Raw genomic sequence first — 57,671 nt, 5'->3', positions numbered from 1 at the left:
ATCCGTGCTGGAGGATCCCAAGGTGCGTGAAGGCGTCACCATGCCGGCAAGCTGGCTTGATGCCGTGGTCGGCTCGGGCAATATCAGTCGGCTGGCACTGCCGGTCATCATCCCCGTCACGGAATTCCGCGACATTTATGGCGTGGCGTTGACCAACATGATTGCCGGCGCCGATCCAGCCGCGGAGCTGAAGAAGGCCACCGAACAGTTCCAGCCGGTTCTCGACAGGAGCGAGCAGGGCTGATGTCGGCCACCACCCCAGAACAGACCGGGGTGACGATGCCGGTTATCGACGGGAGCCAGACGATCCGGCTGGCTCCCAACTACTGGCCTTTCGTTGTCCCCGCACTCGTCGTCGTCGGCGCCGTCATCGTTTTCCCCTGGGCTTTCACCCTGTGGATGAGCGTCAATCGCTGGACGCTCGGCCAGTCGCGGAGCTTTGCCGGGATGGAAAACTATCTCCGCCTGGCCAGCGACCCACGTTTCTGGGAATCCCTTGTTCATACGTTGACCTACACTTTCCTCTCGGTTGCAGCGCCGATGCTGCTGGGCACTCTGGCCGCCCTGATCTTCGATGCCAGGTTTCCGCTGCGCGGCTTGCTACGCGGCGTCTTCGTCATGCCGATGATGGCGACACCCGTTGCCGTCGCACTGGTTTGGACAATGATGTTCCATCCTCAGCTTGGCGTGCTCAACTACCTGCTGTCGCTGGTCGGCATCCCGGCTCAGGAATGGATATTCAACGCCAACACGGTCATCCCGTCGCTGGTTGGGGTCGAGACCTGGCAGTGGACGCCGCTGGTCATGCTGATCGTGCTTGGCGGGCTGGCCTCGGTGCCGCGCGAGCCCTTCGAAAGCGCCGAGATCGACGGCGCCAATGCCTGGCAGCAATTCCGCTATCTCACTCTGCCGATGATCGCGCCGTTCCTGATGATCGCGGTCATCATCCGCACCATCGATGCGCTGAAGAGCTTCGACATCATCTACGCGATGACCCAGGGCGGGCCGGGAACGGCGTCGGAGACCATCAACATCTATCTCTACAACACCGCCTTCTCCTACTACGATATCGGCTACGGCTCGGCCATGGCCGTGGTGTTCTTCATTGTCATCGTGGCCCTGTCGTTTGTCCTGCTGATGCTGCGCCAACGCTCGCAGTGGATCGATACGGAGGGCAAATAGATGAGTTCACGGCTGCTCAACCAGATCGGTCTGTTTTTCGCTGCCCTGGTTTTCGTTTCGCCGGCGATCCTGTTCTTCCTCTGGATGATCTCGCTGTCGCTGAAATTCGAGATCGACAACGGTGCCTATCCGCCGATCCTGATCCCCGAACGCTTCGCCTGGTCGAACTATGTAAAGGTGTTCGAGGAGAACAATTTCCTGCTCTATCTCTGGAATTCGGTTCTGGTGACCGGCACGGCGACCTTGCTGGCGCTGCTGATCGGCGTACCGGCCGGCTATGGCATCGCACGGCTCAAGGCTGAACGATCGGCGGTCGTCATCATGATCGCCCGCATGACGCCTGGGCTATCCTATCTCATCCCGCTGTTTCTGCTGTTCCAATGGATCGGGATACTCGGCACGCTGTGGCCGCAGATCATCATCCATCTGGTGGTGACGGTGCCGATCGTGGTGTGGGTGATGATCGGCTATTTCGAGACCACGCCGATGGAACTGGAAGAGGCGGCCAACATCGACGGCGCCAGCTCCTGGCAGGTTTTCCGGCTGGTTGCCCTGCCCATCGCCAAGCCGGGCATCGTCGTCGCCTTCATCCTGTCCGTGATCTTCTCGTGGAACAATTTCGTCTTCGGCGTGGTGCTCGCCAGCCGTGAGACGCGCACACTCCCGGTCGCCGTCTACAACATGCTGTCCTACGAGCAGGTCAGCTGGGGGCCGCTCGCCGCGGCGGCGCTGGTGGTGACGTTGCCGGTGCTGATCCTGACCATGTTCGCGCAAAGGCAGATCGTCGCGGGGCTGACCGCCGGCGCCGTCAAGGGCGGCTGAGGGCGCGTCCTGACATCACTCTTTTTCCAGGAAAGATCCAATGGCATCGGTAACAATCAACAACGTGCAGAAGGCCTTCGGGGCCACCAAGATCATTCACGACGTCAGCGTCGACATCGCCGACGGCGAATTCGTCATCCTGGTCGGCCCGTCGGGATGCGGAAAATCGACGCTGCTGCGCATGATCGCAGGCCTTGAGACGATCTCCGGCGGGAAGATCGCCATCGGCGAGCGTATGGTCAACAATCTGCGGGCACGGGACAGGAACATCGCCATGGTGTTCCAGAATTATGCGCTCTATCCGCATATGACTGTGGCCGACAATATGGGCTTTGCCCTCAAGATCAAGAGAGCCGATCCGGCCGACACCGTTGGCCGGGTCCGGAAGGCAGCCGGCATCCTCGGCCTGGAAAAGCTGCTTGACCGCTATCCGCGCCAGCTTTCGGGCGGCCAGCGCCAGCGCGTCGCCATGGGCCGCGCGATCGTACGCGACCCACAGGTCTTCCTGTTCGACGAGCCGCTCTCCAACCTCGATGCCAAATTGCGCGTCCAGATGCGCGGCGAGATCAAGGCCCTGCACCAGCGGCTGGGTACCACGACGATCTATGTCACGCACGACCAGATCGAGGCCATGACGATGGCCGACAAGATCGTCGTGCTGCATGACGGCCTGGTCGAGCAGATCGGCGCGCCGCTGGACCTCTACGACCATCCGGCCAACCTCTTCGTTGCCGGTTTCATCGGCTCGCCCGCCATGAACTTCATCGCCGGCCGCATCGAGGAGGGCGTGTTCCGCAGCGCCGGCGGGTTGGTCCTGCCGTTGCCGGAAGGCGCCCAGCCGGCGGATACCGCAGGACGCGAACTCGTCTACGGCATTCGCCCGGAACATATCCGGGCAACCGGGCAGGGCGTGCCGGGCACGATCACGCTTCTCGAGGCGACAGGCTCGGAAATCTTCGCCAGCGTCGACTGCTCCGGTGAAGAAATCTCCTGCCTCTTCCGAGAAAGGCTTGCGCTCAAGCAAGGCGAAGGGGTGCGGATCGAGATCGACCGCGCATGTGCGCATCTGTTCGACGCAGCAACCGGTCGGCGCATCTGACTCGGTGGTCCGGTAATGCGTCGTCGGCCTAGGTCGGCAACGCGAATTCACCGGCGAGTTCGATGGCGCGGCCTTCGCGGGCCGATCTCTGGGCGGCAACACCCATGACGACGGCCCACCAGCCGTCTTGCAAGGTCACTTCCACCTTGCCTTGTCCGCGCACCGCAGCGGTGAAGCGGGCGTGCTCGAAATAGGTCGAACCGTTATGGTCGCCTGCCTCGAGCAGCCGGGGGTCGACGGGAATCTCCAGCAGTCGTGGTCCAGGCGGATTGCGCGGACTAACGATCAACTGGGGCACTGGCGCAGGGCCAAGGTGGGTCGGCCAGAAACGGCCTGGTCCGGGCACCAGACATTCGATCTTTCCGTCGCCGCCGACAGCGCAGAGTTCCTCCTGGTAGCGGCTGCCCTCGGCAAACATGCACAGTTCCAGCATGGCGCGCGCGCCGCTCGCGAAATCAACCAGCACATAGCCATGGTCAAGGATATCCGGCCTCTCACCGCCATAGCGTTCGTCGAGATGGTTTACGGCCTGTCCAGCGCTCGCCATCACGCGGACGGGGTCCGATCCGAGGATCAGCCGCATCAGGTCGAAGAAGTGGCAGCACTTCTCGACGAACGTGCCGCCGGTGTTGCGGTTGAAGCGGTTCCAGTCGCCGACCTTGGCCAGAAACGGGAAGCGGTGCTCGCGGATCGTCAGCATGCGGATGCCGCCGGTGGCGTGGCGCGCCTGCTCGACGAATAGGGCGACGGGGGGCATATAGCGATATTCCATAGCCACCCAGACGAGCGGAAGCCGAGCTTTCAACGCCGCGATCAGCCCCTCGTCGGCGCCCTCGGTGAAGAGCGGCTTTTCCACCAGTACCGGCAGTGGTCGAAGCGCGGCGATCTGCTCCATCTGACCGAGGTGCTGGTGGTTGGGGCTGGCGATCAAGACGCAGTCCACCTCATCCATGGCCAGCAGTTCGGCGATCGATGCCGCCGATCGCGCGCCCGACGCCGTCGCCAGCGACGCCGCCAACATGCCGGGGTCCGGCTCGACGATCGCGGCCACATGCGCGTCGGGCAACAGAGCGATATTGCGGATATGCTCGCGGCCCATCATGCCGCAGCCGATGATGCCGTAGCCGATCGATGATCTGGTCACGCTGCGTCTTCCTCCGGCCTATCTGAAACGCGTGACGTACCGCGCCGCGCCCGGATCGAACCAGCTGCGGGAATATTCCGCGCTGGCGCCGTCGCCAGCCCAGGCGATACGTTCTATGAACCCCACGACCGTCCCCGGCGGTGGCCTGAATTCGAGCGGGGCCCAGTCCGGCGCGGGTGCGACGGCAACATGGTCTTCGGCGCGAACGATCGAAAAGCCGAGCGCGAGCCGGTAGTGGAGATAGAGGGATTCCGACAAATCCTCGCGCTTGAGCCGCTCGGCGCGGCTGACGTCCAGCCAGATCTCCTCGACCGCGGCCGGCTCGCCGTCGAGCCGCCGCAGCCGGCGTATACGGTGGGCTTCGCCGGCGCTGCCGAATTGCGGCATGTCGGCGGGCTTGCGCAGTCGCTCGACGGACAGCACGTCGGCGCTCGGCAGGCCGCCGCCGCCGATACGCTCCAGGCGAAAGAAAGCATAGACCCCGAGCAGGTCGCCGCGCGCCCGCACATAGTTACCCGAGCCCTGGATGCGGTCGAGAAGGCCCTTTTCGGTCAAATCTGCCAGCGCCCGCCTGAGCGTGCCGACGGCAATCCCGAGGCTCGCGGCCATCTCGCGCTCGGGCGGCAGCCGCGCCCCGTCGGCCAGCCGTCCGGCCGCGATTTCGCGGATCAGCATTTCGCTGGTCTGCAAGTGCACAGGCAAGGGCCCGCGCATCTGGCTGGATCGGTGGCCGGGGTCCGCCCTTGTCAAATGCATCCGGTGTCCAATCGCATCCCGGTTTCGGGTTTGGCTCAAATTGATCCAGTATTGATCTACACCAAAACGAATGCTAAGCAAGCCCTATTCGCAGCTCCGGACCTCTTTGAAGAATGGCCCGGGCTTCTTTTTTGAAGAGTGGCAATGAGCATCGTCCCAATCACCTCGCCGGATCTCGATGCAGCCGAAGTCTCGTGGTTCGCCGCACTCTGCTCGGACGACTATCGCTATCTCGGTGTGCCGCACGGCGCGTTGCGCTCGAGCTGGGCGCATTGCTCCGAGATCGTGAAGACGTCCGAGGAACTAGGTTTCCGCAACATCTTGTGTCCGTCGTCCTATCAGGTCGGCCAAGACACGCTGAGCTTCGTAGCCGGCTGCGCGCCGATCACCTCGAAGATCAATCTGCTCGCCGCTGTGCGCTGCGGCGAGATGCAGCCGATCATGCTGGCGCGCACGATTGCGACGCTGGATCACATGCTGGAAGGCCGGCTGACGGTGAACATCATTTCGTCTGACTTTCCGGGCGAGACGGCCGACAGCGCCTACCGTTATCAGCGTTCGCGCGAGGTTGTGCAGATCCTGCGCCAGGCCTGGACCAGGGACAGCATCGATTTCGAGGGCGAGGTCTATCGCTACAAAGGACTCTCGACGGCGCCAGCGAAGCCCTATCAGCAAAATGGCGGCCCGCTGCTCTATTTCGGCGGTTATTCGCCCGACGCGCTCGAGCTTTGCGCCGAACAGTGCGATGTCTACCTGATGTGGCCGGAAACCAGGGAGGAACTTGCCGGCCGCATGAAGGCCGTCCACGAACGCGCCGAGCGCCATGGGCGGACGCTCGACTACGGCCTGCGCGTCCACATGATCGTGCGCGATACCGAGGCCGAGGCAAAGGAATATGCCCGGGAGCTGGTTTCGAAGCTGGACGACGAGCAGGGCAGGGCGATCCGCGAGCGCGCGCTCGACGCCCGATCGCTCGGCGTATCGCACCAAGCCAGGAACCGCCAGATCGCCGATGCCGAAGGCTATGTCGAGCCGCATCTGTGGACGGGCGTCGGGCGGGCGCGCTCTGGTTGCGGCGCGGCGCTCGTGGGCTCGGCCGATCAGGTTCTGTCGGAAATCGAGACGTATATGAAGATGGGGATCCGCGCCTTCATCTTTTCCGGCTACCCGCATCTCCACGAGGCGCGTCATTTCGGCACCAAGGTGCTGCCCCAGCTCAAGACATGCTCGCTCCCGCACGCCTATGGCCGTGTGCCGGAACGGACCCCGGCGACACCATTGGGAACGGGGGAGCGTCGCTGATGGAGCATGTCGTGTGCGATCCACGCCTTTTGCGCAATGCCTTCGGGCGCTTCGCCACCGGCGTCACGGTCGTCACCACCGGCACGGCCGACGGCCCGGTCGCAATCACTGCCAACAGCTTCTCATCCGTGTCGCTCGATCCGCCGCTGGTGCTCTGGTCTATCGGCCGCCACTCGCGCCGGTTCGAAGCCTTCGCCAATTCCGCGCACTACGCCATTCACGTGCTGGCGGAAGATCAAATCGATCTGTGCTGGCGTTTTTCGAAGTCGGGGACGGACTTTGCCGATCTTGACCTGTCGTGGAGCGAGCACGGCGTGCCATTGCTGCCGCGCGCACTGGCGCGGTTCGAATGCAGCGTCGCCGACCGCTTCCCGGCTGGCGACCATATGATCCTGCTTGGACGTGTCCTTGAACTGCAGACGCAAGAGGGTTTGCCGCTGCTCTTTGCTGGCGGCAAGTCGCGCGCTCAAGAGGCCAGTTGATGACCGCCGGCGCCGCTTCGGGCTGGTGCCGTCGACTGGCGCACCACGAGATTGCAGGCAAGTTCGACGCGACGCGGCGGCGACCCCGAATGGGCCATATCGTCGAGCAGCAGGCTAAGCGCCGCCGATCCGATCTCGCGCATGGGAATGTGCATCGCCGTCAGCGGCGGGTTGCAGAAGGCAGCGAGCGGCAAGTCGTCCATACCGACCACGGACACATCGCCAGGCACCGAATATCCGGCCTCCTGGACGCCGGCGATGGCACCAAACGCCAAGCTGTCGCCGGCCGTCAGCACGGCGGTGAAATCGAGGCCACGGGCCGCGATGCGCTCGGTCACGGCCCTGCTCGCAAGTTCCGGCAGCCAGTCCTGCACCTCAACCACGAAGTCGTCGAAGCCGGCAATTCCGGCTGTGATCAGCGCGTCGCGCCAACCTTCGTAGCGCCGCTCGATCGTGCGCCGGCCACGCCGCATCAGGAACAGGATGCGGCGGTGGCCGAGGCCGATCAGATGCTGCGCCGCAAGCATGGCGGCAGAGCGATTGCAGGGCGTCACGCTCGAATGGCGCATCGAGGGATCGTCGCCGTTGACGAGCACGATCGGCTTGGCGAATCCGGCTGTCAGCGTCAGCACATCGTCATCGTCCAGCGTCAGAAACAGGCAGCCGGCGACGCTGTCGTCGCGCTCGGATTCACGCAGCAGCGCGATTTCGTCCTCGGGCGCCGAAACCGGCCGGGTCACGAGTTCGACGCCCAGCAACCGGGCGCGCTCGTTGAGTCCATCAAGGACATGGTAGGTGAACTGATTGCGGGCACTGTCCACCATTGCCACGCTCCTTGCGGCCAGGATGACCTTGCGGCCGGCAACCGAGGCGGGAATGGCATAGTTCATCGACTTCGCCGTTTCGATGATCCTGGTGCGAAGCTCGTCCCTCACGCCGCCGACGCCGCTCAGCGCACGGGAGGCGGTGCTGACCGACACGCCGCAACGCGCCGCTATCTCTTCAAGTCGAATGCGGCGGCTGGGGCGGCCGCGCTTGCCCTGGATATTCATCCGCTCCGTCACCTCCGGCAAAGTCATCCGATTAATGCAAAAAATTTTCAGATTGCGCAAGAAAAATGGCTGTGAAACAGTTCCGATGAAGCGGGAGAAACGGGAGGAGTGATGCCGCTATCGGCCGAACGCCTGAATTCCGTGCTTGCCAGCCTTGTGGCCGGCATGACCGGCTTGCGTCATGACGGGCGGTTCCATGAGCCGAATCTCGACGGCACGCCGGGCGACTATGTCAGCTTCGACAGCTGGGAATGGCCGCAAGGCGTCGGGCTCTACGGGCTGATTCGGCTGTGGGCGCAGACCGGCGACGATCGGCTGCTGCAGACGATCGAGGCCTGGTACGACCGACGCATCGCTGCCGGTCTCCCTGCGATGAACGTCAACACCACCGCGCCCCTTTTGGCGCTAAGCGAATTGTGGCGGCGCCGGCGCCAGCCGCGCTTCGAGCCGGTGCTGCGCGAATGGGCCGAGCGGGTGGCCACCGCCTTGCCACGGACGCCCGAAGGCGGTTTCCAGCATGATGTTTCGGACCGGGTCAACGACGACGAATTGTGGGACGACACGCTGTTCATGGTGGCGCTGTTCCTCGCATCCTACGGCCAGGCTGCCGGCCAGCGTCGCTTCGTCGAGGAAGCAGAAAGGCAATTCCTGGTCCACGCCCGTTATCTCGCTGACCCGGCATCAGGGCTGTGGTTTCACGGCTGGACGTTCGCGGGACGGCACAATTTCGCCCGCGCGCGTTGGGCGAGAGGCAATGCCTGGATTACCGTCGGCATCCTGGAACTGGTGGAGTTCGCCGAAATTGCACCTTCGGTCCGGGCCTATCTGCTCGGCGTGCTGGACACGCAGATCAACGCCCTGCTCGAGGTGCAGGCAGGTTCGGGCGCATGGCACACTCTGCTCGACGACCCGACATCTTACGAGGAGATTTCCGCCACGGCCGGCTTCGGCTACGGGTTGATGAAGGCCGCGCGGCTCGGAATCGGCTCGACAGAGTGCCGTGCCGCCGGCCTCCGCGCCTTGGAAGCCGTGGTAGCCAACATCGATGACAAAGGTGTGGTGGCGAACGTGTCCTATGGCACACGCATGGGCGCCGACCTGCAGTTCTATCGCGATATACCCATCCATCCGACGGGCTACGGGCAGGCGCTGGCCATTCTGTGCCTGACCGAAGGGGCGCGTCATCTGCAGTCGAAGGTGGAGGCGGCATGATGCGGACGCTCTATGGCGCGTCGCCGGGCGATATTGCCGGCATGGACACGGACCGGCTGAGGGCCGAGTTCCTCGTCGACGGCTTGTTCCGGCCTGGCGCGATCGAATTCGTCTACACCCATGTCGACCGCATGATCGTCGGTGGCGCGGTGCCGCTGGCCAACCCGCTGGCATTCGGCGACGGGGCCGAAGTCGGCACCCCGCTCTTCTTTGACGCGCGCGAGATGGGCATCGCCAATCTCGGCGGCAATGGCACGGTCGCGGTGGACGGCCGGCGCTTTCACGTGGCTAACCGCGACATCGTCTATGTCGGACGCGGAGCGCGTGAGGTGACGCTGGAGAGCGACGATCCGGAGAGGCCGGCACGCTTCTACATGAACTCGGTGCCGGCTGGCGCCGATATTGCGCACCGTCTCATCGTCAGCAGCGAAGCCAGGCCGCTTGTGCTCGGCGAGGAGGCCCGTGCGAACAGGCGCACGCTGCGTATGTACATCCATCCCGAAGTGGCCCCGTCCTGCCTCTTGCTGATGGGGATCACCGACCTCGCGCCGGGCAGTGTGTGGAACACCATGCCGCCGCATCTGCATGAGCGGCGCATGGAAGCTTATTGCTATTTCGACCTCGCCGAGGCCGACCGTGTAATCCATCTGATGGGCCGGCCAGACAAGACGCGCCACCTGATGGTCGCTGACGGCGACGTCGTCCTGTCGCCTGCCTGGTCTATCCATATGGGTGCCGGCACCGGCCCTTATGCCTTCGTCTGGGGCATGACCGGCGAGAACCAGGCCTACACCGATGTCGATCCAGTTGCCGTGAAGGATTTGCGATGAGCGAGGCCGCGCAAAGCGTTCGGACGGATTTTACGCTGCGCCGGCCGCTCATGGCGGGGCAGCCAATCGTCTATTGGCGGCTCGGGTCTATCGCCGAGCAACGCTACGACGTGGCCGACCAGCCCATGCAAGGCGAGATGGATCCCTTCTTCTTCCTGACCAAGCACAAGAATTTCATTCCCCACGAATATCCGTGCCGCACGCAGTTCGCAGCGGAACGACGCGGCAAGCGACCACAGGTCAGCGCCGAATTCGGCGCCGAGCGCATCTGGCTGCCCTTCGCCTCGCCGCGCATCGACCTATCGGGCTTCTGGTTCCGGCCGACGGTGCTTGGAACCTGGGCCGAGACCACCATCGAGGCTGCCTCGACTGGCGAGGCGCTGGTGCGGCTGCGCACATGCGGCGGCGCCACACTCTTTGCCAATGGCGAGGAAGCCGGCTGGATGGCGCCCTACGGCCGCAATCTGGAAAGTGCCGAGCACTTCAAGATCGCGCTGCGGGCCGGCCGTAACGACATTCGCGTGTGGTTCGACGATCTCGCCGAGCGCGACGCCCGCTACTATTTCCAGCTCGATTATCTATCCGGTCCGGCTGCTTCGGTGGCACTGCGGATCGAAGTCGAGAGCGGCGTTGCCGATGCGATAGAAGCAGCCCTTGACGACATGCATTTCGACCGTCCCGCCTATGACGGCGGCGAGGTGGCGCTCGTCACCGGGGTGGCCCTGCCGCGCGACGCGCAAGTCGAGATCGAGATCGAAGGCGATTTCATGTCGATCGAGACGCCGGTGCGCTTCGCCTTCGATCTGCCGGCGGGCCAGACGCGGCTGCCGATCGCCGATACCGAGCAGCTGCCGGCCGACTTTCGCCATTTCAAGGTGGCGCTGACGGTCGCAGACCATGCCGTATCGCGTGTCTTCGGCGTCGAGATATGCCACACGCGCCGTCAGGGCGATGCGCCGGAAACGCTTACCGCGCGTATAGATGAAGCCCTGCGCGAGGTCGCCGGTCACGCCGAGGCCGATACGGTGCGCGCGCTGGCGCGCCTGGCGATCGGACAGCAGGGCGCCGAGACCGACGCCATGATCTCCGGCACGCTGCCGGCGATCGAGGATTGTCACGATTGCGCCGACTTCATCCTGGTGCCGCTGCTGTGGTGCCGCAAGGCCTATGGCGATCGGCTGGAAGCGAGCCTGCGCGCGCGCGTCGACAACGCCATCCTCGGCTATCGCTACTGGATGGACGAGCCCGGCAATGATGTGCAGTGGTACTTCTCCGAGAACCACGCGCTGCTCTTCCACACCGCCGCCTATATTGCCGGGGGCCTGTTGCCTGATGTGCGGTTCGTGCGGTCGGGCCGCCTTGGCCGCGAACAGTCCGCGGTTGGAGCAGCGCGTGTACGCGCCTGGCTCGACCATTTCGAGGCATGGGAGATGGCCGAGTTCAACTCGGCGCCTTATTTCCCGATCGACCTCAAGGGCCTGTGCGCGCTCTACGCGCTGGCCCCGGACAAGGACATCGCCGAACGTGCCGGCAAGGCAATCATACGCCTGCTTGAACTCGTCGCCCGCTCGGCGCATCGCGGCATCCTCACCGGGGCGCAGGGCCGCTCCTATGAGCACACGCTGCGCGCCGCGTGTTCCCTGGAATTATCCGGCATCTGCCGCATGCTTTGGGGCAAGGGCAACTACGGCATGCGCTTTCACGCGCTGCCGCAGCTGGCACTCTGCCTGCGGGATCACGATTTGAGCGTTCCGGACGGGTTGGCAGCCATTGCTTCCCTCACCGACGATACGGCGTGGGAATGGACTTTTGCGCAGGGACAAAATCGCTTCGCGCGGCTCTACCACTACAAGACGCGCGACCATGCGATGGGCAGCGCCGCTGGCTACCGCTGGAACCAATGGGGTTATCAGGAGACCGTCATTCACGCCCGGCTGGGCAAGAATCCGGATGCGCAGATCTGGATCAACCACCCCGGCGAAGTGCTGCAGTCGGGATATGGCAGACCATCATATTGGGGTGGCTCAGGCACGTTGCCCCGCCTTCACCAATACCGCGACCTCGCCGTCGTCAGCTTCTCCTGCTCGGATGAACAGCCCGACTTCACGCACGCCTGGTTTCCCGTACGTGCCTTCGATGCCGTGCAAGTGGGTGGCGATCGGGCGTTCGCGCAATCGGGCGACGCCTTCGTCATGCTGAAGACGGATGTTCCGCTCACGCAGGTAGTGGCCGGCCCGACGGCCGGCAACGAGTTGCGGGCGGCGGGACGCAGGACGACATGGATCATTCGCCTCGGTGACCGGAATGCCAATCGGCCGGCCCTCGACGCCTGGACTGCCGTTTTTGGGGACCTGTCGGTGCGGTCGGGTCCCGACGGCGAGTTGATCGTCGAGGATCCGGAATACGGCACGGTGCATTTCCTCGCCGACGCAAGGATCGTGGCTGAGGGACGTACACTCGATCCGGCCAACTGGACCGTGCGCGGTGAGGCGATGCGCATGAAGCACAGAGAGTAGGGAGGAGATCGGCTGCGACGCTCAAGAGGAGGAGGGCGTAGCAGGCTTGAACCATCGGGGCGCCGCCCCGCTAAAGGAGGAGACGAAGCATGAATAAGACCCGCACTTTGCTGGCCGCGCTATCGGTCAGCCTGCTCGCATCGACCAGCGCGTTTGCCGGCGACGTGCGCATCATGTGGTATTCGGACGGTGTCGAGGGCGATGTCATCCAGGACATTCTGAACCGCTTCATGAAGGACAATCCCGACATCCACGTCACGCTCGACAACGTCGCCTACAAGGTGATCCAGGAGCAGTTGCCCATCCAGCTCGAAGCCGGCCAGGGTCCGGACATCGCCCGCGTCACAAACATCAAGGAGCTTGCCCAGCACTGGCTCGATCTCAGGCCACTGGTGGCCGATCCGAAATATTGGGAGGACAATTTCGCTGACACGCTGGACTGGATGCGCCCCGACGGCTCCAACGCCATCCCGGGTTTCATGACCCAGCTCACGCTCACCGGCGGCTTCGCCAACAAGACGCTGTTCGAACAGGCCGGCGTGCCGCTGCCCGGTGACAAGGCGACCTGGGACGACTGGATCAACGCCGCCGCCGAGGTGGCGAAGAGCCAGCAGCTTCCGGCTGCCTTCGCCATCGACCGTTCCGGTCACCGCATTTCGGGCCCGAATGTCTCCTTCGGAGCGAACTATATCGGCCCCGATGGCATGCCGGCGAAAGTGGACGACGGCACCAAGGCTTTCGTCGGCGGGCTCGTCGACTGGACCGCCAAGGGCCTGATGCTGAAGGATACCTGGGTTTCGGCGGCAGGCTCGACCTATCGCGCGGCCGCCGACGACTTCATCAACGCCCAGATCCCGTTTTATTATTCGGGCAGCTGGCAGGTCGCCAATCTATCGACCAAGATCGGCGATAGTTTCGACTGGGTGGCGACCGGCTCGCCTTGCGGTACCGCAGGCTGTTCGGGCGTGAAGGGCGGCGCGGCGCTGGTCGCCATCAAATACACGAAGAATCCCAAGGACGTCGCCAAGGTCATGGATTATCTAGCCCGTGAAGACGTGGTAAAAGAGTTCAGCGAGCGCACACTGTTTCTGCCCGCGCACAAGGGCGTCGTAGACAAGGGCGGGCTGAAATGGGTCTCGGCCGACAAGAACGTCGGTCCGGCGCTCGACAAGTTCGTCAAGGCGGCGGGTGAAACCCTGCCGGCGGCCGATGCGCTGCCGCCGTGGAAGTGGGCCAACGCTTACTTCGCCGCGCTGGTGACGCGCGTCAGCCAGGTGATGGCCGGCGAGCTCAGCCTCGACGATGCCTGGGGCAGGATCGACCAGGATATCGCCGACAAGGTTGCCGAGGCGAAGTGACCGCCGCCGCGACACTGAAGGCATGGATTGGCGCCGCCCTCGCGGCGCCGGTCGTGTGGCTGGCGTCGATCGTCAACGTGCCGCTGAAGTTCTGGCAGCGAGCGACGGGCACCGGCGGCATGGCCGCGTTCTTCCTCGCCCCAAACATGGCGATCTTCGGCATTTTCGTCCTGGTGCCGATGATCATCAACTTTTTCTATTCGGCCACGTCGGGAACGGCCTACTTCCTGCAGGACCGAACCTATGTTGGGCTCGAGCAATATCAGCGCCTGCTCGATTGCGGCAACTACCTGGACACTGCCACTTGCCACGAGGATCTCTTCTGGAAGGCCGTGCACAATACCGGCCTGTTCGTCGTCGTGCAGGTGGCGCTGATGACGGTCGTGTCGATGGCGACAGCGTTGATCCTCAACCGCGAGATCGTCGGGCGCAGCTTCTGGCGCGCGGTGTTCTTCTTTCCGGTGCTGCTGTCGCCCGTCGTCACCGGCCTGATCTGGCGTTGGATCCTGCAGCGCCAGGGCCTGCTCAACCTGATCGTCCATGATCTGGGCGGCGAGCCGCACAATTGGCTGACAGACCGTTTCTGGGCTTTCACCGCCGCGGTCAGCGTTTCGGTTTGGGCACATATGGGCTTCTATACGCTGATCTTGCTTGCCGGATTGCAGGCGATCCCGCGCGACCTTTACGAAGCGGCCGAGATGGACGGCACGAAGCCGGCGCGGGTGTTCTGGCGCATCACGCTGCCGCTGCTGATGCCGAATCTGCTTGTCGTCATCGTACTGGCGCTGATCCGCGCTGTGCAGATCTTCGACGAAGTCTATGTGCTGACGGGTGGAGGGCCGGGAACCTCGACCCTCTATATCACGCAGTACATCTATGAGATCGGCTTCGCCTCCCTGCTGCGCAACCCGGGGCTGGCTTCGGCGGCTTCGATCCTGATGGGGTTGGTGCTGGTCGTGCTCACCTTGGTTCAGCTGCAGGTTGGACGCCGGGGTGAGCGGAAAGGAGCCCGCGAATGAGCGGCGTGATGACATTCCTGACCCGCCGGCGCGGCGGTCGCGGCTGGCACTGGACGGATATCGTGAGCTGGCTGTGGCTGCTCGGCGGCGTTGTCATCATGTTCGGCCCGGCCGTCTGGCTGGTGGGTTCGTCATTCAAGACGCCGGCACAGCTCGCCGAGTTCCCGCCGACCATAATGCCTTATGTCAGCCAACACGCGAGGGTCGAAGGCTACGACAAGCCGCTGACCCTCTACAGGGTGAAGTTGCCGGATGGTTCGACCAAGGTGCTGGCCGAGGTGCGGCGCATCGGCATCGTGGCGCAAATGGTGGATCCGCAGGCGCCGAACGATATCGTGAAGGTCAACATCGCCGACCGGCAGCCGGTGCGCGAAATCGGCTTCGCGACGGAGAATTACACCGAGCCCTTCGTCCATTTCGACTTCCTGCGCTATCTGCGCAATTCGGTTTTTGTGACGGCAATGGCAACGCTGATCACGCTGCTCACCAATTCGATGGCCGCCTTCGCCTTGTCGAAATACAAGTTCCGCGGTCGCGATCTGACGATGCTTGTGATCGTCGGTACGCTGATGGTGCCGCTGTCGGTCATCCTGGTGCCGCTCTATTCGGTTGTGGGCGCCGTCGGACTGCTCGATTCGCTGTGGGGCGTGATCTTGCCGACCGTGGCGACGCCAACCGGCGTCTTCCTGCTGCGCCAATATATGCTGACTATCCCCGACGAGCTGCTCGATGCGGCGCGCATGGACAACGCTTCCGAATGGCAGATCTACTGGCGCATCGTATTGCCGCTTGCAGCACCGGCGCTCGCCGTGCTGGCGATCTTCTCGGTCGTCTGGCGCTGGAACGACTTTCTGTGGCCGCTGGTGGTGCTGTCGCGCAAGGAACTCTACACACTCCAGGTCGGCCTCAACACCTATGCCGGCCAGCTAAACGTGCAGTGGCACTACATCCTGGCGATGACCGTGGTGACGATGATCCCCGTCGTCCTCGTCTTCGTCTTCCTGCAGCGTTACATCACTTCCGGCATTGCCGGCACCGGGCTGAAGTGAGGATGTCATGGGACGGATAACGCTGACCAACATTGATCGCGCTTACGGCAAGATGAAGATCTTGCACGGTATCAACCTCGACGTCGGTGACGGCGAGATGCTGGTCCTCGTCGGCCCGTCGGGTTGCGGCAAGTCCACGCTGCTGCGGTTGATTGCCGGGCTCGATCGGCCGACCGACGGCAAGGTCGAGATCGACGGGGTCGACGTCACCAACGTTTCGGCCGCGCAACGCGGTCTGGCGATGGTGTTCCAGTCTTACGCGCTCTACCCGCACATGAGCGTGCGCCAGAACCTCGCCTTCGGGCTTGAAAACATTCGTATGCCGAAGGCCGAGATCGACGCGCGGATCACGGAAGCGACGCGCATGCTGGAAATTGCTCCCTATCTAGACCGCCGGCCCGGTCAATTGTCGGGCGGCCAGAAGCAGCGCGTGGCGATCGGCCGTGCGGTGGTGCGCAATCCGACCGCCTTTCTGCTCGATGAACCGCTGTCCAACCTCGATGCCGAACTGCGCATCACCATGCGCGCTGAACTGGCGGGCCTGCACCGGCGGCTGGCAACCACGATGGTCTACGTCACCCATGACCAGATCGAGGCGATGACGCTGGCGGACCGCATCGTGGTCATGCGCTCGGGGCGGATCGAACAGGTCGGCCGGCCGCTCGATCTCTACAACGCGCCGGCCAACCTGTTCGTCGCCGGCTTCATCGGCGCGCCGCGGATGAACCTGCTGCCGGTGAAGGTGCGTTCGGCAAGCGGCGCCGAGGTGCGTGTCGAAGGTCCAGGCGGGCTGTCGGCCTCGATCGCCGCCGACGGGGTCGCGCTGAAACCGGGAGACGACGCGACGCTTGGCATCCGGCCACACGACATCCAACTTTCGAATGGCAGCAAGGGATCGGTGGAAGCGCGGGTAACGCTGGCCGAGGCGTTGGGACCGGAAACCGTTGTCCACGCCACCATTGCCGGCGACGGCAAACTTATCGCCGTTCTCAAGCAGCAGGGCGTTGAAACGCAAGGGCCGCCGATCAACCTCGCTCTGCCGCCGGAGCGCATGCATCTCTTCGATGCCGCCGGGCTGCGTGTCGCACCGCGTTAGCCGGCGGCAAGATAGCGGGTTGCTTTTCATGAACCGTCGCAACTGCGCACAGCGAACGCGTTGCGCGCTTGTCAAAATAGGTGAACGTTAAGACAACCGAACGCTTCAAGAGGGCGCCCTCTGCGATCATTGCTGCCAGGGTCTTCGGCAATACGGAGGTTCGCGCCGGCACGTTCGCGCGCCTGAATCCGGCTGACTGATAATACGACCTGTGCTGAGGTTCAGTACGAACTACCGATCAGGTTCTGTTGTCCGGCTTCGTCATCCAAAGGACCGGGATGCGCCCGATCACGCTTGCGCCATTTGGCATTCTGCTCTTCGCAGGCGCGATGTGGCTGCTGTCCGCTTCGACGAGCGGTAGCGGATCACCGGACCTGACCCTTGCTCTGCTGCTGCGAGGATTCGGCCTCGGCCTTCTGTTCGTGGCACTGACGCTGGTTACGCTGCAGGGCCTTGCCGCCAATGCGCTGCCGTTTGGCATCGGGCTATTCAACTTCGGCAAGCAGGTGGGCGGTCTGACCGGCACAGCCCTCTTGCAAACGTATATTGATCACCAGAATGTCCACAACCGGACGATACTGGCGTCCCACCTCGTCAATGGAGATCCAGCCGTAGACCAGCGCTTGAAAGCAACTGCGAACGCTCTGGCGAACAGTGTCGACAGCACTGCGGCGACAAAGGCCGCCCTGCCGCTGCTGCAGCGCGCGCTTGAGAAGCAGGTCGCCACGATCTCGTTCGACGAAGCTTTCTCCTCGTCCTGCTGTTCGCGGTCGCTGCGCCCTGTCTCATTCTGTCTCATTGTCGCCAAACAATTGCTCGGCCGCCAAGCCGCTCCGCAGAACTAAAACCGCGTCCACGCCCTATACTTTGGAACAGATGTATTGGTCGGGAGAGCCATCCAGATTATCTCATGAGCCGTGTTAACCGGACGAGACAGGGATGACGAATGCAGAGGTTTTTCCGGCTTCACTCTGCAGCCGACGAAGAGGCAGCCGAGCGTCTTACCTGTCCGGCTCGTATTCCCAGTGGTAGGTGTTGATGCATCGATCCGCGTCGCTCCTCGCGCGAGGCCATCGTTAGGGCCCCCCGTAGCGGCGATATCTCCGCGCAATGCATGGATTTCCATGAGATGCAGCCGAGGCATGGCGGAACTAGATTTAGGCGGTGAGTTCGCCTGTCCAGATATTGAAAACAAGTGCTATATCAAGCGCTGACCGTCCCCAGGCTTTTTTGTCCGACAGGAGAAGCCAATGACAGCAGCGTCCAACTCACTTGGCGAAATCGATCCCGAAGCAACGCTTGCGCTGCAAATCATCGAGAGCATGCCCGGCCACGCGTGGGCAGCCGATGCCGCCGGAAGATTCACCTATCTCAGCCCAAACACCCTGGCGTTCCTCGGCAACACGCATGAGGGTCTCAACACTTCCGAAGACGACGATGAGTTCGGCTGGCGTCGAGCCGTCCATCCCGACGATTATGATCCTGTAGCCGCCAGATGGCGGCATTGCCTCGAAACCGGCGATCCCTATGATACCGAGCATCGCCTGCGGCGCGCCGATGGCGTCTATCGCTGGTTTCGAAGCTCAGGACGACCATTTCGCGATAGCCAGGGGCGCATCGTTCAATGGTACGGCACGACAATAGACATTGAGGACCAGAAGCGGGCCGAGTCAGCATTGCGTGACCGGGAGCGGGAACTCTCGCAGCTCGTGGACATGGTCCCGAGTCACATCTGGCGGCTCGATCCCGACGGCGAGCCGATCTTCTTCAATGGGCGCATGGTCGACTTTCTCGGCCTCGATGTAGCGGATCTGGACCGACCGGGCATGAGCCGGCTGGCGGTGATGATACAGGCCGCCGTTCATCCGGACGACGCGGCAGCATTCGGCGATGCACTCCGTGGTTGCTTCGCTACCGGTGCGAGCTTCGCGATGCGCTATCGCCTGCGCCGTGCCGATGGCGTCTATCGCTGGATGTCGAGCCGGGCGGAGCCGATGCGCGATGACGCTGGCCGCATCGTCCAGTGGTACGGCCTCTGTCACGACATAGACGATCAGATGCACACCGAAGCGGCGTTGCGGCAGAGCGAGCAGCAACTTCAGCACATGATCGACGCGGTGCCGGTCCGCATCTGGAGTGTGATGCCGACCGGCGGGCCGGTCTACTTCAACAAGCGATACCAGGACCATTTCCGCTCCGTTATCGCGAACTTTGATGTGCTCGGCGAGCCGGGCATCGAAACGTTGCTGCACGAGGTGATTCATCCCGAAGATGCGCCCGAGGTGCAGCGCACGTTGTTGAGGTGTTTCGAAACTGGCGGCGGCTCCGCGATGCGGTTTCGCTGGCGCGAAAAAGACGGCACCTATCGCTGGGCTGAGTGTAGGGTCGAGCCGCGACGCGATGACGACGGAACGGTAGTGCAGTGGTACGGGGTTTCTCTCGACATCGACGATGAGGTGCGCGCGCAGGCGGCGTTGCGCAAAAGTGAGCGGCGCCTTCAGCAGCTGATCGACACCGTGCCCGCTTTGATCTGGAGTACGACACGGGAAGGGACGCCTTCCTACGTCAACAAACGGTTCACCGATGTAACCGGGGCCACGCTCCACGACATCACCGCCCCGGACGGCTCGCCGTCGCTGAGCGTGATCCATCCAGACGATATCGACACCGCACGGCAGGCGATCCGCCATTCATTCGCAACGGGCGTGCCTTACGTTCAGAGATATCGCCAGAGGCGGGCCGACGGCGGCTATCGCTGGACCGAGACTCGCGCCGAGCCGCTGCGCGACGAAGATGGCAGCATTCTCCAATGGTACGGCGTGAGCGTCGACATCCATGACCTGGTGACCACGCAAGCCGCGTTGCACGACCGGGAACGAGAGCTCTCGCAACTCGTCAACATGGTTCCGAGCTACCTCTGGCGGCTGTCTCCCAACGGTGAGCCGACCTTCTTCAACAAGCGCCTGATAGATTTTCTCGGCCTGGACATAGCGGACGCGGAAAAGCCGGACACGAGCCGGCTGGCGGCCTTCATTGCCACCGTCGTCCATCCCGACGATGCAGCCAGCCTGAGGGAAGCACTCGACAGCTGCTTTGCCACCGGCGAGCGATTCTTCATGAAGTATCGCCTGCGCCGTGCCGATGGCGTTTATCGTTGGATGGAGGGCCGTGCGGAGCCACTGCGGGACCAGGGTGGACGCATCGTCCAATGGTACGGCCTTACGCACGACATCGACGATCAGCTGCGCGTCGAAGAGGCGCTGCGCGAGAGAGAACGGGCTCTCTGGCAGCTAGTTGAAACGCTGCCGGCAATGATCGATTGCGCCGCGCCGGATGGCGAACCGATATATCGCAGCCAGCAGCTCCGCGAATTCCTCGGATACAATCTTGAGGAATTGGACGAAGCGGGAAAGTCCCGGCTGGCTGGCACACTCGACGCCGGTGTTCATCCCGACGACCTGACAGGTGTCAAAGAGAGATATGCCGATTGTCTGTCCACAGGCGAGCCGTATGCGCGACGGCACCGTCTGCGGCGCTTCGATGGTGAATATCGCTGGGTCGAGACGCGCGCCGCGCCGATGCGCAACGCTGAAGGCGCCATCGTGCAGTGGAACGTTATCTGCCTCGACATCGAAAATGAGATGCGGACACAAGAGGAGCTTCGGCTGGCACAAGAGAGACTTGCGCGTGCGAGCCAGGCGGCGAGCCTTGCCGAACTCTCCGCATCCATCGCTCATGAGGTGAACCAGCCGCTGGCCGCCATCGTCGCCAACTCCAACGCATGCCACCGTTGGCTGTCCGCCGAGCCCCCGAACGTCGAGCGCGCGAAGATCACGGCCGAGCGTATCATCCGCGATGCCAACTCGGCGGCGGATGTCGTCAGCCGCATCCGTGCCTTGTTCAGACCTTCGCTTGAAATGAGAACCAGCACACCGATCCCCAGCGTCGTTGCCGAAGCACGTGACCTTATGGCCGAGGAAGCCATGCGGCGTCGCGTTCGGATGGACATCGACGTCGAAAGCAACCTTCCGCTGGTTGCGTTCGATCGCGTCCAGATCCAGCAGGTCCTGGTCAATCTCATTCGCAACGGCATGGAGGCGATGGACACCACGGCGGGCGACAAGGTTCTCGGAATGCGCGTGCGCCGGATAGAGGACACGATCCAGACCGAGGTCCGCGACCGAGGCCCGGGTATCGAACGTCCTAACAAGATATTCGAGCCGTTCTTTACAACGAAAGGGAACGGAATGGGCATGGGGCTCGCGATCTCCCGTTCGATCATCGAGTCTCACGGCGGACGCCTTTGGGCGGAGAATAGCGTGCCGCGTGGGGCGACATTCATCTTCACCCTCCCGGTTGAAGCGAAAGCTGCGCAATAACTGGCGGCGCTCAGTAAGCGCTTGGTTTTTTCGGCTCTCGGTGAAGGGGCGCCGCCGCCCCGTGCAATGCATGGATTTCCATGAGGTGCGGTTGGGGCGTGGCGGGATTAGGGTGGCGACGTGAGTCCGTCAGCCCAGTCCAGCTATCAAGAGCAAGTGCCACACGAAGCGCCGACAATCTCCAGAGTTTGTTTGTCCGTCAGGGGCACCCGATGACGACAGCGCCCGACTTACTTGGCGAGACCGATTCCAGCGCAACGCTCGCGTTAACGCATGACTTGGACCGATCCGGACCGGGAAGTGGCCGACCTTTCGCGACGAATGAACCGGGCCTGATTCGCGGCAACCTGATTAGCGATCTTGAAAGAGGCGGGTTGTCGCGCGTCTGGTCGCACCGTCCCCAATTCTTGCATCTGGGGCTTTTTATTACGGCCTATGTCCTGGGCTGCGGCTTCGCCCAGTCGCTCGCAATCATACCTGGAACAGGGATTTCCATTTGGCCTCCGAGCGGGCTTTTCATCGCTACGCTTGTCTTCGCCTCCAGGTATAGCTGGCCGTGGTGGGTGCTGGGGGGCTGTCTGGCAGAACTGTTCAGCAACTTCTTGTGGTTCCACACTCCGCTGCCCGCGGCCTTCCTGATCTTTGCCGGCAACGCTCTTGAAGCGGTGGCCGGCGCATGGCTTGTGAACCAGACCTGCAAGCGCCCAGTTCGGCTGGAAACGTTGCGGGACGTTCTCGCATTCGTCGCACTGGCCGCTGGAGTTGCGCCAGTTGCAAGCGCGACGGTGGGAAGTGCGGCGCTTTCGTGGTTTGGCATACAATCGCAAACCTTTGCGACGGCTTGGCCGCTGTGGTGGATCGGAGACGCGACGGGAGTCCTGATCGTAGCGCCACTGGCGCTGGTCGTGTTCCAGAACTGGCGCGGCAAGGCGCAGCTCTCGGCAGCGCGATGGATGGAAGCTTGCGTCCTGGGGCTGATCTTTCTTGGTATCGCCGCCCTTTCCTTGAGCGGCTATCTGCCCTTCGCCTACATCATCATGCCGCCTCTTCTTTGGGCCGCGGTGCGCTTTGAGTTCCGAGGCGCCGCCGTAGCATTGACCGTTCTCGCTCTGATCACGGCGGTATTCACGATATCCGGCGCCAGCCAATTTGCCGGCGATCCCGAGTCCCAGAAGCACAACCAGATCATGCTGCAGCTTTTTCTGGCCATCTCGGCATTTTCGGCGCTCGTCGTGGCCGCCATTTCCAGGCAGCATCAGGCGGCGGTGCTCACTTTGCGCCAAAGTGTGGAGACCTTGCGGGAGCGGGAGCGAGAACTCTCGTTGCTGGTCGAAATGATCCCCGCTCACATCGCCCGTATGGCGCCCAACGGCGAACCAACCTTCTTCAGCAAGCGCACGACAGACTATATCGGCCTCAACGACATCGCGGGCTGGGACAAGCCGGGCACGAGCCGCCTGGCGACCGTAGTCGCGGCAGCCGTCCATCCCGACGATGGACCCAGGATGAGAGAATGGCTCAGCCGCTCCCTCGCCACCGGCGAACCCTATCCCATAAGGTATCGCCTGCGTCGCGCTGACGGTGTCTACCGCTGGAGGGAGGGCCGCGCCGAGCCGCTGCGGAACCAGAGTGGGGCGATCGTGCAATGGTACACGGCCAGCATCGACATCGACGATGAGGTGCGCGCGCAGGAGGCATTACGCGACCGGGAGCGGGAGCTCTCGCAGCTTGTCGACATGGTTCCGAGCCACGTTTGGCGCCTGACGCCGGACGGCGAGCCGACCTTTTTCAACAAGCGAATGGTCGACTTTCTCGGCCTTGACGTAACGGATTTGGACAAACAGGGCATCGGCCGGCTGGCGGCGATGATAGCGGCCACCGTCCATCCGGACGACGCAGCAGCATTCGGCGATACGCTCAGTCACTGCCTTGCTACCGGCGAGCGCTTCTCCATGAGGTATCGCCTGCGCCGCGCCGATGGCGTCTATCACTGGATGTCGAGCCGGGCAGAGCCGATGCGCGATCACGCTGGCCTGATCGTGCAGTGGTACGGCCTCTGTCACGACATAGACGATCAGATGCAAGCCGAAGAGGCGCTGCGGCGGAGCGAATTGCAGCTTCAGCAGATGATCGACGCTGTGCCGGTCCGCATTTGGAGCGCGATGCCGACCGGCGGGCCGGTCTACTTCAACAAGCGATACCAGGACCATTTCCGCGCCGTCATCGCCAATTTCGAAACACTCGGAGAGCCGCGCATCGAGGAATTGCTGCAAGAACTGGTTCATCCCGAAGATGCTCCCGAGGTGCTGCGCACGTTGCTGAGCTGTTTCGAAACAGGCGGCGGTTCCGCGATGCGGTTTCGCTGGCGCGAAACAGATGGCTATCGCTGGGCGGAGTGCAGGGTCGAGCCGCGGCGTGATGAAGACGGCGCGGTTGTGCAATGGTACGGGGTTTCCCTCGACATCGACGAAGAGGTGCGCGCCCAGGAAGCGCTGCGACAAGCCTCCGACAAACTCGCGCAAGCCACTCAGGCTGCAAGTCTCGCCGAGCTTTCCGCTTCGATCGCGCACGAGGTGAATCAGCCGCTGGCCGCGATCGTCGCCAATTCCCATGCATGCCACCGTTGGCTGTCCGCCGCCCCTCCGAACGTCGAACGCGCGAAGATTACGGCCGAGCGCATAATCCGGGACGCCAATTCGGCGGCGGACGTCGTCGGCCGCATTCGCGCGCTGTTCAAGCAATCCACCGAGACGAGGACCAATGCGACGCTCAGCAGTGTCATCGCAGAGGCACGCGACCTCGTGACCGAGGAAGCGATGCGGCGGGGCGTTCGCATCAGCGTTGATGTCGGAAGCGACATTCCGCTAGTCGCGTTCGATCGCGTCCAAATCCAGCAGGTTCTGGTCAATCTCATCCGCAACGGCATGGAGGCGATGGACTCTGGTGCGGATGACGGAGTTATCAGCATCCGCGTGCGCCATATCGGGGATGTTGTCCGGACCGAAGTCAGAGATCGCGGCCGGGGCGTCGAGTTTCCCGACCGGATATTCGAACCGTTCTTTACCACGAAAGAGCAAGGGATGGGCATGGGACTGGCGATCTGCCGTTCGATCATCGAGTCGCACAGCGGGCGTTTATGGGTCGAGAAGAACGAACCACGTGGAGCGACGTTTATCTTCACGTTGCCGATTGAAGCGAAAGCGGCGTGATGACGACGGACGGCCAAATTGTCTTCATCGTAGATGACGATGAACGCATCCGGGAGGCGCTCAGTGAGCTGCTGGCCGCACATGGCATGCGTGCCGTAGCGTTCGGATCGGCGGGCGATTATATCCGCGCTGACAAGCCGGACGTCCCTGCCTGCCTCATCCTCGATATCGAGTTGCCGGATATTAACGGCCTCGATCTGCAGCGGCAGATTGCCGAGGGCGATCATCCGCCGATCGTTTTCCTGACGGGACATGGCGATATCCCGTCCTCGGTGCGTGCGATCAAGCACGGCGCCGTGGATTTCCTGACCAAGCCCTTCAGCGATGCAGACCTCATGGCCGCAATCCATGCGGCGATTGCCCAGGATCGGGTACAGCGATCGGAGCGCGCCGAGCTGGGTGTGTTGAAGCAACGTTATCTCGAGCTGACGCCGCGCGAACGTGAGGTGCTACCGCTGGTGGTCAGCGGCTTGCTCAACAAGCAGGCCGCCGCTGAACTGGGGATCAGCGAAGTTACGCTGGAAATTCATAGAAGGAACGTCATGCAGAAGATGGTCGCGGCGTCGCTCGCCGACCTAGTGCGCATCGCCGAGCGATTGGGAATACCGATCACGCACTCGCGCCGGGCAGGGGGTAACTGAGGGTGAGCAAGCGGAGGCCTGTCGTGGCGATTGTCGACGATGACCCAAGACTGCTCGAGTCGCTGGAGGACCTTCTGGAGTCCGCCGGGTATGTGGCCCGCAGCTTCTCGTCGGCGGGGGCGTTGCTGGTCAGCGGCCTGTCTGGATTGGACATGCTTATCACCGACATCGGGATGCCCGGCATGGACGGCTTTGAACTTCGTGACTTGGTCAAGAAGGCGCGTCCGGACCTGCCTGTGTTCCTGATCACGGGCCGCCACGAGATAGTGGATCAGCACCGCGCCAAGGGCATTGGCGGGCTTTTCCGCAAGCCGTTCGATGGCCAGGCACTGCTTGCGGCGATCGGCGACGCTTTACGCAACCCAGAAACGGAGGCTAAACATGAGAGTTGACCAATTGCCCTTACCGAGATCGACGCCATCATCACAGCAGCGAAGGGCTGAAGCCGAGCAGCCGCTGGTCATTATTGTCGATGATGATGCCTCTGTTCGGGAGGCGCTGTCTGAATTGATCCTGTCGGCGGGTTTCCTGCCGGTGTGCTTTACCTCAACCCGTGAATTGCTTGACGCCGACGTGTTGGAGAGCCCCGGCTGCTTGATCCTCGACGTGCGCATGCCGGGCACGAGCGGTCTCGATCTGCAGCACCATCTTGCGAAAAACGGCAACCCCAAACCCATCATCTTCCTGACCGGGCATGGCGACATCCCGATGACTGTCCAGGCGATGAAGGCCGGCGCCGTGGACTTTCTCACCAAACCGGTGCGGGATCAGACGCTGCTTGACGCTGTGATCGCCGGCATTGCGGTGGATGCCAAACGGCGGGCGGATGCCGTGATCGTCAAGCGCAATATCGAGCGCGTCGAGACGCTGACGCCGCGCGAGCGCGAGGTCCTGCGTGAAGTGGCGCGCGGACGCCTCAACAAGCAGATCGCCTTCGACCTCGGCATCAGTGAAGTGACGGTCAAGCTTCACCGCGGCAATGTCATGCGCAAGATGGAAGCCGCTTCCATCGGTGAGCTGATCCGGGCGTGGGAAACGCTGCCCGCGCCGATGCGCGAGGTCTAGAATTTGGCACAAGCCGATCCATGCCCATCCAATAGGATCGCCCGGCCCGCCCGGCCATTTCAGGTGCTTTCTCAGCGCGCCCAGGCCTTCCTGCCTGTTGGTACGCTCGTGCTGCTGCGGGTGATCCTGATGTACATCGGTGGTCCTGTTGGGTGTTTCGCGGCAAGGCCCGCGCCAAACATCGGTTACCACTGAGCGGCGCTCTTTGGCAGCGCCAGTCTGACCGACAAACTCGCAACATTTCATGCAACAGCAACTGACGCCGGCCGTGCCGCGTCGGTCCCCGCGCCGCTACCCAAGCCTAAATTGACGTGTGTCTATAAGAGCTTGCCTTAGCCCGGCCCTATCTTCGGCGTGCCTGCCCTGCACTTTGGCATCGTATGACAGATGCTTCCGTAGAGTAGGTTCGCGGCCCGGATCGGTGCATCCTGTTCCTCGCAAGCCATCACGACCGTCGCGTTTCTACCGCTCCTCGCTCGCTCCTCCCCGAACGCGACCGCACAGGCCGACTCGACGGTCGTGATGGTGAGCAGGATGTTCAAAGCACATGGATGGACATGATGAACAAAGACGGACTTTTCTCCGTCGGCGGATCTCGCCGCGATGTCTTGTTGGCAGGCCTGATCTCTACGGTTGCCGCCGGACTGCCCCGCGCTGCTTCGGCAACGAGCCGAAAACAAAACCTTCCCTCTTCCCCCTCAATCAAAGGAACCAAGACGATGAGCACCATCACGACCAAGGATGGCACCGAAATCTACTACAAGGATTGGGGCAAGGGTCCTGTCGTCACGTTCTCGCACGGCTGGCCGCTGAATTCCGACGCCTGGGACGGCCAGATGCTCTTTTTTGCCCATAACGGCTTTCGCGTCGTTGCGCATGACCGGCGCGGCCATGGCCGATCGAGCCAGGCCACGTCCGGCAACGACATGAACGGCTATGCGGACGATCTTGCAGCCGTGATCGAGGCGCTGGATCTCCGGGACGCCACGCTGGTCGGCCATTCCACCGGAGGAGGCGAGGTTGCTCGCTATATCGGACGGCACGGGACGAAGCGGGTGGCCAAGGCTGTCCTTATCGCCGCTGTTCCGCCGATCATGGTGAAAACGCCGGCCAATCCGGAAGGTCTGCCAATCGAGGTATTCGACGGCATAAGGGCTGGCCTCGTCAAGGATCGTTCGCAGTACTACCGGGACCTCGCACCGTTGTTTTATGGCGCGAACAGGCCGGACGCCAAGGTTTCCCAGGGGACTCTGGATCAGTTCTGGCTCTGGAGCATGCAGGCGGGTCTCGTGAACGCGTACGAAAGCGTCAAGGCGTTCTCCGAGACCGATTTTACCGAGGACCTCAAGAAGTTCGACGTACCAACCCTCGTCCTGCATGGCGAAGACGATCAGATCGTCCCCGTCAAGGACTCGGCAGTCAAGTCGGCCCGATTGATCAAAGGCGCAAAGGATATCTATTACCCCGGCGCGCCCCACGGGATCACGGCCACACACCAGGATCAGGTCAATGCTGATCTGCTCGCCTTCATCAAAGGATAGCACGCCCTCAGTCACGACCGCATGTTGTCCGCAATTCCTTGGAGCCGCCGATGACCACCTTTGGCAATATTTCGCGCGCCCTGAACCGCATTTCGGGTGGCGCGCCAGGTCAAACCTTGTGCGCTCGCATAGCCGAGCGGTGGCCTGAATGCTGGTTCTGTCGGCTCATGTCCCGGATTGTGGAACCGAACCACTGCGCCATCGAGCTGGAGCGCTGGCAGAGGCGCGAAACATATGCTGCGCCACGGCTGCCGCTCGGGCAACTGCGCCTGTGCAGCGCGGAGGCGATCGCCGGCGTTCGACACTACGTCGCGCTGTCGGGGGTCGCCGCCGCGCGCTTGTTCTGCCTTGAAGGCCAAAGCGCTCTGCAAGACGTCAAACTGGCTAAGCGCCCGGAGTTTATCAATCGGTAGCCGTTTGCGATTGCCGCTCATTTTGGCGGTCTCAATTCGGCGTGAAATTTTCTTGGCCAGCAGTTGCGACTATCGCAGCAGCACCGGCACTATTTTTCGAAGGCAGGAACGACATGGGCGTACTCTCGGGGTGGTCACCGGCGGAAACAGCGGGATCGGACTATCGGCTGCAAAAATCTTTGCGGCCGAGGGCGCGCAAGTCGTCATTACCGGCCGCCGGCGGCAGGCGGTCGAGGAAGCGGTCGCACAGATCGGGGCAGGCGCGCTGGGCATTCAGGGAAATGTGGCCGACGTGTCGCACCATGACGAGGTAGCGCAACAGATCCGCCAGAGGTTCGGGGCGCTCGACATCTATATGGCGAACGCCGGCATAAACACCATCACGCACTCGGCCGACGTCTCCGAGGCAGAATATGATGCGCAATTTGCCGTCAATACGCGAGGCGTCTTCTTCGCGTCCAGAAGCTGATTCCGATCATGCGGAATGGCGGCGCAATCATCCTCACAGGCTCGCTGGCCAGCGAGAAGGTTCTGGACGGTCATGCTGTTTACGCGGGCTCGAAGGCGGCCATAAATGCCTTTGCGCGCGCTTGGGCGATCGAACTGAAGTCTCGCGGCATCCGGGTCAACGTGCTCAGCCCAGGTCCGGTGGATACGGCTATTCTCGATAAGCTAGGCATACCGTTTGAGCAGCGCGGGCTGTTTGAAAAGGCGATGGCGGAGGCAATACCCCTGGGCCGGATGGGGCAGCCGGAAGAGCTGGCAAAAGCCGCCCTGTTCCTTGCCTCGGACGCGAGCAGTTTCGTCACGGGCATCAATCTGCGGGTCGACGGCGGGATGGCAGTGCTCTGAGCCACGACTGCGATGTCGCGCCAATAGACTGGCGAATAACGCCGGTCCGGCTGTTTGACCCATACCAAGGCATTTGGCGATGCGGGCCGAAGGCCAGGAACTATGTCGTTGACGAGAGGAGGCTTTGCCGCCGTGTTCGATCCGGCCGGCTCACCAGCGCTCAACGGATCGACCGCGCCAGGCTCTCGCCACGGCGGCAGCGGCGTCTTGCAAACACAACTCTCTGGCCGCGCGCCCTCAGTGTCTGTTCCGGCGACCGCCGCCAATGCACACCCCGCATAGATACCTCAATCATGCTGCAGGGCACCTGATCTCCCTGGTGACCTACCCTGCACCTTGGCATTGTATGACAGACCCTTCCGCACAATAGGTTGGCGGGCCGCGTCGGCGCATTCTCCTGAGCATTGGTCACCACAGGCCACACGGGAGAAAGCAAATGCGAAACATAACTCGAGTCCTGGCCCTCACCGCAGCGCTTGCCGCGTCGGGCGGCGGGATGGCGCAGGCCGCGAATTCTCAGCCCAAGCCGACGATCGTACTGGTGCACGGCGCCTTCGCGGAATCGTCGAGCTGGGATGCAGTCATCACCAAGCTCAGCAAAGACGGTTATGTAGCGATAGCCGCAGCTAATCCGCTCCGCGGCGTTGCCAGCGATGCGAAAGCAGTCTCAGCCATCGTCCGGTCGGTTTCCGGGCCGGTCGTGCTGGTGGGGCATTCCTACGGCGGGCCTGTCATCACCGAGGCCGCCAATGGCAATCCCAATGTGAAGGCATTGGTCTACGTGGCAGGTTTCGCGCCGGATACCGGCGAATCGAGCCTTACGTTGTCCAGCATGTTTCCCGGCAGCACCTTGGGGAGCGCGCTTGCTCCAGTCGCGTTGCCGGACGGCGGACAAGACCTCTTCATCGAGCCGGCCAAGTTCCGCGCCCAGTTCGCCGCCGACGTTCCGCAAGAGCAGACTTTGCTGATGGCTGCCACTCAACGCCCTGTTGCGCAGGCGGCTCTGGCTGAAGCCTCGGGCGTCGCCTCATGGAAGACGCTGCCGTCCTACATGATCTACGGCTCGGATGACCGGAACATCCCGGCAGCCGTCATGAGCTTCATGGCCAAGCGTGCGCATGCGGTAAAGACCGTCGTCATCGAGGGTGCGTCCCATGCGCTCATGGTTTCGCATCCCGACGAGGTCACGTCACTCATCGAGGATGCTGCTGCATCGGTCAGTCAGTAGCAGGCCGGAAACGCCCAGCATCCGATCGAGCAACGAAAAATAGACACGCAACACCAGGAGACCAGACATGAAGATCGTCGTCATCGGCGGAACCGGGCTGATCGGTTCAAAGACCGTGGAGAGACTGCGAAACAAAGGACACGACGTGCTTGCGGCGTCGCCGAATTCGGGCGTCAACACCGTTACGGGAGAGGGTCTGGCGGCCGCGCTTGCCGGTGCGCAGGTCGTCGTCGACCTCGCGAACTCGCCGTCGTTCGAGGAAAAGGCTGCCCTGGAGTTCTTCGAGGCATCCGGGCGTAATCTTTTTGCCGCCGAAACGGCCGCCGGCGTCCGTCATCACGTGGCGCTGTCGGTCGTCGGTACCGACCGGCTGCAGGGCATGGGCTATTTCCGCGGCAAGTTGCTTCAGGAAAAGCTGATCAGGGAGTCCGGAATTCCCTACACCATCGTTCACGCCACTCAATTCTTCGAATTCACCGCCGCCATCGCAAACACGGGCGCCGTCGGGGATACCATTCATATGTCGCCGGCCTACTTCCAACCCATGGCGGCTGATAATGTTGCCGATGCGATGGCGGACGTCGCGCTTGCCGCGCCGTTGAACGGCATGATCGAAATTGCCGGCCCGGAGCGTGTCCGCATGAGCGAACTTGTCGAGCGCTTCCTGAAGGCCACCAACGACCCGCGCAAAGTCGTCCCGGATCCCGGCGCGCTCTACTACGGCCAAGTGGCAATCGACGATCGAACGCTGGTGCCCGGCGAGAACGCGCGCATCGGCGCCGTGCGTTTCGATGATTGGCTCAGCCGATACACACCACCGAAGTAAGTAATCATCGGATAGGCCCGCCATTCGCACAACAAGGAGACCAGACATGATCAAAACACTTCTCTGCGCCGCGCTCACCTCCGCTTCCGTCACCGCAGCAATGGCCAATGACGCCGCCAACGTAAAGCTTGTCTACGACCAGGCTCTTCCAAACGTGCCCGGCAAGAGCATGAAAGCCGTGCTCGTCGAGTACGCGCCTGGGGGTACGTCGCCGGCTCATACCCATCCCAAATCCGCGTTCATCTATGCCACGGTCCTGGAGGGGGCGATCCGAAGCCAGGTCAACGACGGGCCGGTGAAGACTTATCGCGCCGGCGAGAGTTTCTCGGAATTCCCTGGCGACCGTCATGCCGTCAGCGAAAACGCCAGCAAGACGGAAGGCGCTCGTCTGCTTGCTATTTTCGTCGTCGACACCAGCGAGACGGAACTTACGACGAACGCGAAATGAAATCGTAGCCCCCGGGACCATCGGGGCGTACGCGAAGGGACGGTCAGTGACATGAATTCGATCGCCATCCGCACACTTGCGGGGATTTTGGTCCCCGATACTCCGCTTGTTGGCCGAGCGATCGAACATGCCCGCCAGCGATGTGAACCCTACCTGTTCAACCACGTGGTCCGATCCTGGCTTTTCGCGGCCCGGATCGGACAGATTCAGAATATCCAGCACGACGCGGAGGTTGTTGCCGTTGCAACCCTGTTGCATGACGTCACGCTCAATGAGGACTTCGCCGGGCCGCGCCGTTTCGAAGTGGAAGGCGCCGATCTTGCCCGCACCTTCGTTCGGGAGGGCGGCTTCGACGAGCGGCGCGCCCAATTGATCTGGGACAGCGTCGCCCTCAACTCGACGCCGTCAATCGGCCTCTACAAGGAGGCTGAGGTGGCGCTTTGCACAGCCGGCATCTGTCTCGATGTCGTCGGCTTGCAATACAGCCTCATTTCGTCAGCCGAGATTGCAAAGATCATCGGTGAGTTTCCACGCCTCCAAATGAAGCGACGGATGACGCGATGCTTTTGCCATATCGCAGAGGTCAGGCCGGAAACCACCTACGACAACTTTGCCCGGGACTTCGGCGAGCGCTTTGTTTCAGGCTACAAGGCGACTTCGGCAGTTGATCTTGTGATGAACGCTCCCTTCGAAGAGTGAACGCAGTTTCGATCCAGGTTCTATCGACACCGGTCGGTTCAGCCTCGCCCTTCAAGTGACCCAAACGCTGTGCGCCCGTCGCATGCCTGCGCCAAAGCGAATTGCCGAGGGCAGCGGTCAGGTGCCAATTTCCACCTCCTATACTTCGGTTTAGGCGCCCCAACCCAATCGAGTGGCAATACATATCATCGGCACGATAGCAACAGTTCGTCTCACCGGTCATCCTTACGCTGCAATGGATTGCAAACACCTCAAGGAGATAAGTAATGAATATTGCAGCGTCACCGGTCGCTCCGAAAGGAAAAGCCGTCGCCCAACGCGCGAGTTATGCCGAGCAGTCGCCGGAACTTCTGAAGAAATTTATTGAATTTCTTGGTGCGACGCGAGAGGGGTCGATCGAAGAACCGATCCGCGACCTTGTTGCAGTCCGAGCCGCGCAGGTGAACGGGTGCACCTTCTGCCTTGATATGCACGTCAAACAGGCGAAGATTCATGGCGAGCGCGAACTGCGCCTTTACCACCTGGCAGCCTGGCGGGATTCGACCTTGTTCGTTCCTCGCGAGCGTGCAGCCCTGGCATGGACGGAAGTCTTGACCAAGCTGCCCGAGCAGGGTGTCCCCGACGAGATCTACGATCGGGTCAGGTCACAGCTTTCCGAGAAGGAAATTTCCGATCTGACCTTCGTTGTCATGGCGGTCAATTCTTGGAACCGTCTGAACATCGGCTTCAAACCCGTCCCGGGCTCGGGGGATGCGAAGTTTGGCCTGAGCAAAGCAGCACTGAGCTAATCTTTGGAACGGGTCAGAATGGCGCTTGTTTGCGCGCCATTCTGACCGGCCAGGCGAAGGCGCCGAGCTCGGCGACCAACACTGGAACCGATCTCAGCCTCCCGGCCGCGGCCGCGAGGCGCTCTCAGGAGGGCGTCATGCGCATTGACAGTCTGCATCCAGTAATATCGGCCCGTCTCATGGTGATTGATGTCGACGCTCCACTCCGCAGTGCAGCACTCTCACTTTCCGGGCCCGCAATAGGCCTGGTCGTGGTGTGCCACGGCAGTGGGGAGGCGGCAGGCGTGCTGAGCAAGTCCGACCTTGTCCGCCATCTGGCGAATTCAGGGCCAACAGAAGCGCCGATTGCGGCATTGATGAGCACGTCCATCGTGTCCTGTGGTCCCGATGACGACCTTCATTCAGTCTGGCAGACCATGGCCGCGCAAGGCCTTCAGAATGTGCCGGTGCTAGGGGCTGACTCGAAACCGCTAGGCGTCCTCGATATCCGTGATGCGATGAAGGCGCTTTTCAAACAAGAGGAACTGCAGGAACGGCTGCTTGCCAACTACATCAGCGGGATCGGCTATCAATAGAGCTTGGTCTATCGTTTGGATATACAGAAGTATGTATCGGAGGCGTCTTAGATATAATTGACAATAAATGCCGTAAATTATAGCGTATTGAAGCAAATGGGTGTCGACTGAGCCAACGGGGTTATGAAATGTTTCGTCCGGACATAAAAGAAGATGTCTTCGACGGCCCGCCCGATGGTCTTGGAAGTGGTATGTCCGTGCAAATGTCGACGGCCGGCATCGTCCATGACCTCGGCAATCTCATTCAGGTCGCCTCGTCGGCGTTGAACCACCTGGCCCGCGATCCGAGCATCCAAGCGACTCCGGCGCTTGGGCCTGTAATTGCCGGCGCCAAAACGGCTTTGGAACGGGCTGGGGACCTTGTCCGGCAAACCATCAGCCTGGCTCGAGAGAGCCACGCGGAAATCGAATACACAAACGTAGATGCTTGCCTGGCTGAGATCGAAACCCTCGTGCGGAGCGCCTTGGATGCCAATTTCGGTCTTGAGCTTCGGGTTGGGTCCGACCTGCCTTTGGTGAGATGCGATCGCTTTGGGTTGCAAAATGCGGTTCTGAACCTTCTGTTCAACGCGCGCGATGCAATGCCTGACGGCGGTTTCATCTCGATCGATGCCGGCTTGGCCTCTGAAAGCTCTACCGCCGGTCAGGTAGATATCCGTGTCGCGGATAACGGTATCGGGATGACCAGCGAGACAATGGTCTGCGCCTTCGATCCGTTCTTCACCACCAAAAGCGAAGGCCTCGGCGGCGTCGGTTTGCCGATGGTGAAGCGCTTTGTCGAGCAGTCAGGCGGAAGCATCGACCTTCAGAGCACGCTCGGGGCAGGCACGACCGTCACTCTGCGGTTGCCTGCGGTGCGATAGCGGCCGGCCAATCTCCCCCCGGTGACAGACGTGACATACAATCGAGAGATAGAGATGGATGCACAAGTCGTTGAAAACGTCCAACAGCACCGTTTCGAGTTGCCGATCGCCGGCGATATGTTTGCGGCGGCCTACTATCGGCTCGAGGGCGGGCAGGTCGCGCTGATACACACCGAAGTCCCGTCGGAATTTTCCGGACAAGGGATCGCGTCGCGATTGGCCCAAGGGACCTTCGAACTGCTCCGCAAAACCGGCCGTAAAGCGATCTTGAAATGTCCCTTCATGAGCCGCTTTTTCGCCAAGCACCCGGACTATGCAGATGTCGTCGACGGCTAGTCAGGGCACCAATGTTGAGGGTTTCCCAAGGATCTATCCAAATGCCTGACGAGTATGATTTGCAGAGGTTCGTCAGCGCACAGGATCCGGTCTACGACGACGCGCTGGCCATTCTACGTCGAGGGATGATGTGCACTCCCTATATGGAGTTCATCTTCCCAAGGTTGGCCACCAGGCGAAGCGGTACTGCGCCTGAGCCATATGCAATCACATCGCTCGACGAAGCCAGCGCCTATCTGTCATTTCCGATCCTTGGAGGCCGTTATCGGGAATGCGTTGGCACCCTGCAGCGGCTCTCCGGCCTAAGCGCTCGCGCTGTCTTCGGTGACGTTGATGCGAAGAAGTTGCACGCGTCCCTGACGCTGTTTTCCGAAGCAAGCAACGACGAGTTCCTCCTCGAGACAATCTTCGACGTCTGGTTCGACGGTTTGCTCGATGAGGAAACGATGAACGATCTCTACTTGATGTCGTAGTGGTCTGCCTGCGCCACCCGGCGTCAAGCTGTCGCGGCGCTGAGGTCACCATCCGCTGCCTTATCCCTCACATGCTGCCATCCGGCAGAGGCATGAGCTCGTGCTCTCCCGGCACGCCGGGGAAGCGGCGTTCGCGCCAATCCGCCTTTGCCTGCTCGATCCGTTCGGCTGAAGAGGAGACGAAGTTACAATAGATATGACGTGGCTCGGCCAGGGGCTCACCTCCTATCAGCATCAGTCTCGCCGCATGGAAGGCAGGCGCCTGGAGCACAATCTCAACGCCGCGCGCCAGAGCTACTAATTCGGCTCATGAAACGTACCGAGCTGGCCGACAATTCCAACCTCACCGGCGACGATGTAGATCGCACGCTCACGGTGTTCGGGTTTCACCTGGTAGCGCGCACCGCTCGTGAGCACAATTTCGGCATAGACCATGTCGGAGAACGTCCGGTGGCGTGCGCTCGGAATGAACGATGCCCGACCCGGCCGTCATCCAGTTGGCCTCGCCAGGACGGATGGTCTGCACTTTACCCAAATTGTCGCGATGGACGATCTCGCCATCGATCAGGTAGGTCACGGCCGCAACGCCGATCTGCGGATGCGGTCCCATATCGAAACCGTGACCTGCGTCGAACATAGCGGGGCCGAAATGGTCGAACAGGATGAAGGGCCCGATCATCAGGCGATTCGAGGACGGCAATACGCGCCTTATCTTCAGTCCGTCCGCAAAATCACGGATAGCCGGCTGGATGAGTGTATCGATGCCTGTGATATCGCTTTGGCGGATGGTCATGGATCTCTGTCCTTCTGCATGCCTTATCAGCCAGGTGCTCGAACGCGCTTGAACGGAGCGGCGCGAAAGACTGTCTGAATGGCTTTGAGGAGCGCGAATTTGGAGCCCGCGTGGTGCTGTCCGGCGATGCCGCTTTCATTAAGAGCCGACACCCTCATCGACAGGATCGCGGCAAGATCTTCGGCCATTTCGGGCCTGTCGTGCAGCAGCGGCGCAAAGTTTTCCTGGTCTATCTCGTAAACCGTGATGGGGGTCATTGCCCGCAAACTTGACATCTCGCCAATGCCGGCGAGCAAGCCGGTCTCGCCGAAGAAATCGCCAGGTGCAAGCCGGCCGATCTCCTGCAGTTGATCATCGCCCTCGCCAATTTGCCGGACGATGACTCCCGTCCGTACGATCATAAGCGACGGCAGCATCTCTCCCTGTCGTGCGATGATTTCGCCCTTATGGTAGGTGCGAACCGAGGCCGCTTTGGCGAGCGACTCCTGCTCGGTATCCGTTAGCGCCGAGAATACCGGTATGGAATTGATGAGTTCGATCGGGGTGAAGCCATGGGAGGCCGCCATCTCGTGGCCCGGCCGGTTGGTCATGGCAATCGAGCCCGAAAATGGCTCCGCCAGCAGCATGCCGGTCGACTTTGAATGGCGATAAATGAGATCGAAGATTTCGTTCCGAGCGGCACTTCGCTGGTCGATACTTGCGACGCGAAAAAACAACTCGATCTCGATAGCTGCGGCATCCAGGCTTCTGATGGTGACCGAAGGCGAAGGCTCCTGGAGGATTGAATTGCAGCTCAGCAAGACAGTGCGCATGAGCTCTACGATGATCGCCGGCGTCTTCGTTGGCGCCACCTTGACGGTTACGGCAAGTCCATGGCTCTCGTCCGGACCGCTTAGATTTGTTACCCCGATCTTGGCGAGAAGGCTGTTTGGCAGCGCCACGACATTGTGGGTCGGGGTCAGAAGTTGGGTCGACCGCCAGTTGGTCTCGACAACGCGGCCTTCGGTTCCGTCGCCTAGAATGATCCAGTTTCCAAGCACGTAAGGGCGGCCGAGGTTAAGCGCGATCGCCGAAAATACGTCACCAAGCGTATTCTGGAGCGCCAGTCCCAGGATGACGGCAAACACGCCCGACGTGGCAATGAGCGTTCCGACCGGCACTGCAAAGACAAACGCCAGGATCGACAGGAACATTCCAGCGTAGACGACACCGACCACGACGTCCTGCAGGAGACGTGCCTCGCGCGGCTTTCGCTCGAAGACGAGATAGATACGGACAAATCCGATTAGCGCCCAGGCAAGGTGAACCCACCAGAGCAGCTTGACCGAGCCGATGAGGATCGCTCCTCCGGTTGTCTCGTTGTCCCCTGCGGTCTCGTATGGCACGACGCGCAGGTCGAGAACCATGGCCGACATGGCGAGGAAAAAGCCGAGTTGGACGACCAGCTTCGCATTGGCGAAGCGTCTGGGGATGAGGGACCAAACGACGATCCCGGCGAGGCCGAGCAACACGATGTAGACCAGAGGAGAGTTCCACCAGCTCATGAACGATCCCCGCGATGCCAAGTTCAATGTTTGGTCTCCGGCCCGGCGATCGGGCCTCTGCCGCTGGCCTTGTCTTTTTCAAGAACTGCTTCGGTGATCGAATTCGGCAGCCGTCGCGGCTTTTCGATCAGCCCGAGCACCGGCATGGCGATAATGAAGAACGCAAAATAGTAAAGCGTCGCCAGTTGGGACATGACGACGTATGCGCCTTCCGCCGGCCGGGAGCCGAGCCAGCCGAGAAAGAGGGCATTGGCAACGAACAGCCAGAAGAGCACCCTGTACCAGGGCCGATAGTCCGCCGAGCGCACCTTCGAGGTGTCGAGCCACGGCACCAGGAACAGCACCGCGATCGAGCCGAACATCGCGAGCACGCCGCCGAGCTTGGAATCGATGGGCCCGATATTGAAGGTGATGGCCCGCAGGATCGCGTAAAACGGCAGGAAGTACCATTCCGGGACGATGTGGGCCGGCGTCTTCAGCGGATTGGCGATGCTGCTATTGTCGGGATGGCCGAGGTAGTTCGGCAGGTAGAAAACGAAATAGGCGAAGAAGAACAGGAACACGAGGATGCCGAAGGCATCTTTGACGGTGGCATAGGGCGTGAAGTCCACGACATCAGTTTTCGATTTGACCTCGATGCCGGTCGGATTGTTCTGGCCGACGACGTGAAGCGCCCAGATATGCAAGGTCACCACGCCCGCAAGCACAAATGGCAGCAGGTAATGCAGCGCAAAGAAGCGGTTCAGCGTCGGATTGTCGACCGCGAACCCGCCGAGCAAAAGCTGCTGGAGCCAGTCGCCGATCAGTGGGACGGCGGTGAAGAAGTTGGTGATGACAGTAGCGCCCCAGAACGACATCTGTCCCCAAGGCAGCACGTAGCCCATGAAGGCCGTCGCCATCATCAGCAGGAGGTTGGTGCAACCGAGCACCCACAGCAGCTCACGCGGCGCCTTGTACGAACCATAGTAGAGCCCGCGGCAGATGTGGAGGTAGACGGCAATGAAGAAGAACGACGCGCCGTTGGAATGGAGGTAGCGCAGCAGCCAGCCCGAATTCACGTCGCGCATGATCTGCTCGACCGAGTTGAAGGCCAGCCCCGTATCAGGGGCGTAATGCATCGCCAGCACGATGCCGGTCAGGATCTGTGAAACCAGCATGATCGTGAGAATACCGCCGAACGTATAGGCGTAGTTCAGGTTGCGCGGCACCGGATAGACGATGAAGCTGTCATAGACCAGCCGCGGCAGCGGCAGGCGGGCATCGAACCAACGTTCGATTCTGGTTTTGGGCGTATAGGTCGAGTGTTTGTCGCCGCTCATCGAAATGCCCCCTGCCTCAGCCGATACGGATCTTGGTGTCGGAAATGAACTGGAACACCGGCACCGCCATGTTCTCCGGCGCCGGCCCCTTCCGGACGCGGCCGGCGGTGTCGTATTGCGAACCATGGCAGGGGCAGAACCAGCCGTCGAAATCGCCTTCCTGACCATGCGGGATGCAGCCGAGATGGGTGCAGACCTGGATCATCACCACCCAGGCTTCCTTGCCCGGCATAGTTCGATTGGCGTCGGTTGCCGGCGCATCGGCCGGCAGGTTGGCGTTGCGGGCAATTGGATCCTTGAGCTCGGCGAGACTGACTGCCTGGCCGTCCTTCCTCTCTTTTTGGGTGCGGTTGCGCACGACCACCGGCTTGCCGTGCCAGTCGACGATCAGCGACGTTCCCGGCGTCAGCGAGGAGACGTCGACCTCGATCGCGGCGGGCGCTTCGACGCGCAATGTGTGCTCGGCTGTGGGGGTTTCGGAAAGGTCGGCCATGATGGCGACTCCTATTGTTGGAAGCTGCGTCATCGCGTTGGTGGCAATCGAGCAAAAGCAGGCCACGGCTTTCGCCTTTCCAGTCTGCTCACGTCGCGTGAAATATGCCGGCCGTGGCCGGGTGTGAGCCATCGTGCCAACGGCACGTGCGTCCAATACTTTCGTTTAGGATTTCCTGAGCGAAGGACTGGCAGGGCTGGCGATGATGCCATCATGGAAGGTTCTGGATTCCTCCAGATAAACGTTGGCCACTGAGCTGGCATACGCCCCGGCATTGCGCACGGCGATCCCGAACTTCAGCCCGACCATACCTCGGCATAGGCACGCCTGGCTGTCGGTGTCGTAGTCGTCGTCTCCGCCAAGTGCGAGTTTCTGGAGCGGTTGTCTCGCGTGGCGCGGGGCAGGTTTTCCGCCGGGCGACGACCAATTGCGGGATTCAATCGGGTTTAGAAAAGGGAAAAGCGGTGAAACTCTACTACAGCCCTCTCGCCTGCAGCCTGGCGGACCACATCGCTCTGGAAGAGGCCGGTGTTCCCTTCGAGCGCGAAAGTGTGAACCTCAAGACCAAACGGACAGGCTCCGGGGATGATTTCACTACCGTCACGCGCAAGGGCTACGTTCCAGCCCTCGTGCTGGATAGCGGCGAAACGCTGACGGAAAATATCGCCGTCCTCGACTGGATTGCGTCGCAATACCCGCCACTGGGAGTGGCGGGGCCGTTGGGCCGTACCCGCCTTCTCGAAGCGCTGACCTACGTCTCAACTGAAATACACCGAAGCTTCAAGCCGATGTGGCACCAAAGCAGCGATGCCGAAAAGGCCAAGGCGAGCGCGACGATTACGAGCCAACTCGAGTTCTTCGCTGACGGGCTCGAGACCGACTATCTGTTCGGCGACAAACCCAGCGTCGCGGATTTTTATCTTTTCGTGATGCTGCTTTGGGCGGCCCGCTTCCACGTCCCTGTTCCCGCGCCTTTGCAAGCCCTTCGCGTCCGAATGGCTGCCCGACCGGCCGTGCGCATCGCAATGGATCGTGAGGGCCTCGTCTGAAGCCGAGGGCGACTTCGAGCATAAGATCAGATGCAACATATCCTCTCGCCCAAACAGAAGATCAGGAGTCATTCTCATGCTGCCGTTCCTGCGGATGCTACATCCAGCCGCTTCCAAGCGCGGGGATGGCCTACGTCTCGAATTTCTCCGGAGGGAAATCGAGGAAACGCTGGACCTTACCGACGTTCAGTCAGAGCTCGCCGCACTGCCCCCTGGCCGAGTGGTTGCAATACTGGATTCGCCGCAGTCACCGTCGAAATAAGCGCAATATTTCCTGTCGGCCGATGCAGCGGCCGGTCTAGTTGTTCCCGCTTGTTGGTCATCATAGAGGCTTCATCATGAATGCGAGTAAGGCTCCCGACACGGTCGATCATCGCCGCCGGCGCATTGTCGGTGCGACAGCAATGACGTTCGCCGCCACCGAACTCGGCTTGAGCGCGCCGGCAGCCACTTGGATGGTCGAGGCGAGGGCGTCCGCGACGCAAGCCAGGCCGGAATCATTCGGCTCGCTCAGACAGGTCAATGCCGAAAAACTGAGCGTCGGATATGCGGAGCTGGGGCCTGCCGAAGGTGCTCCAGTGATCCTGCTTCATGGCTGGCCCTATGACATTCACACCTACACCGACGTCGCTCCTCTGCTTGCCGCAAAGGGGTACCGCGTGATTGTGCCCTACCTGCGCGGCTACGGCACTACGCGATTCCTGTCGGACGAGACGATGCGCAATGGCCAGCAGTCGGCGCTCGCCGCGGATACGATCGCCCTGATGGATGCGCTGGGGATCGAAAAGGCCACGATCGCCGGCTGCGACTGGGGCGCCCGAACGGCCAATGTCGTTGCCGCGCTCTGGCCTGAGCGTTGCAAGGCGATCGTCTCGGTGAGCGGCTATCTCATCGGAAATCAGCAGGTCGGCATGGTGCCGCTGGCACCGGAGGCGGAGCTTCAATGGTGGTATCAGTATTACTTCGCCACGGATCGCGGCCGCGCCGGCTACGAGAAATACACGCGCGATTTCGCCAAACTCATCTGGCAACTCGCTTCGCCGCAGTGGAATTTCGACGATGAAATCTTCCAGCGCAGCGCCGCAGCCTTGGACAACCCGGATCACGTCAGCATCGTCATTCACAATTACCGCTGGAGGCTCGGCCTGGCACAGGGCGAGCCGGAATATGACGGTCTGGAAAACCGGCTGGCCGAAGCTCCCGTGATCACAGTGCCGACCATTACCCTTGAGGGTGATGCCAATGGCGCACCCCGTCCCGACAGCAGTTCCTACGCCAAGAAATTCTCGGGCAGATACACGCACCGGATCATCACCGGCGGTATCGGCCACAACTTGCCTCAAGAAAGCCCGCAAGCCTTTGCCCAGGCTGTCATCGACGTTGACGAATACTGATCAGGCAAGCTGAGTGAGCTGCTGATGCCTGCGCTGGATGGGCGGCGAGGACATGATGGTTGCGAGCTGAACATCGAGGCGCGGCCTTGCTCCACATCGACGTTGCGCTTGACTCGTCCATATTATCCATAATAAATCATACATATCGCCTTCAAAAAAAGGCGGCAGGTCTGGGAGGACCAATGAAAATTACGGCCATCAAGGCGCGCGTCTGCAATGCGGAAATGCGCAACTGGGTTTTCGTCCGGGTCGAAACCGACGAGCCCGGGCTGTTTGGCTGGGGTGAGGCAACGCTGGAATGGAAGACCCGAGCCGTCGTTGGGGCGCTTCAGGACCTTGAGGCCCTGCTCATCGGGCAGGATCCGCGCAACGTGGAGCAGTGCTACCAGATACTTACGCGCCACGGATTTTGGCGTCTTGGCGTCGAGGGAATGTCTGCCGTCAGCGGCATTGAGATCGCGCTCTGGGACATCCTGGGCAAATCATTGGGAGTCCCCGTCTGGCGCCTTCTGGGCGGACAGGTTCGCGACTATCTGCGCACCTACACGCATCTCGGCCTCGGAGACATGAAGGCGGTCTATGAGACCGGATCCGCGGACGCGATCGTGGAACGCGGACGCATCGTGACGCAGGCAGGCTACGACGCTGTCAAGGTCGTCTGCATTCCCTACACCCACTACGTATCGCCTGCGAAAGCCGTTGATTCTGTCGCCAACATGGTTGGCTCACTTCGCGAGGCCATAGGTCCGGACATCGGCATCATGGTCGATTTCCATGGACGCCCTGCATCCGTTAACGCTGCGATGGATTACCTCAAGGCAATCGAGCCGGCCCGCATCATGTTCGCGGAAGAACCCGTGCCGCCCGAAGATGTTGCCGGACTGGCGCATATCACGGCGCGATCGGCCGTGCCGATCGCTTCCGGCGAGCGGCTGATCGGACGTCGCGAATTCACGCACTCGATCGCAGCCCGTGCCTTCAACATTGCCCAGCCTGATATCTGCCACACTGGCGGTCTGCTGGAGACAAAGAAGATCGCGGCCATGGCGGAAACGGCAGGCATCGGCCTTGCGCCGCACAACCCGCTCGGTCCGATCGCTGGCGTCGCTGCTCTTCACTTCGGCATATCGACGCCAAACGTCGTCATTCAGGAGGAGATGTCCGGTGCCGTCGCCTGGTACGACGAGGTCGTTACCTGGCCAATTCGGCGTAAACCAGGCCGCTGGGACTTGCCCGAACTGCCGGGCCTTGGCGTCACCGTCAATGAGGACGTGATCGCGCGTCACCCCTTTGAGCAGGAAGTGCTGCATGCCCGCAATGCCGTCATGCCGGACGGCACCGTGGTTGACTGGTGAATGCAATGGCAGGCCGGCTGCAAGGAAAGGTCGCAATCGTCACGGGCGCCGGCCAAGGCATAGGTGCCGCCACCGCCCGGGCTTTTGCGATGCATGGGGCAAAGACCGTCATTGCTGAACTGAATGCGGCAAGCGGGAAAGCGGTCGCCGACAAATTGCGGGCCCAGGGCGCGGACGCCCTGTTCATCGAGACGGACGTCACCGACGCATCCGCAGTCGCGGACATGATCGCGCGGACGATCACGGCCTATGGCGGCGTCGACGTTCTCGTCAACAATGCCGGCGCCAACGTCTTCTACGAACCATTGATGATGCCGGATGAGGAATGGGAGCGCTGCCTCAAGCTCGACCTCCAGGCCGCGTGGTTCTGCGCCAAGGCGGTTTTGCCGACGATGCTGGCGAAGGGCTCGGGGTCCATCGTCAACATAGCGAGCTGTCACGCCTTCCAGATCATTCCCCATACGTTCCCGTATCCGGTCGCCAAGCATGCACTTTTGGGCCTGACCCGTTCGCTGGCCATCGAATATGCCGCACGCGGTATCCGGGTGAACGCGATCGCCCCCGGCTATATCGAGACGCCAATCGCGGAAGCCTACTGGAACACATTCCCGAACCCCGCCGAGGAGAAGCGGCGAGCCTACGACCTCCATCCGCCCAAGCGAATTGGCCGGCCGGACGAGGTTGCAATGACGGCGGTTTTCCTCGCTTCGGACGAAGCGCCGTTCATAAATGCCGAGACGATCACCATCGATGGTGGGCGCTCGGTTCTCTACCACGACTAGCAACCACCATTGAGCTCAGGGAGGATCTTCATGAAAACCACAACAAAGGCTTTGGCGACATTTGCGGTACTGGCTGCCGGACTGATGAGTGGCGCAGCAAGCGCAGACGACATCAAGATCGGCTACATCAACAAGATGGGAGACCATCCATGGTTTGTCGCCGAAGTCGGCGGCGCCAAGAAAGCGGCTGAGGCGGCAGGGGCCGCGTTCGTGTCGCAGGACGTTCAGTTCGACGCCAATTTGACGATCACGACCTTCGATACGATGGTCGGCGATGGCGTGAAAGGCATCGCCATCGTCGTCCCCGACAAGGCGCTGGGACCGGTCATCGCTGAGAAAGCAAAGGCCGCAAAAATTCCCTTGGTGGCGGTGGACGACGATATCTACTACCAGGATGGCACCCAGGTCCCCTATGTCGGCATGAATGCTTACAATATCGGTGCGCGGGTGGGCGAAGAGCTTGCCAAGCTCTACAAGGCTGAAGGCTGGGCGGGCAAAGAGGTGCGCATCGCCTCGATCGAGGACCGCAAGGCCGATACCTGCATGCAGCGCAACAAGGGCGCGGAAGAAGCGTTCCTGAAGGCGGTGCCCGATTTCAAGCCGGGCAGCATCGTTCGCGTCCCCTACGACAATACGATGGTCAACGCCATCGATGTGATGACCACCGCATTGACGGCCAATCCCAGCGTCACGAACTGGATATTCTATTCATGCAACGATGACGGCGTGCTGGGTGGTGCGCGAGCACTGGAGAATGCCGGCTATTCCGCAGACCAGGGCATGGGGATCGGCATCGACGGCAGCCGCGCCTGCGATGCCTTCGGATCCGGAAAGCCCTCGGCGTTCCGTGGTACGATGTGGCTCAATTCGGAAAATCATGGCGCGCTGGCGGTGAAGATTCTCTTGGCCTCCATCAAGGACGGAACCAAGCTTCCCGTTCAATCCTTCACTGACCCGGAATACATCACCGCCGACAATTTTGCGTCGGACTACAAAGCGAAGCTCTGCCACTGAACCAGATATGCGTCATGCGCCGCAGTGCGCATGACGCTCTTTGGGCCGGCAGTTCGTCGGCGGGCACACGGGATCGATCCTCGGGAGTGAGCTTTTGATGCAATCGGATTTCTTCTCGCTCGACAGGATATCGAAGCGCTTCGGCGTCGTGCAGGCGCTCGACAATGTCTCGATTGCCTTTCGGCCAGGAGAGGTGCTTGCCCTGGTTGGCGAGAATGGCGCCGGCAAGTCGACAATGATGCGAATTCTCGAGGGCGTGTTCGCACCGGACACCGGCACCGTGCTGCATGGCTCCACGCCGATCGTTTTCAGCGAACCGCGCGACAGCCACAGAGCCGGAATACGGGTCATCCATCAGGAGCCGGAGATCGTTCCGAACCTGACCGTGGCCGAGAACATTTTCGTCGGCGAACTGCCGCGGCTGGCAGGCGTCCTGCTCGACTGGCACAAGCTCGAGGACCAGACCGATAAGGTGCTTGCGACCTTCGGCATGCAGCAGGATATGCGGCCGCGGCAACTTTGCAGCACGCTCGGTCCGGCACAGCGTCAGATGATCGAAATCATGCGCGCCATACGTGCCGGCGGCCGGCTGATCGCATTTGATGAGCCGACCTCGTCACTGACCGACGACGAAGCGCGCCGTCTGTTTTCAGTAATTCGCCGGCTGCGCGGCGAGGGCACTTCGATCGTCTACATCTCTCACAGGCTGAACGAGGTCATCGACCTTGCGGATCGCATTGTCGTCTTGCGGGACGGCCGGCTGGTCGATGATTCCCCCGCTGCCGGTGCCAGCGAGCAGACCATAGCCAAGCTCATGGTGGGCCGCGACATCGCCGATCTGTTTACGCGCGAGATGTGGCAATCGGGGCAACCGTTGCTGGAGGTGACAGGCCTGACCACCGACCACGTCACCGATGTGAGCCTCAAGGTCCGCCGCGGCGAGGTGCTCGGCATTGCCGGCCTTATGGGTGCGGGTCGATCCGAACTGGCAAAGGCGATTGTCGGCTATGATAGGCGCGTCGACGGAACCATAACGATGAATGGTGCGCCCGTTGGCCCTAACAGCCCGCATGCAGCGATCGTGGCCGGTATCGGCTTTGCCCCGGAAGACCGCAAGCACGAGGCGCTGCTGTTGTTCCGAAGCATTCTTGATAACGCCTCGCTTTGCGTGCCCGACAGAACGTCGACCTTCGGCTTCTTCAACCGGCGCAAGGCACTGGAGATCGTCTCACCGCTTGCAGCAAAGATGTCGATCAAGGCGCCCAACCTCGACGAACAGGTTTCGAAATTATCGGGTGGCAACCAACAGAAGGTCGTTCTCGCGCGTTGGCTTGCGCGGCAGCCGATGCTTCTCATCCTCGACGAGCCGACCCGCGGCATCGACATCGGCGCCAAGGCGGAAATCTATCGCCTGATCGACGAACTCGCCGCCAGCGGCATCGGCATAATCCTGATTTCCTCGGAAATGCCGGAACTGATCGGGCTGGCTGACAGGGTGCTTGTTATGGCTGGAGGCCGGATCACGGCCGAACTTTCCCGCCCTGACATCGACGAGGCCACGATCCTGAGACATGCCATGCCTCAATCTGCAGCATCGCTTGGAGGACAAATTCAGTGAACAGCCTTGAGCTCAGGACAGCAACAACGCAAACCGGCAAAAGGCGCGCTTCCTTGCGCATCGCAGAGCGCATCGGCATTCACAACATAAGCCTTCTTGTTGCTCTCGCCATTCTCGTGCTCATTTTCGGCACCCTGAGAGGCGACGTGTTCTTCTCCAGCCGAAACCTGCTGAACATCGGTCTAGGCATTACCATCCTGGGCGTTCTGGCGATGAGCCAGACCGTGGTTATTGTCGCCGGAGGGCTCGATATTGCCGTCGGCGCAATTGTCGGTCTGACCACAGTATCGACGGCAATGGCCATCCAGGCCACCGGATCACCCGCCGCGGGCATTCTTGCCGGCCTGGTCCTGGGCGGTCTTGCCGGCCTCGTGAACGGCATCATCATCACCTATGGGCGGGTCAACGCTGTCATCGCGACTCTCGGTACGATGGCGATCTTCCGCGGCATCGCGTTCATCATGTCCGATGGGCAATCGATCGCGATTTTCAGCGACACTTTCCGCTTCATCGGGATCGGACGAATCCTCGGCCTGCCTCTGCTGATCTGGATTCTCTTGCTGACCGCGATCGTGTTCCATCTCTTCCTTGCCCGCTCGATCGTTGGCCGCAACATCTATGCCCTGGGCGGCAATCCCGTTGTCGCACGCTTCTCCGGCATCAACATCAACCGCTACCGCGTCGGCATCTATATCATGAGTGGAGTGGCGGCCGGATTGGCCGGGATTCTGTTGGCTGCCCGTACCGGCTCCGGGCAGCCAGTATCCGGATCCCAAGGCCTGGAACTCGAGGCCATCACAGCGGCCGTTCTGGGTGGCTGCGCCTTGCAGGGCGGCAAGGGCACGATCGTCGGCGCACTGCTGGGCGTCGCGATCATTGGCGTCCTCAACAACGGAATGATACTGACGTCCGTGCCAACCTTCTATCAGTTGCTTGCCAAGGGCTCGCTGCTGATACTTGCTGTGGTAATTGCCGAGTACCACTTGAACAGGACATGACGATGGACGCGGCGATCGCTTCGACTGGCCAAGGCAAGCAGGACATTCCTGCCGCAGATGGCACCACGTCATCGCTCAAGGATCGCATCGCACGCGATCTCGGACAGCGCATCCTCGCCGGCTCCTACGCCCAGCACTCCGTCCTGCCGACGGAAGCCGAACTTTGCGTTATCTACGGGGCGAGCCGCACCGCGCTTCGCGATGCTCTTCTGACGCTTTCGGCGAAAGGATTGATCGAGGCACGCAAGCGGGCCGGGACGCGTGTGCGCGTGTCGAGTGAATGGAACAGGCTGGATGCTCAGGTTCTGGAATGGATGCGCGATATCGAGCCCGATCTCGATTTCGTCCGCGGATTGATCGAGGCGCGGCTGGTCATTGAACCCGCTGCCGCCCAACTTGCGGCCAAGATGGCGACGTCAGGCGATCTCGCAGTCATCGAAGCGGCCTATGAAGCCATGCGCATTGCTCCGCAGGACGATCTCGCTGCGTGTCTCGATGCCGACGTCAGGTTTCATACCGCCATCCTTCGTGCCAGCCGCAACCCGGTGTTCGCCAATCTCGGCAATATGCTTGCGGCCGCCCTCAGCTTCTCCTTCCGCTTGACCACATCGGCCACCGCTAATTACCAGCAGACGCTGAGCGCGCATGGCGACGTGCTGGAGGCAATCCGGATGCGCAGGGCCGACGATGCACACGATCAGATGAAGGCGCTCATCGGGATCGCGTCGAACGACCTTCTTGCAGTGGCTCGCAAAGGCCGCCATCAACAGCCGATCGCCGCTGCCAAGGCCGATACCGTCTGAAGCGGATGGTCGGGACGATCAAGATCAGAAGCGGAGACCTGTCTGCTGAAATCGTCCCATCGCTTGGGGCAGGTCTTGCGAGGTTCGACTATGGGCGCGTGCCGCTCTTCAGGCCTTGGCCAAACGGCGGGAGCAGCAAACCGTTCGACCTTGCCTGCAACCTGCTTTTGCCATGGTCAAATCGCATCTCGGGCGGCGGCTTCATATTCGAGTCCAAATTCCACGAACTGCCTGCCAACGTCGCAGGCGAACCATTTCCAGTTCACGGCAATGGATTTTCGAGCGCGTGGAACGTCGACAGTCTGACGCAGGACAAAGCGAAGCTATCGCTCATCAGCAACGGACCCGGCCCATATCGATATCGCGCCGAGGTGAGCTACGCGCTGGCCGGGCAGGGGCTCGAGCTGAAGCTTCGCATCGTCAATCAGGCGCCGGTCAGGCTCCCGTTCGGGCTTGGCATCCATCCATGGTTCCCAAGAACGGCACGGACCACGCTTCATGCGCCGGCCTCGCAGGTTTGTCTCGAACTGCCCAGCCATCTCCCTGAACGGTTTGTCGATATCAAAACTCGTCCCGACTGGGATTTCGGCGCCCCGGCCGTATTGCCGAACGGATGGATAAACGATCTGTTTGCCGGTTGGAACGGCGTCGCTACCATATCGTGGCCGGAGCACAGTTGCAGCCTGCGGATTGAAGCTTCATCGCCCTTGAATTTCTACCTGGTCTATTCGCCATCGGACGAGAGCGACTTCTTCTGTTTTGAACCGGTCAGTCATACTGTCGATGCTCACAATCGTGGTTCGATCGACAAATGGAATGGACTGTCGGTGCTTGGGCCTGGCGAGAGCCTGGCAGCCCGTTGCAGCTTTGCCGTCAGTTAGGCGGACCTCTGCGGCGCCCTCGAATTGGCGGATGTCGGCCAGCATGTCCGGTGAGAACGAAGCCGGCTTTTCGTCCAAGCGGAGCTTGGGAAGAGGGAACTCCGGCGACAGGGAACCCGTGAGCCAGGTCGACGTTTGCCGGATGTCGCTGCGCAGCTCGTCTGCTTGAGGGCCCACCAAATGTGCCTGGCAGGATTGGATCAATGACGGATGTTGAACCAAAAGAATTCGTGCTCGCAGGCATCGTCATGAAGCGACTGGTCTCCGGCGAACAGACGGGAGGCTTGTTGAGTCTCTTCGAAAACAGAAGCGACGGGCACACGAAAACGCCAATCCATGTTCATGCGAATGACGACGAGACGGTCTACGTCATCGAAGGGCACTTGACCGCAATTGTGGACGGCGAGGTCCGAACGCTCTCGCCCGGCGAGAGCATGTTTTTGAAGCGCGGCATCCCGCACCAGCTCATGAATCCCGGCAATCAGCCCGTTCGCTATATCCTGATAGACACGCCAAGTGTGTTCGAGCAGTTTCTCGCCGAAGGTGGCCATGAACGCAGCAAGGGAGAGGTGGTCGGGCCGCCGACGCCTGCCGATATCGAGCGGCTCAAAGTAGCCGCGCCGAAGTTTGGGATTACGCTTCTGCAGGACTGGCCGGCAAGAGAGTAGATGGCTTCGTGATGGCGGCTTGGATCGCCGCTAAAGCCGGCCCTTGCCCGAGGAACCGGTATTGGCTAGCCGCCGGCAAGCCAATCCGAGAGGCTGCGGGCAAAACTTCGCGGCACGATGAGTTCGCACGCGGTCTCGCCGGTGCGCAGGAAGAGCACGGGCACGTGATGGAAGGATGTTTGCACGGCGCGGCCCGGAGCGGCGGCCGGCGCGTGCCAGTTGACGGCAATGCATCCGGACAGAAGCCTTGCGATACCAGGGCCGGCCATTTTCAAACGAACACGACCTTCGCCGAGGGGAACCGAACAGCCGAGGTCGGGGTCGACGGCAAGCGCGGGCGCTTGCGCGCTCTCATCGAGAACCAGCCAGAGGCGGCGAGGTGCAACGCGGACGACGAGTAGACCTTTGTGGCGAACCGTCTCTCCAACCGAGGTGGGAAGTTTCGTGTTGAGCGACGCCGAGACGCTCTTTTCGAATTGTCTCAGTGTCGCGTCCCAGCCCTCGATCTGGATAAGCGGACAATCCGCCACGGACAGGCTGAAATCCCGAGAAGAGGTCAAGCTAGCCATGCAGCCGTTCTCCCTGCGGATCGATGAATACCGGCGAGACAACGCGGGCGCGAACCGTTTCGGCCTTCATCGGATAGACCGCCACGACCTCGCTTCCTTCTGCCGCGACATCACCGGCAAGCAGAGCCAACCCGACATAATGGCCGCGTTCGGAGCTGAAAGTGACGGAGGTGACACGACCGCGCCCATGGCCATGGGGTTTCTCATCCGGCAGGAACAGGATGGCGCCGCCGCGCAGGCGTTTTCCGTCCTCGATGCATTCCAGTCCGACCAGACGCTGCCGGTTGGGCGCCCGGAGGGCAGGGCGCCGTCGCAGGACGTCGCCGACGAAGCCGCTGCGCTTGCCGGCCATGCGGCCGAGGCCGAGATCGTCGAGCGTCGTGCGCCCATCGATCTCCGGTCCGGCGACATGGCCCTTTTCGACCCGCAGCGCGCCAAGCGCCTCGACACCGTAAGGCTTCAGGTCGAAGGGTCTGCCGGCTTCGAGCATGCGGCTCCAGAGCTGTTCACCGGCAGTGGCGCCGACATAGATTTCGTAAGCGCGCTCGCCGGAATAACTGAGACGCAGGATGCGGAGCGCACGGCCCTCCCATTCGCTTTCGAGTAGCCCCATATGCGAAAGCGCCTCCTCGGAAACGTCGAGAGCGGGAAACGCTGCATTCAGGATCGCGCGGCTGTTAGGCCCGGCAACCGACATCGCCGCCCAGTCGTCGCTGACCGAAGTGACGGTCACGCGCAAATCCGGCCAGGCCGTGTCGAGCAGGAATTCGAGACGCGACAGCACATCGGCGGCCTTGGCGGTCGAAGTGGTCATGAAGAATCGGTTTTCCGCTAGCCGCGTCGTGGTGCCGTCGTCGAAGACAATGCCGTCGTCGCGCAGCATGACGCCGTAGCGGGCGCGGCCTACCGCCAGCTTGGCAAAGCCGTTGGCGTAGACGCGATCGAGGAAGATTGCCGCATCCGAGCCCTGGACATCGATCTTGCCGAGCGTGGAGATGTCCATCAGCCCCGCGGCCTGGCGCACATTCCGCATTTCGGCGACATAGGCGTCGTTCACGTGGCGCCCCGACTGCCGGTAGAAATAGGGCCGCATCCAGAGCCCGACCTCGAGCATCTCGGCGCCGTTCGCCATGTGCCAATCGTGCATCGGCGTGCGGCGGATCGGCTTGAAATGATGGCCGATGGCGCGCCCGGCAAGCGCCCCGATGGCAACCGGCGTATAGGGCGGGCGGAAGGTCGTGGTGCCGGTCTCAGGAATCGTTGCGTTGCGCAGCGCTGCCATCGCGGCAAGTGCGGGAAAATTGCTGGTCTTGCCCTGGTCGGTGCCCATGCCGAGCGTGGTGTAGCGCTTCAGGTGCTCGACCGATTCATAGCCCTCGCGATGGGCGAGCCCGATATCCCCAGTTGTCACATCCATCTGGAAATCGACGAAGGCTTTTTCACGTCCGACCGAAGGGGCTTCGCGAAGTAGCGTCGTAGCGGTCTCGCCGAGATCGAGTTTGGACGGAGCGGGCACCGGCGCCGACTTGCCGCAGTAGGCTGCCGCTTCGATGCCGGCGCGATGGCCGTCCTCGACGGCAGCGGCGGTCGCATAGGCTCCTATCATTGCGCCGGCGCCGAACTGGCTGGCTGAAAAGACGCCCGGCACGAAGCCGTCAATGTCGTCGCGATAGACAGGTTTGACACCGAGGTGTGAGGTGAGATGCACGGTTGGCGACCAGCCGCCGGAGATGCAGACCAGGTCACAGGCGGCCGAGGATTGTCCCTCCGGTCCATTGAGCGTTACGCGCCTGACGGCATGGCCGCCGTGCAGGTCGACGATGCGCGTTGCGGCCCGCACCACCACGCCGAGCCGTGCGGCTTCCGCGGCAAGTGCTGCGGGCGGGACGGCGCGCAGATCGGCAACCGTCACCTCCGCGCCGGCTGCGGCATAGTCGAAGGCGGTGCGCCAGGCACCGTCATTGGTGGTGGCGACAATGATTTTCTTGCCCGGCAGGACGGCGAAACGATTGAGATAGGTCCGGGCGGCCGAGGCAAGCATGACGCCGGGCCGGTCATTGTTCGAGAACACCATCGGCCGCTCGATGGCGCCGGTGGCGAAAACAATCGAGCGGGCGCGCAGCATAGTGACCGTTTGGCGGGCCTCGCCATTCGGCTTCTGATCGGTTGGATCGCGCTGTTTGACCAGTCCAAGGACATTGCCGTCATAGCTGCCGAAAGCGGTCGTCCGCTTCATCAGCGCGACGGTTTCGAAGTCCTCCAACTCGGCCTCGGCCTGCCTCAGCCATGCGGCCGCTGCGCTGTCGGACGGTTCCGCCAAAAGCTGGCCGCCAAGCAGAAAATCTTGCTCGATCAGCGCGACCCGCGCGCCGGCTGCGGCGGCTGTCCGCGCCGCCGACAGTCCCGCCGGGCCGCCGCCGACGATGGCGACATCGGCAAAGGCATGACGAACCTCATAGCGGTCGGGATCGGGGTCGGTGCCGGCCCTGCCCAGGCCGGCCGCCTTGCGGATGAAATGTTCGTAGAACATCCAGGCGCGGCGCGTCGGGCCCATGAAGGTCTTGTAGTAGAAGCCGGCGGACAGAAACGGTGCCAACAGTCCGTTGACGCTTTGCACGTCGAAGGCAAGCGACGGCCAGCGGTTCTGACTCTCCACGACCATGCCGTCGGCGAGTTCCAGCGTCGTCGCCGGCAGGTTCGGCTCGCGCCTGCCGGCGCTCCCGAGCGTAACCAGCGCATTCGGCTCTTCGGGCCCGGCGGAAAAAATGCCACGCGGGCGATGATATTTGAAGCTGCGACCAACCAGCGCGACGCCGTTGGCGAGCAGCGCCGAGGCAAGTGTGTCGCCGCGATACCCAGCCAGCTTGCGGCCGTCGAAGGTGAAATTGACCGGCACCTCGCGACTGATACGGCCACCCACTGGCAGGCGTTTGCGGTTCGAACTCATGCCGGTTGTTTCCTGACGGTCGATTTCCTGGCGAAGTCGACGGATGCGATCGCGTGGTTGCGGGTGTCGCGTTCGACCACCAGCCATTGCCGGCAACCGGTCACGTGCTGCCAGAATTCGCGATGCTGGCCGGCCGGGTTTTTCCTGACGTAGACATAACGGTACCAGGCCTCAGGATCGGGATCGTCATGGGCCGGACGCGTGACCGAGGCATCGCCGCCATAGCGGAATTCGTCATGGTCGCGCGGGCCGCAGCAGGGGCATTCGATGCGCAGCATTTTGTCCCGCCTCTTATTGCAGCCAGGCGGAAGGGCCGACTCCGGCCTCATCGAGCGTGTGGCCGGCGCGGAAACGATCGAGCCCGTAGGCCGCGATCAAGGGATGCGGCTTGCCGGTGGCGATCGTGTGGGCGAAGCACCAGCCGGAAGCCGGCGTCGCCTTGAAGCCGCCATAGCACCAGCCGCCATTGAGATAGAGGCCGTCGATCGGCGTCGGGCAGATGATCGGGCTGGCATCGGGGGTCATGTCCATGACGCCGCCCCAGTGGCGCAGCAGGCGGACGCGCGAAATGCACGGCATCAATGCAATCGCCGCCTCCGCCACCTCGCGAACGACGCCGAGATTGCCGCGCTGGGCGTATGAATTGTAGCCGTCGAGATTGCCGCCGAAGACCAACCCGCCCTTGTCGGACTGGCTGACGTAGAAATGGTCGGCGCCGTAAGCGACGACGTGATCTACCAGCGGCTTCAGCGGTTCGGTGACAAAGGCTTGCAGGACGTGGCTTTCGATCGGCAGTTCAAGGCCGGCCTTGGCACCGAGCACGGATGTATGACCGGCAACAGCGAGGCCGACCTTGCCGGCGCCGATCCGGCCTTTCGTCGTTTCGACGCCGACGATACTGTCGCGGTCGCGGAGGAAGCCGGTCACTTCGCAGTTCTGGATGATGTCGACGCCATGGCCGTCGGCGGCGCGCGCATAGCCCCAGGCGACGGCGTCGTGGCGCGCCGTGCCCGCCCGGCCCTGGAAGATAGCGCCATGGATCGGGAAGCGGGCGGTGTCGGAAAAGTCGAGATAAGGCACCAGCCGGCGCACGTCTTCCCGGTCGAGGATATCGGCATCGATGCCGTTCAGCCGCATGACATTGGCGCGGTGGCTGAAGCCGTCGAGCTGATCGGCCGAATGCGCTGTGACGAGCTGGCCGCGCTGCGAGAACATGACGTTGAAGTTCAGCGCCCGCGACATGCCCTCCCAAAGCTTCATCGAGAATTCGTAGAACTGGGTATTGCCGTCGAGCAGGTAGTTGGAGCGGATGACGGTGGTGTTGCGGCCGACATTGCCGCCGCCGACATAACCCTTTTCGAGCACGGCGACGTTACGGATGCCGTGGTTCTCGGCGAGGTAGAAGGCGGTGGCGAGGCCGTGTCCGCCGCCGCCAATAACGATCACGTCATAGGACGATTTTGGCTCCGCTGCCCGCCAGGCGCGCTGCCAATTCTTCTGGCCGGACAGCGCGTTGCGTAAGATCCAAAATGCCGAGTAGCGCGCCATGTGTGCAGGCCTATCGAACGATCGGGCCGGCCGGCGTGCGGGTAAGCACTTCGGCGCCCGCATCGGTCAACAGCACCGTGTTGGAAACGAAGTCATCGCCGCGACCGGTGCCCATCAGCCATGACAGGATGTGGAAGCTCATCCCGGTCTCGATCTCGAGGTCGGAATCGTGCCTCAAGCCCGTCACCGAATTGCCGCCGGTCCATGATGGCGGCTGGCCGGCGCCGACCAGGTAACCGCAGTGATGGCGGCGATAGTGGGAAAGACCGGACTCGTCGACGACAGCCTGCCAGGCGGCGTAGACATCGCGCGCCTTGGCGCCCGGCCGCAACGCCTCGACGACCGCGTTGAACGCCTTGGCGGTCACTTCCGCCATTGCGGCGTCTTCGTCGCTGATGTGGCCGATGCGAACGAGCCGGCCGAGCGGGGCGTGGTAGCGCGAGATGCACCCGGACAATTCGACAAAGACCGGCTCGCCCTTGCGGTAGATCCCGTCGCCCCAGGTCGTGTGCTCTTCACCCAGGCGCGCGGCTGGGCGGATGAACGGTCCGAAGCCCGGCGCATGACCGCCTGCGCGGATCATTGCCGCAACACATTGGGCGGCGACCTCCTGTTCGGAAGCGCCATCGGAGATCGCGGCGATCGCGGCACCGGCGGCGGCGTCCGTCACCTTGGCGGCTCGACGCATCAGCGCCTGTTCCTCGGCGCTCTTCACCCACCGCATCTTGTCGATCAGACCGGAGACATCGCTCCATTTGGCGTCCGCCTGCGTCTGGAACGCAACGGCAAGCCCATGGCTGAGGCCAGCCGTCCAGTATTCGAGGCCGATCCGCTTGCCGGACAGGCCGAGCTCCACAAGTACCCGCGCGGCAAGCTCGGCCGCCGTTTCGCTGTCGGAATGGCCACGGAATTCCGCTGCCTTCACCTGCTTCTCGATCGTCACCTTCTCCATCGAGCGGGTGACCAGAACAGGTTTTCCCCGGAGCGGGACGATCAGCAGGTGAGGGGCAAAATACCCCCAGTGATCGAGCCCGGTGAGATAGAAGACGTTCTCCGGCGAGGCGAAGACCGCCGCATCGAGCTCGCGCTCAACCAGTGCAGTACGGACCTTTGCCAGGCGGCCGGCGATTTCGGCTTCGGAAAACGGATTGCGGTCCATCGGGCGTCCTCGTGCTTGTTGCCGGGTTGGTGGCGGGCATGGTTCTTTTCGGCAGCCGGTTTCCCGGCCACCATGTCAGTCGATGACGATGAGTTCGCGCGCCACATCGCAGAGGCGTTCGCCGCCGCGTTCCGTGACGACGAACGATTCCGAGATGGCGATGCCGAAATCGTCGAGCCAGACGCCGGCCATGAAATGGAAGCACATCCCAGGCTGCATCTCGGTGGTGTCGCCGGGACGAAGGCTTGCGGTGCGTTCACCCCAATCGGGCGGGTATGCGAGCCCGACCGGATAGCCGACGCGGCTTTCCTTCTTCAGCCCGTTCTTCCTCAACACTGCCTGCCAGGCGGCTTCCACCTCCTCGGCGGTGTAGCCGGGGCGCGCCTTCTCGAGGCCAGCGTCGACGCCCTCGACGATCGCCTTGGCCATGTCGAGGATGGCTTGCGGCGGCTTTCCGAAATGTACCGTCCGGGTCAGCGCCGCATGATAGCGGCGGCGCACGCCGGCGATCTCCAGAATGGCGAGGCCGCTGTCCGGCAGCGGCGCGTCGGACCACGTCAGATGCGGCGTGCTGGTGCCCTCGCCAACGGGCATCAGCGGACAGATCGCGGCATAGTCGCCGCCCGCTCCGGGCACCCCCATGATCTGCGCGTGATAGATTTCGGCAATGACATGGTTCTGAGGCACACCGGGCCGCATTTTCTCGATGGCGCGGTTCATGGCATGCGTGCAGATCGCACCCGCCTCGCGGATCAGCACCAGCTCGGCCTCGGATTTGACCAGCCGCGCCCAGTTGACGAGATCGTGGTTGTTGGCGAAGTGCGCGTCGGGCAGCCCTTGGACCAGATGGGCGTGGCAGCGCGCCGTATAATAATGCGCGTCCATCTCGACGCCGATGCGGGCTTTTCCCCAACCACGCGACCGGATCAGTTGGGCGAGTTCGTCATAAGGGTGCTCGACGGGCTGTTGCACCAGCCGTTCCGAGAACGGCATGATGTTTTTCTCCGGCAGGCCGGTGGTTAGGCGTGCGCTCTTGGCATCCTGCGACCTACCGAACCAGATCGGCCGGTCCTCCTCCAGATGGACGAGCACGCACTGCGGAACGTAGAACGACCATCCGTCATAGCCGGTCAGCCAGCACATGTTGGCGGGATCCTGACAAACGATGAGATCGAAGCCGGCTTTTTGCATACGTGTCTTCACGCCGGCGAGGCGCTGCCCATACTCCGCTTGCGTGAATGTCCCGAAGCCGTTCGCGGTCGCCACCGAAATCCTGCCTTCCAGGTACGCCGTTTGCCTTTTGTAAATGGCAACTAGGCCAAATTGTGCACAACTCGACGTCAATTTGCTGGCTAACTGCGAATTGTCGCCGAATTTTCATGGTTTTTATATCTCTGCTTGCGAAATGTCTAGGGCAGTTGTATACGTCTGATCAAGCAGGCGTCGACCTCGAAGAAGGCCGCGCCCTGGGAACCATCCACA

52 protein-coding genes and 2 pseudogenes (1 of these 54 only partly in view) are annotated in these 57,671 nt (G+C 62.0%); 41 read left to right on the top strand and 13 right to left on the bottom strand.

The window, feature by feature from the left end:
• The 4 genes in view from NKJ32_RS17120 to NKJ32_RS17105 are tightly spaced (at most 40 nt apart) and all read left to right on the top strand, a layout consistent with a single transcriptional unit that may run on beyond the window.
• A protein-coding gene (locus NKJ32_RS17120) for an extracellular solute-binding protein (RefSeq protein WP_023674177.1) crosses the window boundary here: on the top strand, positions 1 to 244 show its final stretch. It extends 1,094 nt beyond the left edge of the window; the window shows 244 of its 1,338 coding nt (coding positions 1,095-1,338); its start codon lies off the left edge, out of view; the stop codon is at positions 242 to 244.
• A gap of 35 nt (positions 245 to 279) precedes the next feature.
• The gene (locus tag NKJ32_RS17115; protein ID WP_352592669.1) at positions 280 to 1,182 is read left to right on the top strand and encodes a carbohydrate ABC transporter permease; all 903 of its coding nucleotides are present in this window, start codon (positions 280 to 282) and stop codon (positions 1,180 to 1,182) included.
• Positions 1,183 to 2,004, top strand: a complete 822-nt coding sequence (locus NKJ32_RS17110) for a carbohydrate ABC transporter permease (protein ID WP_023674179.1) — start codon at positions 1,183 to 1,185, stop codon at positions 2,002 to 2,004.
• 40 nt (positions 2,005 to 2,044) lie between these two features.
• Positions 2,045 to 3,103: an ABC transporter ATP-binding protein gene (locus NKJ32_RS17105; RefSeq protein WP_352592463.1), complete on the top strand. Its 1,059-nt coding sequence runs from the start codon at positions 2,045 to 2,047 to the stop codon at positions 3,101 to 3,103.
• Positions 3,104 to 3,131: 28 nt separating this feature from the next.
• Here NKJ32_RS17105 and NKJ32_RS17100 read toward each other — a convergent pair whose 3' ends face one another.
• Together NKJ32_RS17100 and NKJ32_RS17095 are read right to left on the bottom strand one after the other, a co-directional pair.
• Positions 3,132 to 4,205, bottom strand: coding sequence for a Gfo/Idh/MocA family protein (locus NKJ32_RS17100; RefSeq protein ID WP_502896945.1), 1,074 nt, complete (start codon positions 4,203 to 4,205; stop codon positions 3,132 to 3,134).
• Positions 4,206 to 4,265: 60 nt separating this feature from the next.
• Positions 4,266 to 4,922, bottom strand: coding sequence for a GntR family transcriptional regulator (locus NKJ32_RS17095; protein WP_352592469.1), 657 nt, complete (start codon positions 4,920 to 4,922; stop codon positions 4,266 to 4,268).
• Positions 4,923 to 5,147: 225 nt separating this feature from the next.
• On the opposite strand from NKJ32_RS17095, the gene NKJ32_RS17090 reads away from it, so the two are divergent.
• Both NKJ32_RS17090 and NKJ32_RS17085 read left to right on the top strand, forming a co-directional pair.
• The gene (locus NKJ32_RS17090; RefSeq protein WP_352592472.1) at positions 5,148 to 6,305 is read left to right on the top strand and encodes an LLM class flavin-dependent oxidoreductase; all 1,158 of its coding nucleotides are present in this window, start codon (positions 5,148 to 5,150) and stop codon (positions 6,303 to 6,305) included.
• Entirely contained in the window at positions 6,305 to 6,787 is a 483-nt protein-coding gene (locus tag NKJ32_RS17085) for a flavin reductase family protein (protein ID WP_023674185.1), read from the top strand. Before NKJ32_RS17090 ends, NKJ32_RS17085 begins: the two co-directional genes overlap by 1 nt.
• Here the strand turns inward: NKJ32_RS17085 and NKJ32_RS17080 are convergent.
• Positions 6,772 to 7,839, bottom strand: coding sequence for a LacI family DNA-binding transcriptional regulator (locus tag NKJ32_RS17080; RefSeq protein ID WP_352828129.1), 1,068 nt, complete (start codon positions 7,837 to 7,839; stop codon positions 6,772 to 6,774). The genes NKJ32_RS17085 and NKJ32_RS17080 overlap by 16 nt on opposite strands.
• 111 nt (positions 7,840 to 7,950) lie before the next feature.
• On the opposite strand from NKJ32_RS17080, the gene bglB reads away from it, so the two are divergent.
• From bglB to NKJ32_RS16955, 25 genes and pseudogenes are all read left to right on the top strand, one after another.
• Positions 7,951 to 9,051, top strand: a complete 1,101-nt coding sequence (gene bglB / locus NKJ32_RS17075; RefSeq protein ID WP_352592475.1) for a beta-galactosidase BglB — start codon at positions 7,951 to 7,953, stop codon at positions 9,049 to 9,051.
• Positions 9,048 to 9,881, top strand: coding sequence for a 5-dehydro-4-deoxy-D-glucuronate isomerase (kduI, locus tag NKJ32_RS17070; protein ID WP_051406061.1), 834 nt, complete (start codon positions 9,048 to 9,050; stop codon positions 9,879 to 9,881). The genes bglB and kduI overlap by 4 nt, the downstream gene beginning before the upstream one ends.
• Complete coding sequence (locus NKJ32_RS17065) at positions 9,878 to 12,397, top strand: hypothetical protein (protein ID WP_502896944.1); 2,520 nt, start codon at positions 9,878 to 9,880, stop codon at positions 12,395 to 12,397. Before kduI ends, NKJ32_RS17065 begins: the two co-directional genes overlap by 4 nt.
• 89 nt (positions 12,398 to 12,486) lie before the next feature.
• Complete coding sequence (locus NKJ32_RS17060) at positions 12,487 to 13,755, top strand: ABC transporter substrate-binding protein (protein ID WP_352786834.1); 1,269 nt, start codon at positions 12,487 to 12,489, stop codon at positions 13,753 to 13,755.
• Positions 13,752 to 14,774, top strand: coding sequence for a carbohydrate ABC transporter permease (locus NKJ32_RS17055; RefSeq protein WP_502896943.1), 1,023 nt, complete (start codon positions 13,752 to 13,754; stop codon positions 14,772 to 14,774). Before NKJ32_RS17060 ends, NKJ32_RS17055 begins: the two co-directional genes overlap by 4 nt.
• On the top strand, positions 14,771 to 15,823 hold the full coding sequence (locus tag NKJ32_RS17050; RefSeq protein WP_023674192.1) for a carbohydrate ABC transporter permease: 1,053 nt from the start codon (positions 14,771 to 14,773) through the stop codon (positions 15,821 to 15,823). Before NKJ32_RS17055 ends, NKJ32_RS17050 begins: the two co-directional genes overlap by 4 nt.
• 7 nt (positions 15,824 to 15,830) lie before the next feature.
• Positions 15,831 to 16,919: an ABC transporter ATP-binding protein gene (locus NKJ32_RS17045; RefSeq protein ID WP_352592481.1), complete on the top strand. Its 1,089-nt coding sequence runs from the start codon at positions 15,831 to 15,833 to the stop codon at positions 16,917 to 16,919.
• 248 nt (positions 16,920 to 17,167) lie between these two features.
• The gene (locus NKJ32_RS17040; protein WP_352828126.1) at positions 17,168 to 17,764 is read left to right on the top strand and encodes an MFS transporter; all 597 of its coding nucleotides are present in this window, start codon (positions 17,168 to 17,170) and stop codon (positions 17,762 to 17,764) included.
• A gap of 405 nt (positions 17,765 to 18,169) precedes the next feature.
• The gene (locus NKJ32_RS17035; RefSeq protein WP_352592487.1) at positions 18,170 to 21,298 is read left to right on the top strand and encodes a PAS domain-containing protein; all 3,129 of its coding nucleotides are present in this window, start codon (positions 18,170 to 18,172) and stop codon (positions 21,296 to 21,298) included.
• A gap of 374 nt (positions 21,299 to 21,672) precedes the next feature.
• Positions 21,673 to 24,507 (top strand): sensor histidine kinase, encoded by a 2,835-nt coding sequence (locus NKJ32_RS17030; protein WP_352592675.1) that lies wholly within the window; start codon positions 21,673 to 21,675, stop codon positions 24,505 to 24,507.
• The gene (locus NKJ32_RS17025; RefSeq protein ID WP_352622879.1) at positions 24,507 to 25,148 is read left to right on the top strand and encodes a response regulator transcription factor; all 642 of its coding nucleotides are present in this window, start codon (positions 24,507 to 24,509) and stop codon (positions 25,146 to 25,148) included. Before NKJ32_RS17030 ends, NKJ32_RS17025 begins: the two co-directional genes overlap by 1 nt.
• 2 nt (positions 25,149 to 25,150) lie before the next feature.
• A complete protein-coding gene (locus NKJ32_RS17020) occupies positions 25,151 to 25,540 on the top strand; it encodes a response regulator (protein ID WP_023716983.1) in 390 nt (129 codons plus the stop codon).
• On the top strand, positions 25,530 to 26,213 hold the full coding sequence (locus tag NKJ32_RS17015; protein ID WP_031211078.1) for a response regulator transcription factor: 684 nt from the start codon (positions 25,530 to 25,532) through the stop codon (positions 26,211 to 26,213). Before NKJ32_RS17020 ends, NKJ32_RS17015 begins: the two co-directional genes overlap by 11 nt.
• 560 nt (positions 26,214 to 26,773) lie before the next feature.
• Positions 26,774 to 27,754, top strand: a complete 981-nt coding sequence (locus NKJ32_RS17010; protein WP_502902690.1) for an alpha/beta fold hydrolase — start codon at positions 26,774 to 26,776, stop codon at positions 27,752 to 27,754.
• Positions 27,755 to 27,804: 50 nt separating this feature from the next.
• Positions 27,805 to 28,167, top strand: a complete 363-nt coding sequence (locus NKJ32_RS17005) for a hypothetical protein (RefSeq protein ID WP_352592493.1) — start codon at positions 27,805 to 27,807, stop codon at positions 28,165 to 28,167.
• A 91-nt stretch (positions 28,168 to 28,258) separates the two neighbouring features.
• A pseudogene (locus tag NKJ32_RS17000) lies at positions 28,259 to 29,019 on the top strand (glucose 1-dehydrogenase).
• Positions 29,020 to 29,455: 436 nt separating this feature from the next.
• Positions 29,456 to 30,247 (top strand): alpha/beta fold hydrolase, encoded by a 792-nt coding sequence (locus NKJ32_RS16995; RefSeq protein ID WP_352592496.1) that lies wholly within the window; start codon positions 29,456 to 29,458, stop codon positions 30,245 to 30,247.
• Positions 30,248 to 30,314: 67 nt separating this feature from the next.
• Positions 30,315 to 31,073, top strand: coding sequence for an SDR family oxidoreductase (locus tag NKJ32_RS16990; RefSeq protein WP_023674205.1), 759 nt, complete (start codon positions 30,315 to 30,317; stop codon positions 31,071 to 31,073).
• A 46-nt stretch (positions 31,074 to 31,119) separates the two neighbouring features.
• Positions 31,120 to 31,521: a cupin domain-containing protein gene (locus tag NKJ32_RS16985; protein WP_352455791.1), complete on the top strand. Its 402-nt coding sequence runs from the start codon at positions 31,120 to 31,122 to the stop codon at positions 31,519 to 31,521.
• 51 nt (positions 31,522 to 31,572) lie between these two features.
• Positions 31,573 to 32,220 (top strand): HD domain-containing protein, encoded by a 648-nt coding sequence (locus NKJ32_RS16980; protein ID WP_352455792.1) that lies wholly within the window; start codon positions 31,573 to 31,575, stop codon positions 32,218 to 32,220.
• A 266-nt stretch (positions 32,221 to 32,486) separates the two neighbouring features.
• Positions 32,487 to 33,008 (top strand): carboxymuconolactone decarboxylase family protein, encoded by a 522-nt coding sequence (locus NKJ32_RS16975; RefSeq protein ID WP_352592499.1) that lies wholly within the window; start codon positions 32,487 to 32,489, stop codon positions 33,006 to 33,008.
• A 137-nt stretch (positions 33,009 to 33,145) separates the two neighbouring features.
• A complete protein-coding gene (locus NKJ32_RS16970) occupies positions 33,146 to 33,583 on the top strand; it encodes a CBS domain-containing protein (protein ID WP_352592502.1) in 438 nt (145 codons plus the stop codon).
• 128 nt (positions 33,584 to 33,711) lie between these two features.
• Positions 33,712 to 34,446: a sensor histidine kinase gene (locus tag NKJ32_RS16965; RefSeq protein ID WP_352592505.1), complete on the top strand. Its 735-nt coding sequence runs from the start codon at positions 33,712 to 33,714 to the stop codon at positions 34,444 to 34,446.
• 54 nt (positions 34,447 to 34,500) lie between these two features.
• A complete protein-coding gene (locus NKJ32_RS16960) occupies positions 34,501 to 34,782 on the top strand; it encodes a GNAT family N-acetyltransferase (protein ID WP_023674211.1) in 282 nt (93 codons plus the stop codon).
• A gap of 41 nt (positions 34,783 to 34,823) precedes the next feature.
• Positions 34,824 to 35,255, top strand: a complete 432-nt coding sequence (locus NKJ32_RS16955; protein WP_352592508.1) for a DUF1810 domain-containing protein — start codon at positions 34,824 to 34,826, stop codon at positions 35,253 to 35,255.
• A 67-nt stretch (positions 35,256 to 35,322) separates the two neighbouring features.
• On the opposite strand, the pseudogene NKJ32_RS35505 reads toward NKJ32_RS16955, so the two are convergent.
• The 4 genes and pseudogenes from NKJ32_RS35505 to petA form a co-directional block, all read right to left on the bottom strand.
• A pseudogene (locus tag NKJ32_RS35505) lies at positions 35,323 to 36,048 on the bottom strand (pirin family protein).
• A 26-nt stretch (positions 36,049 to 36,074) separates the two neighbouring features.
• Positions 36,075 to 37,592: a mechanosensitive ion channel family protein gene (locus NKJ32_RS16940; protein ID WP_352622866.1), complete on the bottom strand. Its 1,518-nt coding sequence runs from the start codon at positions 37,590 to 37,592 to the stop codon at positions 36,075 to 36,077.
• A gap of 23 nt (positions 37,593 to 37,615) precedes the next feature.
• Positions 37,616 to 38,911 carry a cytochrome b gene (locus tag NKJ32_RS16935; RefSeq protein WP_352828119.1) on the bottom strand — a complete coding sequence of 432 codons (1,296 nt, stop codon included), beginning with the start codon at positions 38,909 to 38,911 and terminating at the stop codon, positions 37,616 to 37,618.
• A gap of 16 nt (positions 38,912 to 38,927) precedes the next feature.
• Positions 38,928 to 39,404: a ubiquinol-cytochrome c reductase iron-sulfur subunit gene (gene petA, locus NKJ32_RS16930; protein ID WP_352828116.1), complete on the bottom strand. Its 477-nt coding sequence runs from the start codon at positions 39,402 to 39,404 to the stop codon at positions 38,928 to 38,930.
• A 464-nt stretch (positions 39,405 to 39,868) separates the two neighbouring features.
• Between petA and NKJ32_RS16925 the strand changes: the two genes are divergently transcribed.
• The 10 genes from NKJ32_RS16925 to NKJ32_RS16880 all read left to right on the top strand — a co-directional run bounded on the left by NKJ32_RS16925 (position 39,869) and on the right by NKJ32_RS16880 (position 49,966).
• The gene (locus tag NKJ32_RS16925) at positions 39,869 to 40,453 is read left to right on the top strand and encodes a glutathione binding-like protein (RefSeq protein ID WP_352592520.1); all 585 of its coding nucleotides are present in this window, start codon (positions 39,869 to 39,871) and stop codon (positions 40,451 to 40,453) included.
• Between the two features lie 338 nt (positions 40,454 to 40,791).
• On the top strand, positions 40,792 to 41,847 hold the full coding sequence (locus NKJ32_RS16920; protein ID WP_352828113.1) for an alpha/beta fold hydrolase: 1,056 nt from the start codon (positions 40,792 to 40,794) through the stop codon (positions 41,845 to 41,847).
• 86 nt (positions 41,848 to 41,933) lie between these two features.
• Positions 41,934 to 43,202 carry a galactonate dehydratase gene (dgoD, locus tag NKJ32_RS16915; protein WP_352828111.1) on the top strand — a complete coding sequence of 423 codons (1,269 nt, stop codon included), beginning with the start codon at positions 41,934 to 41,936 and terminating at the stop codon, positions 43,200 to 43,202.
• A gap of 5 nt (positions 43,203 to 43,207) precedes the next feature.
• The gene (locus tag NKJ32_RS16910) at positions 43,208 to 43,984 is read left to right on the top strand and encodes an SDR family oxidoreductase (RefSeq protein WP_352592529.1); all 777 of its coding nucleotides are present in this window, start codon (positions 43,208 to 43,210) and stop codon (positions 43,982 to 43,984) included.
• Positions 43,985 to 44,014: 30 nt separating this feature from the next.
• Complete coding sequence (locus tag NKJ32_RS16905) at positions 44,015 to 44,998, top strand: substrate-binding domain-containing protein (RefSeq protein WP_352828109.1); 984 nt, start codon at positions 44,015 to 44,017, stop codon at positions 44,996 to 44,998.
• A 97-nt stretch (positions 44,999 to 45,095) separates the two neighbouring features.
• A complete protein-coding gene (locus NKJ32_RS16900; RefSeq protein ID WP_352592536.1) occupies positions 45,096 to 46,616 on the top strand; it encodes a sugar ABC transporter ATP-binding protein in 1,521 nt (506 codons plus the stop codon).
• A gap of 146 nt (positions 46,617 to 46,762) precedes the next feature.
• Positions 46,763 to 47,614 (top strand): ABC transporter permease, encoded by an 852-nt coding sequence (locus NKJ32_RS16895; RefSeq protein ID WP_352828106.1) that lies wholly within the window; start codon positions 46,763 to 46,765, stop codon positions 47,612 to 47,614.
• A gap of 2 nt (positions 47,615 to 47,616) precedes the next feature.
• Entirely contained in the window at positions 47,617 to 48,417 is an 801-nt protein-coding gene (locus NKJ32_RS16890) for a FadR/GntR family transcriptional regulator (protein WP_245274602.1), read from the top strand.
• Between the two features lie 5 nt (positions 48,418 to 48,422).
• Positions 48,423 to 49,298 carry an aldose 1-epimerase gene (locus tag NKJ32_RS16885; protein ID WP_352592545.1) on the top strand — a complete coding sequence of 292 codons (876 nt, stop codon included), beginning with the start codon at positions 48,423 to 48,425 and terminating at the stop codon, positions 49,296 to 49,298.
• 203 nt (positions 49,299 to 49,501) lie between these two features.
• On the top strand, positions 49,502 to 49,966 hold the full coding sequence (locus NKJ32_RS16880) for a cupin domain-containing protein (protein ID WP_352592548.1): 465 nt from the start codon (positions 49,502 to 49,504) through the stop codon (positions 49,964 to 49,966).
• Positions 49,967 to 50,031: 65 nt separating this feature from the next.
• Here the strand turns inward: NKJ32_RS16880 and NKJ32_RS16875 are convergent, their stop codons facing one another.
• The 6 genes from NKJ32_RS16875 to NKJ32_RS16850 form a co-directional block, all read right to left on the bottom strand.
• Entirely contained in the window at positions 50,032 to 50,535 is a 504-nt protein-coding gene (locus NKJ32_RS16875; RefSeq protein WP_352592551.1) for a sarcosine oxidase subunit gamma, read from the bottom strand.
• The gene (locus NKJ32_RS16870; protein WP_352592554.1) at positions 50,528 to 53,482 is read right to left on the bottom strand and encodes a sarcosine oxidase subunit alpha family protein; all 2,955 of its coding nucleotides are present in this window, start codon (positions 53,480 to 53,482) and stop codon (positions 50,528 to 50,530) included. The genes NKJ32_RS16875 and NKJ32_RS16870 overlap by 8 nt, the downstream gene beginning before the upstream one ends.
• A complete protein-coding gene (locus NKJ32_RS16865; RefSeq protein WP_352622860.1) occupies positions 53,479 to 53,760 on the bottom strand; it encodes a sarcosine oxidase subunit delta in 282 nt (93 codons plus the stop codon). The genes NKJ32_RS16870 and NKJ32_RS16865 overlap by 4 nt, the downstream gene beginning before the upstream one ends.
• Before the next feature lie 13 nt (positions 53,761 to 53,773).
• Positions 53,774 to 55,030, bottom strand: a complete 1,257-nt coding sequence (locus NKJ32_RS16860) for a sarcosine oxidase subunit beta family protein (protein WP_352592560.1) — start codon at positions 55,028 to 55,030, stop codon at positions 53,774 to 53,776.
• 10 nt (positions 55,031 to 55,040) lie between these two features.
• A complete protein-coding gene (locus NKJ32_RS16855; protein ID WP_352592563.1) occupies positions 55,041 to 56,189 on the bottom strand; it encodes a M24 family metallopeptidase in 1,149 nt (382 codons plus the stop codon).
• Between the two features lie 75 nt (positions 56,190 to 56,264).
• Complete coding sequence (locus NKJ32_RS16850) at positions 56,265 to 57,455, bottom strand: M24 family metallopeptidase (protein ID WP_352592566.1); 1,191 nt, start codon at positions 57,453 to 57,455, stop codon at positions 56,265 to 56,267.
• Positions 57,456 to 57,671: the final 216 nt, after the last annotated feature.

The sequence above is a fragment of the Mesorhizobium sp. M0159 genome (genome assembly GCF_040322295.1).
Lineage (GTDB): Bacteria > Pseudomonadota > Alphaproteobacteria > Rhizobiales > Rhizobiaceae > Mesorhizobium.
This window is presented reverse-complemented; position numbering and strand designations above follow the sequence as displayed.

Bases quoted from the DNA above. Each gene is read 5' to 3' on its own strand.
- NKJ32_RS17115 (WP_352592669.1), top strand. From the start codon at position 280: ATGCCGGTTATCGACGGGAGCCAGACGATCCGGCTGGCTCCCAACTAC.
- NKJ32_RS17110 (WP_023674179.1), top strand. From the start codon at position 1,183: ATGAGTTCACGGCTGCTCAACCAGATCGGTCTGTTTTTCGCTGCCCTG.
- NKJ32_RS17105 (WP_352592463.1), top strand. From the start codon at position 2,045: ATGGCATCGGTAACAATCAACAACGTGCAGAAGGCCTTCGGGGCCACC.
- NKJ32_RS17100 (WP_502896945.1), bottom strand. From the start codon at position 4,205: ATGATGGGCCGCGAGCATATCCGCAATATCGCTCTGTTGCCCGACGCG.
- NKJ32_RS17095 (WP_352592469.1), bottom strand. From the start codon at position 4,922: ATGCTGATCCGCGAAATCGCGGCCGGACGGCTGGCCGACGGGGCGCGG.
- NKJ32_RS17090 (WP_352592472.1), top strand. From the start codon at position 5,148: ATGAGCATCGTCCCAATCACCTCGCCGGATCTCGATGCAGCCGAAGTC.
- NKJ32_RS17085 (WP_023674185.1), top strand. From the start codon at position 6,305: ATGGAGCATGTCGTGTGCGATCCACGCCTTTTGCGCAATGCCTTCGGG.
- NKJ32_RS17080 (WP_352828129.1), bottom strand. From the start codon at position 7,839: ATGAATATCCAGGGCAAGCGCGGCCGCCCCAGCCGCCGCATTCGACTT.
- bglB (WP_352592475.1), top strand. From the start codon at position 7,951: ATGCCGCTATCGGCCGAACGCCTGAATTCCGTGCTTGCCAGCCTTGTG.
- kduI (WP_051406061.1), top strand. From the start codon at position 9,048: ATGATGCGGACGCTCTATGGCGCGTCGCCGGGCGATATTGCCGGCATG.
- NKJ32_RS17065 (WP_502896944.1), top strand. From the start codon at position 9,878: ATGAGCGAGGCCGCGCAAAGCGTTCGGACGGATTTTACGCTGCGCCGG.
- NKJ32_RS17060 (WP_352786834.1), top strand. From the start codon at position 12,487: ATGAATAAGACCCGCACTTTGCTGGCCGCGCTATCGGTCAGCCTGCTC.
- NKJ32_RS17050 (WP_023674192.1), top strand. From the start codon at position 14,771: ATGAGCGGCGTGATGACATTCCTGACCCGCCGGCGCGGCGGTCGCGGC.
- NKJ32_RS17045 (WP_352592481.1), top strand. From the start codon at position 15,831: ATGGGACGGATAACGCTGACCAACATTGATCGCGCTTACGGCAAGATG.
- NKJ32_RS17035 (WP_352592487.1), top strand. From the start codon at position 18,170: ATGACAGCAGCGTCCAACTCACTTGGCGAAATCGATCCCGAAGCAACG.
- NKJ32_RS17025 (WP_352622879.1), top strand. From the start codon at position 24,507: ATGACGACGGACGGCCAAATTGTCTTCATCGTAGATGACGATGAACGC.
- NKJ32_RS17015 (WP_031211078.1), top strand. From the start codon at position 25,530: ATGAGAGTTGACCAATTGCCCTTACCGAGATCGACGCCATCATCACAG.
- NKJ32_RS17010 (WP_502902690.1), top strand. From the start codon at position 26,774: ATGAACAAAGACGGACTTTTCTCCGTCGGCGGATCTCGCCGCGATGTC.
- NKJ32_RS17005 (WP_352592493.1), top strand. From the start codon at position 27,805: ATGACCACCTTTGGCAATATTTCGCGCGCCCTGAACCGCATTTCGGGT.
- NKJ32_RS16995 (WP_352592496.1), top strand. From the start codon at position 29,456: ATGCGAAACATAACTCGAGTCCTGGCCCTCACCGCAGCGCTTGCCGCG.
- NKJ32_RS16990 (WP_023674205.1), top strand. From the start codon at position 30,315: ATGAAGATCGTCGTCATCGGCGGAACCGGGCTGATCGGTTCAAAGACC.
- NKJ32_RS16985 (WP_352455791.1), top strand. From the start codon at position 31,120: ATGATCAAAACACTTCTCTGCGCCGCGCTCACCTCCGCTTCCGTCACC.
- NKJ32_RS16980 (WP_352455792.1), top strand. From the start codon at position 31,573: ATGAATTCGATCGCCATCCGCACACTTGCGGGGATTTTGGTCCCCGAT.
- NKJ32_RS16975 (WP_352592499.1), top strand. From the start codon at position 32,487: ATGAATATTGCAGCGTCACCGGTCGCTCCGAAAGGAAAAGCCGTCGCC.
- NKJ32_RS16970 (WP_352592502.1), top strand. From the start codon at position 33,146: ATGCGCATTGACAGTCTGCATCCAGTAATATCGGCCCGTCTCATGGTG.
- NKJ32_RS16965 (WP_352592505.1), top strand. From the start codon at position 33,712: ATGTTTCGTCCGGACATAAAAGAAGATGTCTTCGACGGCCCGCCCGAT.
- NKJ32_RS16960 (WP_023674211.1), top strand. From the start codon at position 34,501: ATGGATGCACAAGTCGTTGAAAACGTCCAACAGCACCGTTTCGAGTTG.
- NKJ32_RS16955 (WP_352592508.1), top strand. From the start codon at position 34,824: ATGCCTGACGAGTATGATTTGCAGAGGTTCGTCAGCGCACAGGATCCG.
- NKJ32_RS16940 (WP_352622866.1), bottom strand. From the start codon at position 37,592: ATGAGCTGGTGGAACTCTCCTCTGGTCTACATCGTGTTGCTCGGCCTC.
- NKJ32_RS16935 (WP_352828119.1), bottom strand. From the start codon at position 38,911: ATGAGCGGCGACAAACACTCGACCTATACGCCCAAAACCAGAATCGAA.
- petA (WP_352828116.1), bottom strand. From the start codon at position 39,404: ATGGCCGACCTTTCCGAAACCCCCACAGCCGAGCACACATTGCGCGTC.
- NKJ32_RS16920 (WP_352828113.1), top strand. From the start codon at position 40,792: ATGAATGCGAGTAAGGCTCCCGACACGGTCGATCATCGCCGCCGGCGC.
- NKJ32_RS16910 (WP_352592529.1), top strand. From the start codon at position 43,208: ATGGCAGGCCGGCTGCAAGGAAAGGTCGCAATCGTCACGGGCGCCGGC.
- NKJ32_RS16905 (WP_352828109.1), top strand. From the start codon at position 44,015: ATGAAAACCACAACAAAGGCTTTGGCGACATTTGCGGTACTGGCTGCC.
- NKJ32_RS16900 (WP_352592536.1), top strand. From the start codon at position 45,096: ATGCAATCGGATTTCTTCTCGCTCGACAGGATATCGAAGCGCTTCGGC.
- NKJ32_RS16890 (WP_245274602.1), top strand. From the start codon at position 47,617: ATGGACGCGGCGATCGCTTCGACTGGCCAAGGCAAGCAGGACATTCCT.
- NKJ32_RS16885 (WP_352592545.1), top strand. From the start codon at position 48,423: ATGGTCGGGACGATCAAGATCAGAAGCGGAGACCTGTCTGCTGAAATC.
- NKJ32_RS16880 (WP_352592548.1), top strand. From the start codon at position 49,502: ATGACGGATGTTGAACCAAAAGAATTCGTGCTCGCAGGCATCGTCATG.
- NKJ32_RS16875 (WP_352592551.1), bottom strand. From the start codon at position 50,535: ATGGCTAGCTTGACCTCTTCTCGGGATTTCAGCCTGTCCGTGGCGGAT.
- NKJ32_RS16870 (WP_352592554.1), bottom strand. From the start codon at position 53,482: ATGAGTTCGAACCGCAAACGCCTGCCAGTGGGTGGCCGTATCAGTCGC.
- NKJ32_RS16865 (WP_352622860.1), bottom strand. From the start codon at position 53,760: ATGCTGCGCATCGAATGCCCCTGCTGCGGCCCGCGCGACCATGACGAA.
- NKJ32_RS16860 (WP_352592560.1), bottom strand. From the start codon at position 55,030: ATGGCGCGCTACTCGGCATTTTGGATCTTACGCAACGCGCTGTCCGGC.
- NKJ32_RS16855 (WP_352592563.1), bottom strand. From the start codon at position 56,189: ATGGACCGCAATCCGTTTTCCGAAGCCGAAATCGCCGGCCGCCTGGCA.